The following is a 55,533-nucleotide window of genomic DNA, read 5'->3' as shown; positions in this document are numbered from 1 at the left end:
GCTGCCATCAGCGCACTGACGCCCAGCGCCGCCGCCGCAATGTGCACGAAACAGCCGGCCGTGATGCCCAGCGCCGCCACCATGCCGGCGCGGGCGCCACGGCGCAGCGCGTGCGTCACGATGTAAAGCACGTCAGGTCCCGGCGTCAGATTCAGCAGAATGCCCGCAGCAATGAACAGGCCGAGGTTCTCGACGCCGCCCATCAGCGCTGCTCCAGGAAGTTTTTCAGCATCGCGTGGCCATGTTCGGTCAGGATGGATTCCGGGTGGAACTGCACGCCCTGGACCGCCAGCGAGGTGTGGCGCACACCCATGATCTCGCCATCGTCGGTCCAGGCCGTCACCGCCAACTCCTCGGGACAGGACGATTTTTCAATCGCCAGCGAGTGGTAGCGGTTCACCGTGAACTGCGCCGGCAGGTCCGCGAAGACACCTTGCTGCGTGGTGCTGATGACGCTGGTCTTGCCGTGCATCAGTTGCTGGGCGCGGATAATTTTGCCGCCGAAGGCCGCGCCCACCGCCTGGTGACCAAGGCAGACACCGAGGATCGGCAGCTTGCCGGCAAAGTGCCGGATGGCCGGCACCGAAATACCGGCTTCTGCCGGCGAGCACGGGCCGGGCGAGACCACCAGCCGGTCCGGCGCGCGCTCAGCGATGCCTTCAAGCGTGATTTCGTCATTGCGGAAAACCTCGACCTGAGCGCCCAGCTCGCCGAAATACTGGACGATGTTGTAGGTGAAGGAGTCGTAGTTGTCGATCATCAGTAATTTCATGATGCCGCTCCTTATTCCAGGCCTTCTTCGACCAACTCGGACGCACGCAGTAATGCGCGCGCCTTGGCTTCGGTCTCTTTCCATTCCAGCTCGGCGACCGAATCGGCCACCACACCGGCGGCCGCCTGCACATACAGCATCTGGTCCTTGATCACGCCGGTGCGGATCGCAATTGCCACGTCCATATCACCCGCATAACTGAGGTAGCCGCAGGCGCCGCCGTACAAGCCGCGCTTGGTAGGCTCCAGCTGGTCGATCAGCTCCATCGCGTGCACCTTGGGCGCACCGGTCAGGGTGCCGGCCGGAAAGCTCGCCCTGAGCACGTCCATGTTGGTCATGCCTTCGAGCAGAATACCTTCGACATTGCTGACGATGTGCATCACATGGCTGTAACGCTCGACCGCAAAGGCCTCGGTCACCTTGACGGTGCCGGTTTTGGCGATGCGGCCGATGTCGTTGCGTGCCAGGTCAATCAACATCACATGTTCGGCACGCTCTTTCGGATCGTTGATCAGTTCCTGTTCGATGGCTGCATCGGCTTCCGGGGACGAAGCCCGCGGCCGCGTCCCGGCAAGTGGGCGGACGGTGATTTTTTGCCCCTCCTCCACTTTTTCCTGGCGCACCAGGATTTCCGGCGAGGCGCCGACCACGTGGAACTCCCCGAAGTGGTAGTAATACATATAAGGAGACGGATTCAGCGAACGCAGCGCCCGGTACAGCGACAGTGGCGACTCGGTGTAGCGCTTTTTGATGCGCTGGCCGACCTGCACCTGCATGAAGTCGCCGGCCTCGATCAGCCGCTTGGCGCGCTCCACGGCTGCAAGGTAATCGGCCTTGGCAAAGTCACGTTCCGCCGGGTAGCCCTGGGTCGGCTTGACCACCGGCGCGCTGACCGAGTACTTGAGTTGCTCCTTTAATTCACGCACGCGCTTTTTGGCATTCGCATAAGCCTCCGGCAAAGCCGGGTCGGCATACACGATCAGGTAGAGCTTGCCCGAGAGGTTGTCGATGACCGCCAGCTCCTCGCACTGCAGCAGCATGATGTCGGGGCAGCCCAGCGTGTCGGGTGGGCAGGATGCCTCAAGCTTTTTCTCGATGTAGCGCACCGTGTCATAGCCGAAGTAGCCGGCCAGCCCCCCACAAAAACGGGGCAGGCCGGGCCGCAGCGCCACCTTGAAACGCTTCTGGTAATCGCTGATGAAGTCGAGCGGGTTGGCTTTGGAGGTTTCAATGACCTGGCCATCGCGGACCACCTCGGTCAGCACGTCGACTCCAAAACCGCTGGCGCGCACCAGGGTACGGGCCGGCAGGCCGATGAAGCTGTAGCGGCCAAAGCGCTCGCCGCCGACCACGGACTCCAGCAAAAAGCTAAATTTTCCGCCGTCCCTGGAGTGCGCCAGTTTCAGGTAAAGCGACAGCGGGGTTTCGAGATCCGCAAAGGCTTCCGCCATCAGCGGAATGCGGTTGTAGCCTTGCAAGGCAAGGCTTTTGAATTCAAGTTCAGTGATCACGGCAGCTTCCTTCACCGGGGGCAAGCCGCATCCAGGCTTGCCGCCCATCATTCATGAGGCCCTGGACAACAGGGCCGAGATACTCCTGGCGAGCAGGAGCGTATCAAACACTTGCACAGGCCGCGTCGGCCGCTTTCCATGCGAGAGCTGTCAGGCCCGCCAGGGCCAGGCTCCCCGGTAGCCGCTACCTGTCTGAATGATGCGATGAATGAACATGGGAGCAAAGTGTAGCAAAGAGCCTGGCCAGCGAGCCGCAGCGGTTTTCGATCAGGTCCGGGAGGCCCATGCTCGCAAACCCTGTTGCCCTGGTTTTGAGCAAACTCCACAATGACTCACAAGCGAACGACCGTTCTTTTTCTGGAGACTCTCTTATGACCTTGATGAAGCAATGCATTGCTGGCATGGCCGGCCTCATGCTGGCATGGGGCGCCGTGGCAGCCACCGTCGATGTGGGGGGCGTCAAGCTGGAAGACGCGACCGACGTGCGCGGCAGCAAGCTGGTGCTCAACGGCGCGGGTGTACGTTACAAGGCCGTGTTCAAGGTCTACGCCGCCGGCCTGTATCTCGGCAAGAAAGCCTCCACGCCGGAGGAAGTGCTGGCCGCGCCCGGTGCCAAACGCATGAGCATCACCATGTTGCGCGAGATCGACTCCAATGAGCTTGGCAAACTGTTCACCCGGGGCGTACAGGACAACGCGCCGCGAACCGAGATGTCCAAGCTGGTACCCGGCCTGATCAAGATGGGTCAGATTTTTTCGGACCAGAAAAAACTCATGACCGGCGATGTATTCATGATCGACTGGGTGCCCGGCACCGGCACCGTCATCACCGTCAAGGGCGTTCCGCAGGGTGAGCCCTTCAAGGAGCCGGAATTTTTCAACGCGCTGATGCGGATCTGGCTCGGTCCGGAGCCCGCCGACTGGAAGCTCAAGGACGCGCTGCTCGGCAAGGCCGCCTGAGTCCGGCTGCCAGAGCAGTTCTCAGCAACGGGGCGCAAGCCCCGTTATCGTTTCCAGAGCGTCAGATCTATTGCCGAAAGCGAATCGACAAAACCGTCGGCGTCCACGGCGCGCACCGGCTCTCCGTGGTTGTAGCCGTAGGTCACCAGCAGCACCGGGCACCCCGCCGCTCGCGCCGCCCGCGCATCGTTGCTGGAGTCACCGATCATCAGGGTGCGTGCCGGCAAGGTACCCAGCGCTTCACAGGTCTTGAGCAGGGGCAGGGGGTCCGGCTTTTTTCGCTCGAAAGCGTCACCGCCAAACACCTGGCTGAAAAAACCGTCCAGTCCCTTGGCCCTGAGCAGCGGCAGGGCAAAGGCGGCCGGCTTGTTGGTCAGGCAGGCCAGCTTCAAGCCGCGGCCCTTCAACTGTTGCAATCCCTCCAGCACACCTGGGTAAACCTCGGCATGTTGCCCGTTGATGGCCAGGTAATGCCGCTGGAAGCTGGTCCATGCAGCGGGCCACAGACGTGCTGCATCTGCTTCCAGACTGATAGCGGCCTGCGCCCGCCCGTCATGGGCTGACGGCCTGTTTGATACGTGAACGAGAACGGACGCGATCAAATGCTCCGAACCCTTGCCCACCAGCGGTTCAACCACAGCGCGATCCACCGCAGGCAGCGACAGATCGGCCAGCATCAGGTTCAGGGCAACAACAAAATCGCCCAGGGTGTCCACCAGGGTGCCGTCGAGGTCAATGATGGCCGCATCGAACAAGACAGGGGTCAAGGTCATGGCGTCAGGAACTGGATAGTAATTTCGCTGGAACGGAAACGCCGTCACCATTCAGGCCAGGTCGGCTGGTTTGGAAGGGCGCCGCTTGTCGATGACCCTGCGCAGGCACTGCAGCAGGCGCTGCTCGTCCAGCGGCTTTTCCAGCCACTCCGAAATGCCCAGCGCCTGGTGCGCCTCATTGGCCTGGGCCTCTGCCGAAGAAACGGACAGCACCAGGATCGGCAGCTCGGCGCTGCCCGGGTCTTGTCGCAGTCCGTGGATCAGCTCCAGACCATTTTCGTAGGGCAGCTTGACATCAACGGTCATCGCCGCATAAGACGCCATCGCGAGATAAGCGCGTGCCTGGCCCGCGCTGTGGGCAATGTCTGCGTCAAACCCGCCCTTGTCCAGAATCATGCCGATCAGCCGGGCGACATCCGGATCATCCTCGCACACCAGAATCCGCGGACGCGCCACCGCGTGCAAGCCCATGGGCGCCGTCACGGGTGGGGCCTCCCGCCATTCAGGCAGGTCAAAAAAGAAGGTGGTGCCGGACTGGCTCTCGGTGGTAAAGCCAATCTTTCCGTCCATGCTTTCGACAATCGCCCTCGAAATATTCAAACCCAGCCCGGTTCCGCCTTTCTGGCGCGTATCGGACGAATCAGCCTGCGAAAATTTCTGGAAAATGCGCTTGCGAAACTCCTCGGGAATGCCCGGCCCTTGGTCGCTGATCTCAACACGCACACGCCCCTCGTCACGGCGCAACACGACCTGGACTTCGCCTCCGGCAGGGGAAAACTTGATCGCATTGGACAGCAGGTTGGTGACCACCTGGATCAGGCGGTCCGTGTCAATGACTACACGCAAGGGAACGCTGTCGCTGCGCAATACCAATTTGACCCCGTGCTGGGCCGCAAAACCCTCGTTGGCCGCCAGCGCCTGTTCCATCACAGGCAACAAGTCGGCGGGTTGAAGCTCAAAACGCATCTTGCCAGACTCGATTTTTTCGCTGTCCAGGATGTCGTTGATCAGGCGTATCAGTCGCTCGCAATTGTTCTTGGCAATCTCAACCAGGGCCTTGGCTTTTTCCGGCAGTTCTCCTGCAATACCGCCAGAGACAAGCCCGAGCGAGCCACGGATGGACGTGAGAGGCGTGCGCAACTCGTGGCTGACGGTCGAAACAAATTCACTTTTCATGCGGTCAATCCGCTTGAGTTCCGTGACATCGGTTCCCAGCGAGAAAAACCCGATGACCGTGTCTTCCTGTTCTTCCTCGCCATACCGCGGGAAGTAGTTCATCACATAATCGCGGCGCTCACCGCTGGCCGTAAGCTGTTCCCGTTCGTAGCGCACCGCATACCCCCTGAGCGTCTCGTGCACATGGCCGCCCACCTGCGCGTAAAACTCCGGCCCCAGGACCTCTTCCATGGTTTTGCCATGGATCTGTGCCGCCTTCAGGCCGAAGGCTTCCTCGTAGGCCTTGTTGTGGAACTGGAAACGCTGGTCCTTGTCAATGTAGGCGATCAGGGCGGGCACGGTGTCCGTGACCTGGCGCAGTTGCGCCTCGCTGTCACGCAGTGCCTCACTGATGCGCTTGCTCTCGGTGATGTCGCGGATGATGGCGGTGAAAAGCCGGCGCCCGCCAACGGTGACATCGCCAAAAGACACGTTGACCGGGAACTCCGTGCCGTCGCGGCGCTGCCCCCGCACCAGCGTGTCGGACTCGCGAAACCCCCGTGGCCGGCCTGCCAGCGCGCCAAAAAATGCGGTAAAACCCATCTGGTAGCGTACCGGCAGCAGCATCACCACATCCTGGCCCACCAGGTCTTCCTGGCGTTGACCAAACAGGGTCCGCGCGGCGTTGTTGGCGGTGACGATCAGGCCGTCCTGAGTCACAGTCACCACGCCTTCCGCCATGCTTTCGGTCACGGCCCGGCTCATGGCTTCACTGTCAGAGAGCTTGGCTTGTATGCGCCGGCTGACCGCCTGCGACCTGAGAATCATCCAGATCGCCCAAGCCAGAACGCTGAGCGACAGAACGCCGCCCATCAGAATCAGCGACTTGACGATTTGGGCCGTCTGCCGGGTTTCGTCCTTTGACCGCTCTACCGCCAGATTCTCCGAATTTTTGATCCGCTCCACCAGGCTGTCGATCTGATCGTGAAGCTGGCGATTTATGTCGCTGCCGACCAAGGCCGTGGCGGCGTCCAGCCCGGAGCGGCGCCGCACGGCCACCACTTCCTCCATCAACTCCACCCGCCGGGCGATCAGGCCTTGCAGCGCTCGCAGGTCTTCACGGCCTTGCGTGAGCTCCCGCGCGGTCAGGACCCCCATCAACGCTTGCTGGATCCGCACCCGCGCCAGCTGGTAGGCGGCCAAATCCTTGTCGGTGTAGGTGAGCAAATAGCGCCGCTGCAAAGACTCTGCGGTCTTGAAATCCGAAACCAGCCGCTCGAGCAAAATGACGGTTTCCTGTGTCTGCGTCTCGCGTCCTGCATCCCGGATCAGAAAATTGATGGTGGAGTACGACGTGGCAATGCTCAGGAAAATCATGAGCAGGCCGATAGCCAGCGCAAAGTTGATGGTGGTGCGAAACGGCAGCTTCATGTGGGTAGGATCGGCTACAGGTCGGCGGGTGGTGAAATCTGGAACATCATGCACGTTCGTTAGTCTGTACCCGGAAGATACACCTGTCGCCCGGACACCAGGGCTGCAGTGCGGGAGGCAGGCCGTTCATGGCCGGACCAGCGCTGGCGGCAAACCCGCATCCAGCGCCGACACTAGTTCACCCAGAGAGCTCTCAAGGTCGGCCAATAGAAGCTCCAGATCGGCGGGCGACTTGCCTTCATGGATCGCCTGCTCCAGCGCCTGCGCGTCGGCCGGCACCCGGGTGGCACCAATCTGCGCCGAGACACCGCGCAGGGAGTGGCTCAGCAGCTCCGCGGTTTTCAAATCGCCCGCTTCCAACGCCCGCCGGACCTGCGCCGGCGTGTCGCGGCGCCCGTCGCGGTAACGGCCCAGCATCGACAGGTAAAGCGGCTTCATGCCCATTGCACGCCGCAGCCCCAGCGCCAGGTCCAGCCCGGCCAGCGACGCAGGCCATGCCGGGTCGACCACGCCGGCTGACGCCGTCGTCACCGCGGCGGGACCTGCATTGGATGAAGCGGGTGCGGGCGCGGATGAATCCTGCGGCTCCAGCGCTTCCAGCATCTGACGCAAGGAGGCAGCGGTCTCCGCGCGATCGGCCTCGCTCACGCGGTCCAGGTCGATGTCCACGCGCAAGCCGGGTCGGTCACAGTGGATGGCCAGACCACTGCGGGATGACCCGGCACTCGTATGCACCGCATAGACGGGAATCGGTTCTGAAAAACCCTTGGCCATCACCGGGTCCCTTGCATCCGCGCCGATGTCGCCCTGCACCAGCGCATGGGTTTCACTGGAGATCAGGATTTCCCCGGGTTCGGCGGCCTGCTCCAGCCGTGCGGCAAGATTGACCTCGCGTCCGATAATGGTGTATTCCATTCGCAGCTCGCTGCCGAAGTTGCCAACGTCGCAAAACCCCGAGTTGATGCCAATGCGTATTTCGAAGGTCTTGTTGATACCCATTCCGCGCCAGCGCAAGCGAAGCGCATCCATGCGTTTTTGCATCGCAATCGCCATCCGGACGCACTGCAGCGCGTCCTCGCGCACGCCGAGCGATTGCGGGTCACCAAAAAAAATCACGATGGCATCGCCAATGAATTTGTCCAGCGTAGCGCCGTACTCTGCTGCAATCGCCGACATCTCCGAAAAATAGCTGTTCAGCAGCAAGGTCACCTCTTCGGGCTGCCATTTCGCAGTGGACGCGGTGAAATTCTTGATGTCGGAAAAGAATACCGTCAGCTTCTTGCGCTGCGTGCGGATTTCGGCCTGACGCGAACCTTCAAAAAGCGACTGGTAAACCTGCGGAGCCAGGTAACGCGAGAGTTGCTGGGCCAGGTCCCTGAGTCGCCGGGCATAGGCGCTGCGCTCCAGATGAAGCTTCAACCTCGCAAGCAGCACGGGCGGGCTGATGGGCTTGGTCACATAGTCGGTGGCACCGAGGTCCAACCCCCGGTGTTCTTCTTCAACACTGCCGAGGGCCGTCAGGAAAATCACCGGGATGTCGGCGGTGCGCGGGTCGCGTCCCAGCCGTTTCAACACTTCATAACCGTCCATGTCCGGCATCATCACGTCGAGCAGGATGATGTCGGGCCGCTGGCCGGCCACGGCAAGCGCCAGACCGACATCACCCGATGCCGCCAGCAGCACGTCATGGCTCTCGCTCAGCAGCGCTTCCAGCAGGTAGCGGATATCCTCGCTGTCCTCGATCACCAGGATGCGCGAGCGCTGGAGCTGTTCCGGTCTGCCTGCTTCACTCACCATTCGGCACTTCCTTTCAACAAAAGGCGCGCTTGCACATCCGCCGTCCCCGCCAGCACCCTACTTTGCCAGCGCCGCCCGCATCCCGTCGATCACCGAGCGGTAGTCCGGCTTGCCAAAAATCGCGCTGCCCGCCACAAAGGTGTCAGCCCCGGCAGCAGCAATACGTGCAATGTTCTCGAGCTTGATGCCACCATCAACTTCCAGCCGGATATCCTTGCCCGAAGCTTCAATACGCTTGCGGACAAGTTCGATCTTGCGCAGCGCCGAGTCGATGAAGCCCTGGCCGCCGAAGCCGGGATTGACACTCATGATCAGGATCAGGTCGAGGTCCTCGATCACCCAGTCCAGCACGTCCAGCGGCGCCGCCGGGTTGAACACCAGTCCTGCCTTGCACCCTTTGGCCTTGATCGCCTGTACGCTGCGGTGCACGTGACCAGAGGCGTCGGGGTGAAAACTGATCAGGTCGGCACCGGCGTCGGCAAAGGCCGCAGCCAGTGCATCGACCGGCTGCACCATCAGATGCACATCAATCGGTACGGCCGTGCCATCGGCTTTTTTGGCATGCGGTTTCAGGGCACTGCAAATCATCGGCCCGAAGGTCAGGTTGGGCACATAGTGGTTGTCCATCACGTCGAAATGGATCCAGTCCGCGCCGGCGGCAATCACGGCCTGGAGTTCTTCACCGAGCCGCCCGAAATCGGCCGACAAAATGGAGGGGGCAATCCGGTACACCGGTGGCTTGGTTTGGCTCATGGCAGGATTGTCGCACCCCGGCCCACGCCCATCGATCAGGCTGCATGGAGGCCGGTTAACATGGGCACCATTCTTTTTCATGCCATGCCGAAATACCAAATTTCCTGCGACGTCCTGCCCCATTACCTGCCCGAGCAGTCAGCGCCTGAGGAGGAGGTGTACGGCTTTGCCTATACCGTCACCATCACCAATACCGGTGAGGTCGCGGCGCAACTGATTTCGCGCCACTGGGTCATCAGCGACGCGCGCGGCCACGGCGAGGAGGTCAAGGGCTTGGGCGTGGTCGGCCACCAGCCGCTGCTCAAGCCCGGCGAGTCTTTCCAATACAGCAGCGGCTCGCGCCTGCGCACACCGACAGGCACCATGCACGGCAGTTATTTTTTTGTCGCCGAGGACGGTGAGCGCTTTGAGGCGGCGATCCCGATGTTTGTGCTCGACGCAGGCCAGGCGGCCGGCCCCGACGGAGCCGGTAGCGGCCGCGTACTGCACTGAGTCCGGGCAGCGGCATGCACAACCTGGCTCAACTGCTGGACCTGCTGGAGCCGAAGGCCGGGCTGGCCAGCCGCCATCTCTGGCTGATTGACCTGCTGGACTGGATCAGGGGCAAGGACAACAATCCCCCGGCTGCGGTCGCGCGCTTGCGGCTTTTTCTGGACGCCGCACAGGCCCGGCCAGAGTTCCAGGCCAGATTGCATCACTGGTGGCGCACACTGGTTGGCACGGTCGATGCCACCCCGCTTTTTGCCGATTTCGGGTTTGCGCCACGCGCGGCTTTCCTGAGCGAGCTCGGTGATAGGCTGCGCTACAAACTCCTGCCGGGCACGCCAGAGACCACCCATGCCACCGAATTGTTCATGCTGCTGTTTCCGACGCCGTTTGATGCCCGGTGGCTCAAGCTGATTGACGAGGACACACTGGCCCGGCTGGGCACCTTGCTCAATACCGCCGTGCCCGGTGACACCAGCGCCGATGAAGAAGCCGCGCAGGTCACGGCCAGTACTCTGATGCAAGACTGGCAGGACGTGCTGCTGGAAGCGCTGACCTATTGCACCAGCCAGGTGGCGGCCACCGGTTTTTCCCCCGAGCTGCGCCTGCGCATGAGTGCGCAGACGCTGCAGGTCCGGCCTTTCCACGGCCTGGCGGCCGACCTCGATGCCTTGCGTGCTGCCTTGCTGGCGCACGGCCGGGACAGCGGCGCGCTGCACCTGGCGCTGGACCAGTTCAAAAGCCGGCTCGAAGCCTGTCGCAGTGCGGCCTCGTCGGTGTATGCGCACCTTGACGAACACGGCATTTCAGTCGGCCTGGTGTTTCGCCTGCGTCAGTTGCGCGAGCGCATCCTGCGCATCCGCGAACTGCTCGATTGCCTGCTGTCCGACAAACCGGCCGGTAGCGCGATGCAACTGCTGGCGCGCCTGGTGCTGCTGGCCGAGGAAAGGCGCAGCATACGCGCGCTGATTGCCACCAACTCCACCTTGCTGGCGGCCAAGGTGGCCGAGCGTGGCGCGGAAACCGGTGAGCACTACATCACCCGCGACCGCGCCGCATATATGCAAATGCTGGGCAAGGCGGCCGGTGGCGGCGCGCTGACCGCGGGCACCACCTTGCTCAAATTCATGATCGTCGGGCTGGCACTGTCCGCGTTCTGGAGCGGCTTTCTGGCCAGCGTGATGTACGCCGCCAGTTTTGTGTTGATCCAGCTGATGCATTTCACGCTGGCCACCAAACAGCCAGCCATGACGGCACCGGCCATGGCCGCCAAACTCAAGGATCTGCGTTCGGGCGAAGCGGTCAGCGAGTTTGTCGATGAGGTTACCCATCTGGTGCGCTCGCAGGTGGCGGCGGTCCTTGGCAACGTGCTGATGGTGGTGCCGGTCGTGCTGCTGATCAGCACCGCCCTCCAGTTCAGTCTGGGCCGCCCGATGATCGATGCGAAGGAAGCCGCGCATGTGCTGCAGACGTTGAGCTTGCTGGGCCCCACACTGCTGTGGGCTGCGTTCACCGGTGCCGTGCTGTTTGCCGCCAGCATCATCGGCGGCTGGGTGGAGAACTGGTTTGTGCTGTACCGCCTGGCGTCAGCGATGCGTTACAACCCGCGCATCACGCGCGCGCTGGGCGTGGAACGCGCGCGACGCTGGGCCAGCTTCATGCGCGAGAACATCTCGGGCTTCACCTCCAACGTTGCGCTGGGTTTCATGCTGGGACTGATTCCGCCGATAACCGGGTTTTTTGGACTGGAGCTTGAGGTACGCCACGTCACGCTGTCGGCGGGGCAACTGGCCGCAGCCGCTGCGGCGCTGGGCTGGGACGTGCTTCGCCAGCCGGCACTGTGGTGGTGTGTGGCGGCCATCCCGCTGATAGGCGCACTCAACCTCGGGGTAAGTTTTTACCTGGCTTTCCGGCTGGCATTGCAAGCGCACAATGTCAGCGGCGTGGACCGCGCCCGCATCCGCGCAGCCATCTGGACGCGCTGGCGCACGCACCCCAAAAACTTTTTTATTCCGGATTGATATCAGGCGATTCGTCAATCCCCTGCGCCTTGATCCACGCGCTTGTCCTACAAGCGAATTCTGCTGATCGTTGTAAATTTGAGTAAGCCCATCCCCGCGGGTTTTCTTACGCCGTATTGCCGGCCTGTCCCATCGAACACTCCGTCCCCGTTTTCGGCGACGGACTTGCATCCACCCCATCAATCATCAGCGGAGACCCACCCATGAACGAAGTCATGGCCATCTGGGCCGAATGGATCAAGCCCTCTGCGGGTTTGCCCACTGTTCAGTGGTCCATCTTGCTGGCGTTGGCAGCCCTGACCGGTCACTTGGTGCAGCGGTTTGCCGGCATCCCGAAGGTCGTCGGTTATTCAGTGGTGGGCGGCTTTGCGGGCCTGGCGGGGTTTACTGGCGCGGTCTGGCCATTGCAGGGTATCGGGCTGTTCCTGCTCGAACTCGGCGTGGCGGTCGTGCTGTTTGAAGCCGGGGGCCGCATCCCCTTGCGCTGGTTCCGTCACAACCCGATGGTGTTGGTACAAAGCCTGGCTGAGTCGACTTTGACCTTTTTTATGGTTTATTGGTCGCTGACTTTTTTCGGCATGCGCGAAGTGGTCGCCGAGCCGCTGGCGCTGCTAGCCATGGCCGCGTCGCCGGCCGTGCTCTCGCGCGTGGTCATGGACACCCGAGCCTCGGGCCCGGTGACCGAGCGGGCCATGGTGCTGTCCACCCTGAGCACGCTGTACGCGTTGACGCTTTGCAGCGCCAGGGCCGGCATGATGGGCCGCGGCGAGCAGAGCCTGACCGACACCTTGTACCCGGTGGCCGTGGTGCTGGGTTTGTCGGTGGCAGTGGGCGCGGGCCTGGCGCTGGCGCTGCGTTCGGCATTGCGCGTGATGAGCCCGACCAGCGAGAACACCGCCATCTTGCTGCTGGCCGTGATCGCCGCCGGCGCCGCGCTGGCCGCGCATTTTGGCGGCTCGGCACCGCTGGCTGCGTTGCTGGGCGGCATGCTGCTCAAGCAACTCAATCCGCGGCCCTGGTCCTGGCCACGCCAGATGGGCACCGCCTCGGCCATGCTGACCATGCTGATGTTTGTGCTGGTGTCCGTGGTGGCTGCGCAGGCCGACTGGAGCGGCCCGGTCGCAGGCATGGTGCTGGCGCTGGTCGCGGCAAGGGCTCTGGCCAAAATCATGGGCGTGGCGCTCGGCAATGTAGGCAGCGGCGCGAGCTGGAAACAAGCCCTGTGGGTCGGCTGCGCGATGTCGCCGATGTCGTCAGTCGCGCTGCTGCTGGTGTCGCAGTTTGTGGCTGCCTCGGCCTCGCTCGGTCCGCGCATTGCCAGCATTGCGCTGCCGGCGATTTTGCTGATGGAAGTGCTGGGCGCCATTTTGGCCACCTTTGCCATCTACCGCGCCGGTGAAAGCTCCAAACCCTGGAGCCCCCGGCCCTTCAACACCTCATCCGCAGGAGACCTCCGTGACTAAGCACACTGCGCCGCCGCTGGCGCCAGGCGGGCTGGAGCCATTTCAGAAGTCGGCGGCGCTGTCACTGGGCGTCGAGCTCGAACTGCAACTCGTCAACACCCACGACTACGACCTGGCCCCTTATGCCGAAGACATGCTTCGCCTGATGGACAAGGTTCCGTTGCCTGGCAGCGTCGTGCCGGAAATGACATCGAGCATGATCGAGATTTCCACCGGTGTCTGCCAGTCCTCGTCCGAAGTGCTGGGCCAGCTCACGCAGATTCGCGACGCGCTGGTCAAAAGTGCCGACAAGCTGAACATCGCCGTGGTCGGCGGTGGCACCCACCCCTTCCAGCAGTGGCATGAGCGCCGCATTTACGACAAGCCACGCTTTCGCGAGCTGTCCGAGCTCTACGGCTACCTGTCAAAGCAGTTCACGATTTTTGGCCAGCATGTGCATGTGGGCTGCCCTGATGCCGATACGGCGCTGCTGACCCTGCACCGCATGTCGCGCTATATTCCGCACTTCATCGCACTGTCGGCCTCCAGCCCTTATGTGCAAGGGCAGGACACGGCCTTTGACTCCGCACGGCTGAACTCGGTTTTCGCCTTTCCGCTGTCGGGCCGCGCCCCGCTGGCCCTGACCTGGGACGACTTCACGGTGTACTTCGAGAAGATGACGCGCACCGGTGTGGTCCGCAGCATGAAGGACTTCTACTGGGACATCCGGCCCAAGCCGGAGTTCGGCACCATCGAGATCCGCGTTTTCGACACACCGCTGACGGTGGGCCGCGCCGCTGCGCTATCGGGGTATGTGCAATCACTTGCCTCCTGGTTCATGAACGACCAGCCCTTCATGCCGACCGAGGACGATTACCTGGTCTATACCTACAACCGCTTCCAGGCATGTCGCTTCGGACTGGAGGCGGTCTACGTGGACCCGGCCACCGGCGAGCACATGGCGCTGCGCGACCACATCCTGATGACCATGGACAAACTCGGCCCGCATGCCGGACCGCTGGGCGCCAGCAGCGGCATCCACCTGCTGCGCAGCAGCGTCGAGCTGTCGAACAATGATGCGCGCTGGTTGCGCGAGTTGCAGGGCAAGGAAAAGCTGCTGGCTGAAGTGATTCGGCAAGCGGCGCTGAAGTTTCGGGGATTACCGGTTTGACGGTGACAACCTCACGCTGCGCCAGAGGTCTGTGTTGAACAGTAGTTTCAACTCCCCACTCCCACCCCTAACCCCTCCCTCGCCCCGCTGGGCGATGGAGGGGGACTTCATTTGGCCGCGTGCGCTGCGCTCGCGTGCAAACATGACTGCCGCTTGGGATTCCCGTCGAAGAAGCGCTACGCGCTTCTTCGACTCCGGATTGACTTCGGTATTGATCTTTTACCCACCCGTCGGGCTGGGCCGAGGAGCGGAGCCGAAAACGGATCAGGGCGAGCGATTGTCTGAGCGAAGCGAGTTCGAGCTCGACCCCGTTTTCGGCGAGCACCGCAGGTTGCCCGTAGCGAAGCGCAGGGACCCGGACCATCGGGTCGCCTTTTCTTTGCTTACTTTCTCTTGGCGAAGCAAAAGAAAGTTACTTGCCGCCGGCCAACCCCCGGCCTACAGGCAAACACAAACCAGAACAAGCTGAAGTAGCCAACAAACATGGATCCCGGATCAAGTCCGGGATAACAATTCCAGCGACGGCACCACTGAGCCGTTATGCTCCCCCCATGGGTGAATTCGACCTGATCGCGCGTTACTTCCAGCGCCCCACCAGCCGCGCCGTGCTCGGCATCGGCGACGACTGCGCGCTGCTGCAGCCGGCCACCGGCATGCAATTGGCCATCTCCAGCGACATGCTGGTCGAGGGCCGGCATTTTTTCGCTGATGTTGATCCCTCCACGCTGGGCCACAAGGCGCTGGCCGTCAACCTCAGTGACCTGGCCGCCTGTGGTGCGCAGCCGTTGGCCTTCACACTGGCACTGGCGCTGCCGCGCGCCGATGAAGCCTGGCTCGCCGCCTTTTCGCGCGGGCTGTTTGCGCTGGCCGATGAACACGGCTGCGAACTGGTCGGCGGCGACACCACGCAGGGGCCGCTCAACATCTGCATCACGGTGTTTGGCGAGGTACCGCATGGCCAGGCGTTGCTGCGCTCGGGCGCGCGCGCTGGCGACGATGTGTATGTCAGCGGCACGCTGGGCGACGCCCGGCTGGCGTTGGAGGCATTGCGCGGCAACATCACACTGCCGCCCGGCTGGATGGCCGCCGCGCGCATCCGCCTGGAGCAGCCGTCGCCGCGTGTGGCGCTGGGCATGGCGCTGCGCGGCGTTGCCAGTGCGGCCATTGACATCAGCGATGGTTTGATCGGCGACCTGGGGCACATTCTCCGGGCCGCGCAGGTGGGTGCGCGCATTGACACCGCCATCGCTGTTGATTTGCTGGCAGGGGATGTGGATGGACGCGTGGCGCAAGGTGTTTTTCACCACGAAGCGCGGCTGGCCTGCGTGCTGGCCGGCGGCGACGACTACGAACTCGCCTTCACCGCGCCGGTGTCAGCGCGCGCCGCAGTGGAAGCAGCCGCGCTGGAGGCGCGCACACCAGTCACTTGCATCGGCAATATCGAAAGCGCGCCCGGCCTGCGCCTGATGGACGCCGCCGGCCAGCGGGTCAGCGGCAACTTCGCCTCTTTCGATCACTTCGCCTGAGCGCGTGCACCGGCTTTGCCGAGCACTGCAACCATTACCTCGACAAAACTGCTGGCGGCTGCCGACAGGGACCGGCCACGTTTGGTCACCACCGAAATGTCGCGCGACACGCGCGGTTGCGACAGGGTCTTGATCACCATGCCAGGCTCGGCGCCATGGATGGCGAACGCCGAGGGCATGATGGAGGCGCCCATTCCGCTGGCCGTCATCCACAGCGCAGTGGACAGGAAGGACACCTCGTTGACCACGTTCAGCGAGACGCCCGCGCCAGCGGCGGTGGCGTCGATCATCGGGCGGATACCGTAGCCGGGGCGCACCGTGATCACAGGATGTCCCGCCAGGTCGGCCCAGCGCACCACTCTTTGTCCGGCAAGCACATGGTCGGGCCGGCAGACCAGGCTCAATTGGTCATGCACCAGCGTCCGGATATCCGCATCGGCCAGCATTTTCTCCGGCGTGCCAATACCGAAATCCACATGCTCCCCGATCACCCGTGACATGAACTGGTCCGGGGCGCAGTCGTCCACCACCACACGTATCTCCGGATGCAGGGCTGCGAACCGGCGGATCACCGGCGGCATCATAAAGACGGCCAGTGTCGGAGTCACAGCCACACAAACGCGCCCGCGCCGCAGGCCGCTCAGATCGCGAAAGCTGCTGCCCAGGGACTCGACATCGCGCAGGATGCGTTCGGCCACCACCAGCGCCTCCCTGGCAGCCTGGGTCGGCTGCAGCGAGCGCGTGGTGCGGTCGAACAGACGCACGCCCAGGGCCTGCTCCATCTGGCGGATCAGCACGCTGATGGCCGACTGGGTGACGAACAGCTGCTCGGCTGCCGCACTGAGTTTGCCCAGCTGGTAGACGGCGACAAAAGCACGCAGTTGTCGCAAGGTTGGCATGAAGGATGTATTCATGAAACAAAATCATAAATCATTCGTAATTTATCGTTATGCGAATGAATCACGCTGCGCTCCAATGGGTGGGTCTTGACAGCAGATCCAGCCTGACATGCCCAACCTCCAGGAGACAGACATCATGAAAACTCTAGCCCGCAGCCTGCTGGCACTGACCGCCGGCCTGAGCGTCCTGGCCGGCGCCGCCCAGTCACAAACCGCCGACTACCCGAACAAACCCATTCGCATGGTCGTGACCTTCCCGCCCGGCGGCAGCACCGATGTGGTGGTGCGCATGCTGGTGCCACGACTCAACGAAAAACTCGGCCAGCAGGTGGTGGTGGACAACCGGCCCGGCGCCGGCGGGAACATCGGCCTGACGGCGGTGGCGCGGGCGCCCGCCGATGGCTACACCCTGGGCGTCGGCGCGGCAGGCGGCCTTTCGGCCAATATCAGCCTGTACGCCCAGATGCCTTTCGACCCGGTCAAGGATTTCCGTCCGGTAACCATGCTGGCCGCGATTCCCTTTGTGCTGATCGGCCACCCTTCCGTGACCGCCAAAACCCAGCGCGATCTGATCACGCTGGCGAAGGCGACCCCCGGCAAGCTTTCCATCGGCCACGGCGGCAACGGCACGGCCATGCACCTGTCGGCCCAACTGTTCGGCCAGATGTCAGGCACCCAGTTTGTGGAAGTCCCCTATCGCGGCTCCGGCCCGGCCGCCCTCGACGTGCTGGCAGGCCAGGTTCCACTGGCCATCGTTGACCTGCCGTCGGCCCTGCAACACATCAAGGCCGGCAAGCTGATCGCTTATGCGGTGACCAGCCCGCAACGCCTGCCGACGCTGCCTGATGTGCCGACGGTGTCCGAAAGCGGGCTCACCGGTTATGACTCCACCGGCTGGTTTGGCGTGGTGGCGCCGGCCGGTACACCTGCGCCGGTGATTGCCCGCCTGAATGCGGAGATCACGGCGGCGCTTCACGACAACGAAATCAAGGCGAGTATGCGCAACCTCGGCGTCGAGCCGGCGCCGGGCACGGCCGCCGACTTTGAAGCCTACATCAAGTCCGAAACCGTGAAGTGGGCCAGGGTCATCAAAATCTCAGGCACCAAGCTGGACTGAGCATGAAACTGCCTGAAGACCTCAACACCGATGTGCTGATCGTCGGCGCCGGCCCGGTGGGCCTGACCTTGGCCATGGACCTGGCCTCGCGCGGCATCTCTGTGGTGATCGCCGAGATCCGGCCGTATGCCGAACCGCCGAATGTCAAATGCAACCATGTGGCCGCGCGCACCATGGAGCAGTTTCGCCGGCTCGGCGTGGCGCACAAGCTGCGCGACGCCGGCCTGCCGGCGGATTACCCGAACGACGTGGTGTTCCGCACCAGTGTGACCGGCATCGAGCTCACGCGCATTCCTATTCCGTGCCGGCAGGACCGTTACAGCGATACCGCCGGACCGGACGGCTGGTGGCCCACGCCGGAGCCGCCGCACCGCATCAACCAGATTTACCTCGAGCCCATCCTGCTGGAGCACACTGCCGCGCTGCCGCAAGTGACGCTGCTCAACCGCACCCAGGTCGCCAGCTTCACCCAGGATGCGGCCGGCGTTACCGCGCTGGCGACCGACCTGGACAGCGGCACTTCACGCCGCATCCGCTGCCGCTACATGGTCGGCTGCGACGGCGGCAGCTCGTCGGTGCGCAAGCAGATGGGCGCCAAGCTAGAAGGCACGGCCGTGATCCAGCGCGTGCAGTCCACTTACATCCGCGCGCCGCAACTCGCGGCCATGATCCCCGGCAAGCCGGCTTGGTCCTGTTACGCGATGAACCCGCGCCGCTGCGGCACCATGTTTGCGATCGACGGCCGGGAAACCTGGCTAGTGCACAACCACCTCAATGCGGACGAGCCCGAGTTCGATTCGGTGGACCGCGACCAGTCCATCCGCGACATCCTCGGCGTCGATGCGGATTTCCGCTATGACATCCTGAGCAAGGAAGACTGGGTCGGCCGCCGGCTGGTGGCGGACCGCTTCCGCGACCGCCATGTTTTCCTGGCGGGCGATGCCGCACATCTGTGGGTGCCCTACGCCGGTTATGGCATGAACGCCGGGATTGCCGACGCCATCAACCTGTCCTGGCTGCTCGCCGCGCGCCTGCAGGGCTGGGGCGAGGAAGCCATGCTGGACGCCTACGAGGTGGAGCGCCAGCCGATCACCGCCCAGGTGTCGCAGTTTGCGATGGACCATGCCCAGAAAATGATCAAGGCCAGGCGCGCTGTTCCGGCCAACATCGAGGCGCCCGGTACAGAAGGCGAGGCCGTGCGGGCCGGCATCGGCCAGGAAGCCTACGAGCTTAATGTCCAGCAGTTCTGCTGCGCCGGGCTGAACTTCGGCTACTTCTACAGCAACTCCCCGATCCTGACCGACGACGGTGAGGCGCCGCCCGCCTATTCCATGGGCAGCTTCACGCCGTCCACGGTGCCGGGTTGCCGCGCGCCGCATTTCTGGCTGCCGGACGGGCGTTCGCTGTACGACGCCTTCGGGTCGGGCTACACCCTGCTGCGCTTTGACGGGGCCGTCGATGTCACGGCACTGGAGCTGGCTGCCCAAGCTCGCAAGCTGCCGCTCACGCTACTCGATGTTGATGCCCAGGACCTTCCCGAGGCCTACCGGCATGCCCTGGTGCTGTGCCGTGCGGACCAGCACGTTGTCTGGCGTGGTGACCGGATCCCCGCCGATCCGGCCGCACTGGTCGACCTGTTGCGCGGGGCGGGACGCGAGGCCATGCGCCAAACCACCTGATCCACACGCCGAAAATCTCGCAAGGAGGCGTCTCAGGCCCCGCGGGGGAGCTGCAGCCGCTTTGCCGGGCAGCGCAGGGCCTGCAGCCCGCACCGGAAGGCCTGGCCCAGCTGGCGCCAGAAATGGCTGATCGCCTGCCGGCGCAAGGCCGCGGCCTGGTACTTCGCTGCATCGTGCAGGCGCTGGTAGCTGTCGTGGTGGAGATCGCTGTACATGGCGGGTCCTTTCGTTGCTGTGCAGGCCACTGTAGGCAAGGCCTGTCCCGCGGGAAACAGCGCTGGACGCAATTGGGTTTTGCATTTGCTGCAAAGGCAGGAACGTTCGCGGCTGGTTACCATCAGGCCATGCGCGACCTCAGCTTCGACGACATGCCCCTGTTTGCCCGCGTGGCCGAGCTTGGCACCCTATCGGCCGTGGCGCGCGAGCGCGATGTTCCGGTAAGCCATGTCTCGCGCGCGCTGCTGCGCATCGAAAAAGCCTGCGGCACCCGGCTGATCCACCGCTCCACCCATGGCCTGGCAACAACCGCCGAAGGCCAGACTTTTTTGCAGTACTGCCGGCGCCTGACCGGCACGCTGGACGAACTGGAGGGCGAGTTTGCCAGCCAATCGCGCCAGGCCGGCGGCTGGGTGCGCGTTGCGGCCAGCACGGTGGTGGCCGAGTACCTGCTGATCCCGAGTTTCGAGAGCCTGCACGCGCAGCACCCGAGGCTTTGCGTGGAACTGCAGGTCGAGGACAGGCTGGTGGACATGGCGCACGACGACATCGACATCGCCATCCGCACCGGCGCGCCGCCGAGCGACACGGTGGTGGCGCGGCAACTCGGCACGCTGGGCCGCAGGCTGTACGCCACGCCCGGCTACCTGCAGGCCCACGGCATACCCCGGCATCCGGACGAGCTGCACCAGCACCGCCTGATTACCAACAGCGCGGTGACCATGCTCAACCGCTGGCCTTTCATCGTCAAGGGCGAGCCCAACATAGTGCTGGCGGAGGGGCAGTGGCGTTCCGGCAGCACCGGCATCACTGCGCAGATGGCGCTGCATGGCTTAGGCATTTCGCGTTTTGCCACCTTGGTGGCCGAGCCCCTGGTGCGGCAAGGGCGGCTGGTGCCGGTGCTGCCCGACTTTGTCGACGAGCAGCCCAGCCCGATTTACGCGGTCACGCTGACAAGCCGGCACCGCCTGCCCAAGATCAGGGCCTGCATCGACCACTGGGCCGCTTGGTTTGCCCAGGCCGAAGGCGTTCAGCCCGTGGTGCAGGTATAACCCCCTGATGCAAGCCACCGCGTCCAGCGCACCGTGCCCCGAAGTCCAGCGCCTGCTGGCGAGTGCCAACCGCCTCGAAACCTCCTGCGGCGACGGCCATATGGTCTGGCACCGCTGGTCGCCTGCCATGGCGAGGAAACACCCGCCCGTGGTACTGCTGCACGGCGGCAGCGGCAGCTGGACCCACTGGTTGCTGAACATCGATTCCCTGCTTCGCAGCGGGCGCGAGGTGCTGGCCGCCGACCTGCCGGGGTTCGGTGATTCGGCACTGCCGCCGCAGGGCCGCGACGCCGACGCGCTGCCAGAACCGGTCGAGGCCGGCCTGCGTGTGTTGCTCGGCGAAGGCGCCTGCGACATGGTGGCTTTTTCCTTCGGCGGTATGGTCGCCGGTTTGCTGGCCGCGCAGTTTCCGGCGCGCGCTGCGCGCCTGGTGCTGGTCGCCTCGCCCGGGCTGGGCATCGCGTCGCGCAACACCATCACGCTCACGGCATGGCGGCACCTGTCCGACCCGGCCGAACGCGAGGCCGTGCACCGCAGCAACCTGGCGGCACTGATGCTGCACCGGCCTGAAGCCATCACCGCGCTGGCACTGCGCCTGCATACCGACAACACGCTGCTCGACCGCATGAAAGGCCGGCGGCTGGCCTACACCGACATCCTGGCGCGCGCGCTGGCCAGCGTGTCCTGCCCGGTGCATGCGATTTACGGCCGCGAAGATGCGCTCTACCGCCAGCGGCTGGAGGCGCTGGCGCCGGCGCTGCAGGCCGCGCCGGATTTTCGCGGCATGCACTGGGTCGAGGGCGCCGGCCACTGGGTGCAGTTCGAGCAGGCCGAAGCCTTTGACGCGCTGCTGCTCGCCTTGCTGGATGAACCGCCACGACTCTGATTTACTATCAAAAACATAGCTACTTGCGCTTATCCTCTATGGGCTAGAGCCCGATTTTTCTTCAACACTGATGACACCGATGAACCCTTCGCCAATGCCGTCCGGCAAGCCCACCGCCGCGCCGCGCCGGCCTAGCGCGCGTTTCATGCTCGGGCACCCGGCGCACCTGGTCGCGCTGGGTTTCGGCGCTGGCCTGAGTCCGGTGGCGCCTGGCACGGCGGGCACCTTGTGGGCCTGGTTGGCCTTTGTGCTGATGGCGCCGTGGTTCAGCCCGCTGCAGATGGGCTTGCTGATTGCGGCGGCGGCCCTGCTGGGCTGGTGGGCCGCTACCCTCACTGCAAAAAACATGGGCGTCGCCGATCCCGGCAGCATCGTCTGGGACGAGGTGGTCGCCTTCTGGCTGATCCTCTGGCTGATCACCCCGGCAGGGCTGTGGGGCCAACTGGTGGCTTTTGTGCTGTTTCGATTTTTCGACGCAGTGAAGTTCGGCCCGACGGCCTGGGCCGACAAACACTTCAAGGGATTTGGCTGGCGCGGCGGCTTCGGCATCATGCTCGACGACCTTGCCGCGGCCTTTTGCACCCTGCTCGTGATTGCCGCCTGGAGGTTTTGGTGAATCCACATTTGCTATCAAAAGAGGAGCTGTCTGCGCCTGATCTTCGTGGGCGACTGGCCGATTTGATGCTCAAGAAAGACTGGTTGCTGGCCACAGCTGAGAGCTGCACCGGCGGTTTGATCTCGGCCGCCTGCACCGACCTGGCCGGCTCCAGCGCCTGGTTCGAGCGCGGTTTTGTGACCTACTCCAACGAGGCCAAGCGCGAGCTGTTGGGCGTGGATGCGGCAGTGATTACCGCGCACGGCGCCGTCAGCGAAGAGGTGGTACGCGCCATGGTGCAGGGCGCGATCATGCACTCCAAAGCGCAGGTGGCGGTGGCCGTCACCGGTGTTGCCGGCCCCACCGGCGGCAGCCGCACCAAACCTGTCGGCACGGTCTGGTTCGGCTTCATGGTCGACGGCCGGCTCAGCAGCGAGGTCAAACACTTCGGCGGTGACCGCGCTGCCGTGCGTCTTGCCACCGTGCAGCATGCGCTGCAGCGGCTGGTGCAACTGCTGGGCTGAACCGGGCATGCGTAGCGTACCTGCTGCTGCCGAACTGATTGATTCCGCCACGGCTTGGCGCCGCCTGATGGTGACGCTGGCGCTGATGACCGTCGGTGCTGCCGGCATGTATGTGGTGCCGGTTGTCTTGCCTGCAGTGCAGGCCGATTTTGGTGTACCGCGTGCCGACGCTGCCTTGCCCTACACCTTGCTGATGATCGGGTTCGGCATAGGCGGCGTGCTCATGGGCCGGCTCGCCGATCGCTTCGGTGTTGCGGTGCCGCTGCGTTTGGGCGCTGTTGGCATGGGCCTGGGTTTCGCCGCCGCGGCCATGTCAGGAAGCGTCTGGCTGTTTGCGCTGGCGCACGGGCTTTTGATTGGCCTGCTCGGCAGCTCGGCTACGTTTTCGCCCTTGCTGGCGGACACCTCGCTGTGGTTTGCGCGGCGCCGCGGCATTGCGGTGGCGGTGTGCGCCAGCGGCAACTACCTGGGCGGCGCCCTCTGGCCGCCCATCATCCAGCACTTTGTTGAAAGTGTGGGCTGGCGCCAGACCTACTGGGGGCTGGCCGCGTTTTGCAGCCTGGCGATGTTCGGGCTGGCCCAGCTGATGCGGCAGCGCCCGCCGGCACTGGCTTTGGCGCCGGTCAATCTGCGCGGTGTCGCCGCCAGCGACCGGCCTTTCAACTTGAGTCTGGGCCAGGCGCAGGCGCTGCTGTGTGTGGCCGGTTTGTCCTGCTGCGTGGCCATGTCCATGCCGCAGGTGCACATCGTGGCCTATTGCAGCGACCTCGGCTTTGGCGCGGCGCGCGGCGCCGAGATGCTGTCGCTGATGCTGGCCTGCGGCATTGTGAGCCGGCTGATCTCCGGCGCCATCTGTGACCGCATAGGCGGCTTGCGTACGCTGCTGCTCGGCTCGGCATTACAGACGGTCGCTCTCATGCTGTTCATTCCCTTTGACGGCATGGTCTCGTTGTATGTGATCTCGGCCATGTTCGGCCTGTTTCAGGGCGGCATTGTGCCGAGTTACGCCATCATCGTTCGCGAGCATTTTCCCGCTGCCGAGGCTGGTGCCCGCGTCGGCACCGTCATCATGTTCACCATGCTCGGCATGGCGCTGGGCGGCTGGATGTCGGGCAAGGTGTTTGACCTAACCGGCTCCTACGACGCCGCTTTTTTCAATGGCATCGCCTGGAACCTGCTGAACTTCGGGGTGGTGCTGTTTTTGTTGAGGCGTACGCTCAGGCCGGCGAAAACCCAGACGGGCGCGGCCTGACCGGCAGGCTGCGCATCACCCATGCTCACGCGCTTTGGATGAGGTGGGCCTGCAAACCGCGGCGCGGCGACGGGCCCACCGCAGGCGCATACCCCAGCCGCGTCCACATTTGCACTGTGTAACGCGGCGCTGGTGACTGCAGCAGGGTATGGATGTCCGCATACGGCTTGGCCTGTTCCGGGTACTCCTGCAAGGCTTGCGATAGCGGCTGCATGACCAGGCCTTGGACGGTGGCCGCGAGCTGCGCGCGGGCGTAGGCCCGGCCGGCGTTGACCTGTGTCTTGCGGTCGTTGCCCTCGGTCACCATCCAGAAAAATGCCGGTGTGGCGGCGATCTTTTCATTGAAGCTCTTGATCTGCCCGGTGGTGGCGGAGTCGTCCGGGCCCGGTGCCTTGCTGCGGTCAAACAGGCCCAGTGCCGTCAGTGCGCGCACCATGGGCGTATTGATGCTCAGGCCATCGCGGTGCTCGGCAATCTCACGCGGGCCCACTCGCAGCACTTTGAACGATTCCATGATGGTGCGCGGAGTCACCAGCTCGATGCGCCAGGCCTCGCGGGCAATCGCACGGTGTTGTTGCAGGGCCTCGGGCTGGGCAGCGCCGACAAAACCGGTGCGCACCGGGTGTGGCGCCACGCTGGCAGCGATGGCCTGCAGGGCTGCCGCAGCAGGCTCGCGCGCTTCGTAGGCCTCGCGGTTGGTGTGGCGCTTGAGGATCTCGGCAAACAGCGGGTCCGGCTTGATGGCGGCATCTGCGGCCAGAACAATGCGCGCAACCGGCCGCTTGTCCAGCGTGGCCGGGCCGAATTCGCCCTGCGGGAACAGGGTGATGTCGGCGCGTATCCCTTTTTGCCGCGCGGCCAGGTGCAGCAGCTCCAGAAATGTGCCCTGGCTCATCATGATCTGGCGCGACAGCGGATCGGTCTCGGGCAGCAGCCGGTTCAGGTCGCAGTACAGCATGATCTCGCCCGGCTGTCGCAGGTCCACCAGCCAGGACTGCAGGTTGTGCGAATGCGGTGCCAGGATGGCATAACTCAGCACCCAGTGGCGCACGTCGGTGGTGCCGGCCGCGGGGCCGCTCCAGGCTGCGACGGCTTCGTCGGGAAAGGCGGACGAACAAGCGGTGAGGCCGGCTGTGGCACCCAGCACCACGCCGCCGCCGGCGATGCGAACAAAATTTCTGCGGTTGATCATGTTGCGTTCCTTTATAAAAAATTGTATCGATGGGTGATTGTGGAAACGCAACGCCTGTTTGACAATCCTTTAACTGTCCACATCAGATATGCAAAAATGAATAACGACTTCGACTGGCGCCTGGTCCGCTCTTTCCTGGCGGCGTTTGAGCAAGGCAGCCTGCTGGGCGCGGCGCGGTCGCTGGGCGCCACCCAGCCCACCATCGGCAGGCACATCGCCGAGCTGGAGGCGCAACTCGGCGTGTTGCTGTTCGAGCGCACCGGACGCGGCTTGTTGGCCACGCCGATGGCGCTGCAGCTGGCCGACTCTGCGCGCGCCATGGAAAACGGTGCCAACCAGCTGGCGCGCAGCGTGTCCGGCTTTGAGCCCGGCATCTCTGGCACAGTGCGCGTCAGCGCCAGCCAGCCGGTCGCCTGTTACCTGATGCCGCCCATCCTGGCACAGATGCGGTTGGCCCTGCCCGAGGTTCAGGTGGAACTGGTGTCCAGCAACGCCGTCAGCAACCTGCTGCGCCGCGAGGCCGACATTGCGCTGCGCATGGTGCAGCCCAGACAAGCCAGCCTGGTCGTCAAACGCATTGCGAAAGTCACCCTCGGCGCTTACGCGCATCGCGACTACCTGCGGCGGCGTGGCACGCCCAGGCAGCTACAGGATCTGCTGAATCATGAGCTGGTGGGCAATGACCGCGATGAAACCATCCTCAAGGGCATGGCGGGTTTCGGCCTTCCGGTTACACGCTCGTCTTTCGCCTTTCGCTGCGACGACCTGCTGGCCTGCTGGCAGGCGGTGCGCGCCGGCCTGGGCATAGGTTTTATCTCCGACTACCTGGCCGTCACCGACAAAGACGTGGTGCCCCTGCTCCCCATGGTCAAGGTGCCGCCCATCCCGATCTGGTTGACCGTGCACCGCGAGATCCGCACCAGCCGCCGCATCCGCGCGGTATATGACTTCCTGAGCCAAGCCGTGCCCAGGGCCTTGTAAACGGCAAGCCGGAACCGGCTGTCCTCGGCGTGCCCCAAGGTGACCAGCGGGGCACAACGGGTGCAAACAGGCGGCGATGTAAAGTTGAGCGTCATCGCGCAGGCGTCAGACGGGCGCGTTGTGTCATTTATTTTTCCGGCGACAACTCCAGATGCGGAGGCCGGCCTGAACAGGGATTGAATGCAGCTACAGCCATGGCGACAGAGGTTTTGGCAGCGGGTCGGCCGGGCCGTCCGCCGGGTGGCTGTGCTGCTGCCCCTGTTGCTGCACCCCTGGGCGCAGGCGCTGCAGTGGGACCTCAGCAACCCGTTTCCCAATGACCCGCTTGCCGGTGTGGCGCGCGGCATCACGCTCAGTGGTGAGCTGCTGCCTGGCGACACCGGCAAGCTGGTGCAATGGATGCAGGCCCGGCCGGCCGATGCCTGGCACAGTCTGGGCCGGGTGGAACTCAAAATCACCGGTGGCGACACCCGCGAAGCCTTGTTGCTAGCCGACACGTTGGCGCCGCTGTACCCCTACACCGTGGCGGCGGGCAGCAGTTGTACCGGTCCCTGCGCCCTCGTATGGCTGGCCGGCGCCTGGCGCATGCTGACCGAGGGAAGGATCGGACTGCGGGCCGTGCCGCCTGCAGCGCTGGCCGACAGCAACGCCAACCGGCCTGCGGATGCCCCGTCGGCTTTCGACCTGCTGCCGTCCCAATTGCGCAGTTATGCGCTCAAGCAAGGTTTGCCCTTGCCCTTCACCGAGCGCTGGCTGTCGGGAAGCAGCGGGGAGGTCTATTGGTTGAGCGAGCAGGACATCAATGCGACGGGCACCTGGCCGCCGTACTACTACGCAAGACTTCGCGCCAAATGCCCGGCACTGGCGGCCACCGAAGAGTCTTTTCATGCACTGCGACGCTGCGCGGCGCGGCTGGTGATCAGCCAGAAAGCCTTTGCCTTCGACAAGCTGATGGCAGGCGTGGACGATGCCTGGTGGAACGAAAACCGGGATGTCTTCAAAAGCGCGCCTAGGTAATAGAGCCCCCACGCTTGTCGCTTCGCGCACTGCGCTGCCCCCCGAGGGGGCATTTTTCCTTGGGGCGGCCCGGCGGAAAAACAGAGCCCCCACGCTTGTCGCTTCGCGCACTGCGCTGCCCCCCGAGGGGGCATTTTTCCTTGGGGCGGCCCGGCGGAAAAACAGAGCCCCCACGCTTGTCGCTTCGCGTACTGCGCCGCACCTTGCAGGCCGCCGCTCGCCAGAGGCTTCGCTTCTGATGCCTGTCCGAACCTGCTCAAACAGGTTCAAAGCCGCAGGCATCAGCCCCGAGGGGGCGCTGCGCCTGCTTGAAAAGACATAGCCCTCCACGGCTGGCGGTTAGGGCGCAGCGCTAACATGCTTGCATCGGCCACCGCCCGGCGGCCTCGCGAATTTTCAAGGAGTTATTGTGCGATCCATTTTCTGTACCGGCGTTTTGTCTTTGTGTCTTTTGCCTGCTGCCTGGGCGCAGTCCGATGCCGCCGCAACGGCCGCCAAAGAGGCCGGCGCCTCGGTAACCGCCAGCGGGCTGGTCTACCGCTCGCTCAAGGACGGCAGCGGCGCCAGCCCCGCCGCTTCCGACACGGTGCAGGTGCATTACCGGGGTCGCTTTCCGGGCGGCAAGGAGTTCGACAGTTCCTACTCACGCAACGAGCCGACCGAGTTTCCGCTGAACCGCGTGATCCCTTGCTGGACCGAGGGCGTGCAAAAAATGAAGGTGGGCGGCAAGGCCAAACTGACCTGCCCGCCGGCGATTGCCTACGGCGCACGCGGCGCCGGCGGGGCGATTCCGCCCAACGCCACGCTGGAGTTCGAGATCGAGCTCCTCTCAGTCAAGAAATAGGCCCCCGCGCTTGTCGCTTCGCGTACTGCGCAGCTCCCTCCGAAGGGACTGCTGCGCCCGCGGACGGGCAGAGCCAGATCCTCGGCCCCTGATTGACAAGAGAGCCCCCGCTTTTCTCGCTGCGTAGCAGGGTTCAGCCCTGCACGCCGGCCGTGATCTCGTAAGAGCGCAGGCGCGCTGTGTGGTCGAAGATTTGCGAGGTGATCATCAGTTCGTCCGCGCCGGTGCGGTCCACAAAAGCCTGCAAGCCACGCCGCACCGTCTCAGGCGAACCGATAGCCGAACAAGACAGGGTCTGCTCAAGGATCGCACGTTCGGGGGACGTCAGTCGCTCTTCATACCCCGCCACCGGCGGCTGAAGGCGCGAAGGCCGGCCGCTGCGCAGGTTCACGAACGCCTGCTGCATCGACGAGGACAGCAGCCGCGCCTGCTCGTCGGTGTCGGCCGCAAACACATTGAAGCCCAGCATCACATGCGAGCGGTCCAGTTGCGCCGAGGGCCGGAAGCGGCTGCGATAGACCTCAATCGCCTGCATCATCTGCGCCGGCGCAAAGTGCGAGGCAAAGGCAAATGGCAGACCGAGCTGGGCCGCAAGCTGCGCGCCGAACAGGCTGGAGCCAAGAATCCACACCGGCACCTGCAGGCCGGCACCGGGCACGGCGCGCACGCGCTGCCCCTCAGTCACCGGCTGGAAGTAATGCATCAGCTCCACCACGTCCTGCGGAAATTCATCGGGGTTGGCATTCAGGTCGCGTCGCAGCGCGCGTGCCGTGGCCTGATCCGAACCAGGCGCGCGGCCCAGGCCCAGGTCAATGCGGCCGGGAAACAGCGACTCCAGCGTGCCAAACTGCTCGGCAATCACCAGCGGCGAATGATTCGGCAGCATGATGCCGCCGGCGCCCACGCGGATGCGCGAAGTGCCGCCGGCCACGTGCGCCATCACGACTGCTGTTGCGGCGCTCGCGATGCCGGCCATCCCGTGGTGCTCGGCCAGCCAGTAGCGCTGGAAGCCCCAGCGCTCGGCATGTTGGGCCAGATCAAGCGTGTTGCGCAGGGACTGGGCGGCGTCGCTGCCCTCCACGATGGGGGACAGGTCAAGAACGGAAAAAGGGATCATCCAGCTCAGATGGGTCGCCCCGGCGCTTTATCAATGGCCGAAGGGCACCGCCATCTGCGCGGGACGGACTCAACGCAGCGGGGAGGGCCTGGAATTGGCCAGCCAGGCCCAAATGTCGGAGACCTGCACCCCGACTGCATCGACCGCCGCACGCAACTGCTCGCTGGTGCAGCCAAATTTTTCACCCCAATACAACTCTTCCCAGGGGTCAGACAAATTGACACGCAGGCGGTCTGCCGGTGCCCGATGCGGTGGCTGAGTCCTCATGGCATGACTCCATTGAAAACATTCCTTTTTTATACGCCGACAACGTGGACACCTCCAGCATGCGGGGGAATATGTCACATGAATTGCACAAAATCTCGGGTTTTGCAGGGGGGCGGTGTACCATTTCACGGCACCCCTTCGCGTTACGCCGCTCCCCTTTAAGCCAGCCCTGAAGGTTTTATGCACGTCAACCAGCAAACCCTCGAAAAGCTCTACAGCGCCTTTGTGCGGCTGGACTCGGCCACCATGGCCCAGTGTTATGCAGCCGACGCGACGTTTGACGACGAGGCTTTTTCGCTGCGCGGGCACCGCGAGGTCACCGGCATGTGGCACATGCTCTGCGACGCCACCAAAGCCAAAGGGCGCGATGTCTGGAAGCTTGTGTACAACGGCATAGAGGCCGATACCGCCGCCGGCCAGGCGCACTGGGAGGCCGACTACCGCTTCAGCGCCACCGGCCGCATGGTGCACAACATCATCGACAGCCGCTACACCTTCGACGCCCAGGGCCTGATCCAGACCCAGCGCGACCGCTTCGACTTCTGGGCCTGGTCGCGCCAGGCGCTGGGTACGCCGGGCCTGCTGCTGGGCTGGACGCCGTTCCTGCGCAGCAAGGTGCGCGCTACCGCTGCGGTCAACCTGAAAAAATACCTGGCCGCCCGGCCCTAAATCACCAAGGACGCGCTATGGCCTCGACCCTGCCCGACAACTGGTTTGAAGGTTTTGAAGCGCGCGACTTCGAGGTCAACGGCACCTCCATCTTTGCGCGTTTCGGCGGCAACCCAGAGGGGCCGGCGCTGTTGCTTCTGCACGGCTTTCCACAAAGCCATGTGATGTGGCACCGCGTGGTGCAGGCACTGAAGGCGAAATTTTTTCTGGTGCTGCCGGACTTGCGCGGTTATGGCGACTCGTCCAAGGTGGCGGGCCTGCCCGACCACAGCAACTACAGCAAACGCAACATGGCCGCCGATGCGCTGGGCGTGATGGACGCACTGGGCTTGAGCCGCTTCGACCTCTGCGGCCACGACCGCGGCGGCCGCGTGGCACACCGGCTGGCGCTGGACCATCCCGGCCGCGTACGCAAGCTGTGTGTGATCGACATCGCGCCCACGCTCGACATGTACGAAGCGACCGACCTGCGTTTTGCCACCGCCTACTACCACTGGTTTCACCTGATCCAGCCCAACCCCTTGCCTGAGACCATGATAGGCGGCAACCCCGTGCCCTACCTGCACGCCAAGCTCGGCGGCTGGGGCGCGAAAGGGCTCAGCTACATCGAGGCCGAGGCGCTGCTGGAATACGAACGCTGCTTCTGCACACCCGAGGCCATCCACGCGGCTTGCGAGGACTACCGCGCCAGCGCCGGCATCGACCTGGTGCACGACCGCGAGAGCCGGGCCGAGGGCGAAAAAATCCACTGCGACGCTCACGTGCTGTGGGGCGAACGCGGCGTGGTGCACAAACTGTTCGAGCCGCTGGTGCTGTGGCAGGCGCAGTGCGCCGGCGTCGTCAGCGGCCAGTTGCTGCCGGCCGGGCATTTCATTCCCGAGGAACTGCCGCTGGAAACCGCGCATGCGCTGGCGCAGTTTTTTGGTGAGACTGGCGCATGACGCGCGACGCACTCCTGCTGGTGCTGGGCGCCGTGGTGCTGGCCGCGCTGGTGGCGTCCGGCATTGCGCCCTACGACCGCGCGACCTGGGTGCTGGAAGTGGCGCCCGCCGTCCTGGTGGCCCCGTTGCTGATTGCCACACAGCGGCGCTTTCCGCTGAGCACGCTGCTCTACGTGTTGATCGCGCTGCACATGCTGGTGCTGATCCTTGGCGGCGCCTACACCTATGCCCGTGTGCCCCTGGGTTTCTGGTTGCAGGATTTATGGCAACTGGGCCGCAACCCCTACGACAAGATCGGCCACTTCATGCAGGGTCTGGTGCCGGCCATGGTGGCGCGCGAAATTTTGCTACGCCTCGGCTACCTGAGCAGCCGGCGCATGGCAGGCTTTTTATCGGTCTGCGTGGCCATGGCCATCAGCGCCGTCTACGAGCTGATCGAGTGGTGGGCCGCGCTGGCGCTGGGCCAGGGCGCCGATGAATTCCTCGGCACCCAGGGCGACCCCTGGGACACGCAGTCGGACATGTTTCTGGCGCTGATAGGCGCCACGCTGGGCGTAACCTCGCTGGTGCGCTGGCATGACCGGCAAATCGCGAACCAGACCAGGTCCGCTGGATGAGCACCGCCGCCGCCCGTGAACAGCGGCTTTCCGATGCGCACCTTTGGACACAAACAAGGCAGCCACCCCACCCAGGAGCCGACATGAATCACACCGCCACCCTTCTTGCCCTCCTTGCCCTCCTTACCCTGCTGGGTGGCTGCGCTTCGCGCGAGGCGATGAACCCGGCCGATCTCGAGCCGGGCCGCCTTCCGCCACCGGACCTCACGCTCAACATTCCCGGCCTCGGCCCCTGCACCGACAGTCCGGACCGCAGCCTGCGCATTGATTCCAGCCAGCCTGTCCATGTGCTCGTGCATGGCTGCTTCGGCTCCTCCGGCCAGTTTCGCGGCCTGGCCCAGGTGCTGGCCTTTCATGGCCAGCAGTCGGCCTGTTTTACCTACGATGACCGCGCCAAGCTCACGCAGGGCGCCGATGAACTGAAGCAGGCCGTCCAGCAGCTCGCCGCGCAATCCCGGGTGCCGCAGATCACGGTGATCGGCCACAGCCAGGGCGCGCTGATCGCGCGCAAGGCGATGACCGCGTCTTCTTCCCTCACGCCGCTGCCCGGCCGTCCCGTCGATTTGCGTCTGGTGACCATCTCCGGCCCGTTTTCCGGCATCGCCGCGGCCCAGACCTGCGGCAAGAGCTGGCTCTACCCGCTCTCCTTGGGCCTGGTGCCCCTGAGCTGCTATATCGCGACCGGCCCCAAGTGGGCCGACATCACTTTTTCCTCGCGCTTCATCCGCGAGCCCGGTTCCCTGGCGCCGCAGGTCAGCCGCTACCTGAAGATAGACACCGACGAGCGCGGCAGCTGCCGGCGCGAGGAAGGCGGGCGCTGCGTCGAGAGCGACGTCATTTTCTCGCTGGACGAGCAGCGTCAGACCCTGATAGAGAGCGATGCGCGCACCAAACGGGTCGAAGTCAACGCCGGCCATGTCGAGATCGTCGGCGACAAACGCGTTGCACCGAAAAAACTGATCGCCATCCTGCAGGAGCAGGGCGTGCTCCGCGCCACCGCGCCAGCGCGCCTGCCGGCCTTCAGCCTGCTGCTCTCACGGGTCTACCAGGAATGATCAGTGCCCCATCAGGGCGGCAGTCCATTCGCTACTGAATTAATAGCTGCTTGCGCCCGTGGTTATTGGGCTTACGACTGAAAAGGCTTTCAACCCAAGCCTCTCAGCCGGAATGTCCCCGGCAGGGAGGCAGCTGCGGCTGTAGTGGCGCTGTCCGTGCAAGCCAGTCGCAGGAGATCCCGGTGTCCAGATCCAATCGCAGTCGCCGGTGTATGCATGTGACGCAAGTCTTAAGGCACACATGAGCGCAAGCACCGTCGTGGGCTGGCGCTGCGTTAATCAGCGGCGGGGCTCCTGCTCCTGCGCGGCCTGGTACATCTGCAGGTTGCGCTGTACCTCGGCGCGGTAGCTTTCAACGGAGCCGGGATAGTCCTCCAGGGAAATCTGGGCGCGAACCTTCTTCATCTCCTCGGAGTCAGCGACCTTGCGCACGGCCTGTTCCAGCCGGGCCTTGATGCCGGCCGGCGTGTTGGACCGGATGGCCACGCCATACAGGCTCTTGAACACCATGTCCTTGACGCCCAGTTCGGCAAACGACTTGAGACTCGGGAAAAACTTGTTCTTGCCGGCGTCTGAGGTCAGCGCCAGAAACTTGAGCTTGGGGTTGTCCTTCTGGGCATGGGCCAGCCCCACGGTAGCGAAGTAGGCGTCAATCTCGCCGGCCATCACCGCAGTAACACCTTCCACGCCGCCCTTGTATGGGATCATGCGCGGGGTCACGCCAAGGTGCTTGCTGAGACTACGCCCCAGGATGGAATACTGGTTCGCGCCCATGCCGAGCACACCGAAGTCGATCTCGCCATTCTTCTTCGCGGCGTGGGCCTTGAGGTCCTCCAGACGCTGGATATTGAGACTGGCAGGCACGACCAGGGCATAGGGCGTCTGGGCCAGCGCGGAAAGGATCTCGAAGTCGCTATATTCATACCCGACGCTGGGGGCGGCAAGCTTGCCGTTGTAGAGACCGTCGACTTGGAACAGCAACGCATGGCCATCGGCTGGCAAGGTCTTGACGGCTAGCGCCCCAATGGTGGTCCCGCCGCCAGGTTTGTTCTCGACGATGACGTTGCCCTTGAGCTCCTTCGCCAACTCCTGCGCGAAGGCCCGGGCCAGGCTGTCCGTGGACGCGCCGGGCGGGTACGGCACAATGAATTTGACGGTCTTGCTGGGAAAGATCTCTTGGGCCCATGCAGCGCCGGGCAGGGACACAAGGCCCAGAAGGGCTGCGCTGGCCAGGGCGCGTACGCGGATGCGGTTCGGAAAGGTCATGTTATCTCCTGTGAGTGATGGGTTGAAGGTCAGTGAGTTAAGGGTGCAGTGCGAACAGCGCGATCGGCTGCGCACGGGTCATGTCGGGTTGCAGGCGCACACCCGCGCCAACCCGGAGTGCGTCGTTGGGCGCGACGATATTGGCGATCAGCTGCGGCCCCTCGGCCAGGCGGACGATGGCCACGTTGTAGGGCAGCCGGTCCTTGAAGTCCGGGTGGTAAGCGGTGTGGTAGACCACCCAGCTGCGGATCGCGCCTTCGCCGCTGGCCATCTCCCAGCGCCAGCTCGACCCCAGGCAGGATGGGCAGAGCTTGCGGGGCGGCAGCCATCCGTGGCCGCAGTCGCAGGCCTGGTACTTCAGGACGCCTTCGCGCAGGCCGAGCCAGTACGGACCGTTGATGTCGTCGATCTCGACCATGAATGCATCGGCCATGTCAGCCTCCCAGAATGAGTGTGGAATGGGTGTGCATCGTTCCGCCCTGGTTGCTGACCAGGCTGTGGCGCACCTTTGGCACCTGCAGGCGAGCGGTGCCGCGGGCCTGTCGTACACCCTCCAGGATCAACTGCATGCCCGGCATGCCGGTTTCCGACAGCAGGCCGCCAGAGGTGTTGACCGGCAGGCGCCCGCCATGTTCTATCTGCCCGTCGCGAACAAAGTCATGCGCACCGCCCTTGGGACACAGACCGTAATCTTCCAGCGTCATGAGGGCGGTGACAGTGAAGCAGTCATAGATCTGCGCCACGTCGATGTCCTGCGGCCGGATACCGGCCATCTCGAAGGCGATGCGTCCGGACTGCACGGCTTGCGTGGACGTGAGCACGTCGCGCAGGTGCACGTCATACGAAGTCTGGCCGCCGCCGATGCCCAGGATCGGCACCGACTGGCGCACGCCCAGGGCCTGCGCGCGGCGCGCGCTCATCACCACAACGGCGGCCGCGCCGTCCGAAACTAGGCAGCAATCGTCACGGCGCAAAGGCTCGACCACCCAGGGCGAGGCCAGGTAGTCGTCCAGCGAGATCGCCTTCTGCAGCTGCGCATGTGGATTGCGCGCGCCGTGGCTGCGCGCCGCCAGCGCGAACGCGGCAAAGGCCTCGGGCGGCGTGCCGTACTCGGCTACATGGGCCTGGTGGATCATGCCGTAGCCGGCGGCGGTGGAAAACCAGCCGTAGGCCGCGTCATTGCCGCGCGGCCGGGCGTAGGCCTGGCGCGAGCCGCTGCGCGGATTGTCGGCAAAAGTAACCAATGCGACCTCGCACTGACCGGTTTCGATGGCCATCATGGCCATATCGATCAGCGTGATGTTGGCCGCACCGCCCTGGTCCCAGGCGCCGCCCCAGCGCGGCTGGAGCCCCAAGGCCTCGGACACTTTCTGGCCATACAGCAGCTCTTTCGAAGACGTGGGCCCCTTGACGAACAGGGCGTCCACGGCGCCTTTCTCGACGCCTGCGTCCTGCAGTGCCGCCTGGCAGGCCAGCGTGTTCAGCGTTACGGTGTCCAGCCCCAGCTTGCCGAAGGGGGTGTTGCCGATGCCGGCGATGACGTATTTCCCGCGCATGTCGGATCTCCTTGCGGCTCAGCTAGCGGTGAAGCGCGCGGGGCGCTTCTCCCGGAAGGCCAGCGCGCCCTCGCGGGCGTCGTTGGTGGACGAAAGCAGCTTGTTGGTGAACTGCTCCATGCGCAGGCCGGCAGCCAGGCCCATCTCGGGCGCCTTGACGGCCAGCTCCTTGGCGGCCTGTACCGCCAGCGGGGCATTGGCGGCAATGCGGTGGGCGTATTTCATAGCTTCTTCAAGCAGCTGCTCCGGCGGCACCACCTTGTTGATGAGCCCCCAGCGCTCGGCCGTGGCCGCGTCGATGGTGTCGCCCGTGAGCAGCGCCTCCATCGCAATCGCATAAGGCAGTTGCGCGATGCAGCGCTGGGTGCCGCCGTTGCCGGCGATGATGCCGCGCTTGACTTCGGCCAGTGAGAAGGTCGCGTGTGGCACAGCCACGCGGATGTCGGTGGCCAACAGCAATGTCATGCCCCCGCCGATGCAGTAGCCATTGACGGCGGCAATCACTGGCTTCCAGACCTCCAGGCCGCGGTTGAGCAATTGGTCCTTCTGCGTGAGCCAGAACTCGGACATCTCGGCCTTGCGCCCGACGAATGTCTTGAGGTCGGCGCCAGCGCTGAAGGATTTGTCACCCGCGCCGGTGATGACGGCCACGCGGATGGCCGGATCGTCGCGCACCCGCTCCCAAGCGCGCGAGATCTGCTGGTAGTGCTCGGCATCAAAGGCGTTGCGGGCTTCCGGGCGGTTGATGGTGATGAGCGCCACACCAGCGTCATCCACATGCAGGTCGATGGACATACGTTTTCCTTCAGACAGCGTTGAACATTTCGCGGGCCAGCACCATGCGGTGCACCTCCGAAGGACCTTCGCCGATGCGCTTGATGCGCATCTCGCGGTACCAGCGCTCCAGCGGCATTTCTTTAGATACACCCATGCCGCCGAGGATCTGAATACAACGGTCCACCACGCGGCCGGCGGTCTCGGTGGCCACCACCTTGGCGATAGAGGCCTCGGTCTTGAAGTTCAGGCCGGCATCGCCGCGGCGGGCCGCTTCAAAGATTAGCAAGCGAGCTGCGCGCAGCTCCATCTCGCTGTCGGCGACCATCCACTGGATAGCCTGCTTCTCCGCGAGCTTGGAGCGGAACACCTCGCGCTCGCGCGCCCAGTCAATGGCGATCTGGAGGGCCGCCTGCGCGATCCCGATCGTGCCGGCGGCATAGGGCACTCGGCCTTCGACCAGCCACTTCTCGCACAAGGCGAAGCCCTGCCCCTCCTCGCCCAGGCGCTGCTCCACGGGAATCTCCACATCCTCGAAAACCACCTCGTAGGGCGACCAGGACCGGATGACCGGAATCTCCCGGCAGGTCATGCCCTTGGGCTTGCCATCTACGATGAAGCAGGTAATGCCGCCGCGCTGGCCCTGTTCGCCGGTGCGGGCGAACACCAGGCCCCAGCTCGCGCTGGCAGCCCCCGTGATCCACATCTTGGCACCGTTGAGCACGTAGCGGTCGCCATTGAACACGGCGCGGGTGCGGATGGAGCGTGCCGGGTCGGACCCGCCCGAGGCCTCGCTGATAGCTACAAACGCCTTCTTGCCATCGCGGATGGCGGGCACGGCAAAGCGCTCGATCTGCTCGCGCGTGCCCAGCAGCATGGGCGCGGGCGGGTTCGATCCCGTGGCGCCGCAGGCCGGGATGTAGGCACCCATGCGGCAGCGGGCCGTTTCCTCGGCGATGACCGCCGTGGCCAGCAGGCTCATGCCGCCCCCGCCGTATTCGATGGGCGAGCGCACGGCCCACAGGCCCATGGCCTTGGCTTTTTCCTGCAATGGCTTGAGCAGGTGTTCCGGCAGCTCGAAGGCATCGTGAGGCACCTGGTCTTCGGCGGCCTTCACTTCCTTGCGCATGAAGCGGCGGGTGGTGTCGCGGATCTGGATAAGTTCTTCTGGCAATCCGGCATCGTGATCAAACATGGAGGGACCTCTGGTAGGGATAAGTGCAGGGTTTCAAAAATGGAATGGACGGCGGACCCGACTCAGCCAAAGGCGCCGCCGGAGGCGAGTTCCTGGTATTCGGCGTCGGAGAGCTTGTAGAAACCCTTCATCACCGACTCGGTGTCCTGCCCCAGGGCGCCGCTGGGCACGTAGTCCGGCGTCTGGTGGCTCAAGAAGTTGAGCGGGCTGCCATGGGCCAGCATCTCGCCGTACAAGGGGTGCTGCACCCACTTGAGCATGCCGGTCTGGTGCAGGTGGGGGTCGTTGACCACTTCGTCGAGTTCGCGCACCGGAGCACAGGGCACGCGCGCAGATACAAGTACCTCGAACAGCGCAGCCTTGGCCCAAGTGCGGGTGACGGAGTTGATGGCGGCGTCGAGCGCATCCATGTTCTGGATGCGCTCCACCTTCGCGCTGAAGCGTGGATCGTCGAGCCACTCCAGCTTGCCCAGAAGGCCGGCGATCGTCTTCCAGTGCGCCTCGCTCACCGACAGGATAGCGATCGCGCCGTCCGCGGTTTCATAGACGTTGTAGGGCGACATCGTCAGCCCGCCGTGGCGGTTGCCTGTGCGCTTGCAGCCCGTGTCGCCTTTCTTGTGCAGGCCCAGGCTGGACAGCAGGCTCGGAAAGACCGAACTAAACATGGACACCTCCACCATGCCAGCTCGGCCTGTCATAGCGCGCTCATACAGGGCCGTGGCAATGGCACCGTACAGGTGGACACCGGCAAAAAAATCGCAGACGGCCGGCCCGGCCTTTAGCGGCGGCGTATCGGGCGAACCGGTCACGCTCATGACCCCGGACATTGCCTGCACTGTCAGGTCCATCGCCGGGTAGTCCCGGTACGGCCCGGTGCTGCCATAGCCCGTGCTGGACGCGATGATCAGGGTGGGATTGGCCTGGCGCAGCACGTCCGCCCCCAGTCCCAAGCGTTCCATCACGCCCGGCGCGTAGTTGTAGACGATCACATCGGCCTCGGTCGCCATCCGCAGAAGCGCCTGCCGGCCGGATTCGGTCTGCAGGTCCACCACCACGTTCTTCTTGTTGGCGTTCAACACGCCGAACGGCTCGGCCACACCAACGGCCTTTTGCCGCTTGCGCAGGTGCTCACCTTCGGGCGACTCGACTTTGATAACGGTGGCTCCGGCCTGGGCCATCAGAAAAGTGGCATAGGGCCCGTTGTAGACCTGCGTGAGATCCAGGACCACAACGTCTGCCAGTGGCGGCGGTGCGAGATTGGACGTGCATTCCATTTGGTAGTTCATTTTCCAAAAAACGCGTTCTAATATTCAGAACATTGTTCATTATTCGCCTTGAATCATGGAGTTACGACAGGGTTTACCCGCATTTGCAGATTCCTGGAATACCGTGGCCGGATACGTCAAAATGGCGCGCGGCAACGACGCAGTCAGCTGGTCAGGGCCCGACCGACGCGCGCCCCCCCCCCTTTTTTTGACCTGGAGAAACACATTGACCGTTGACCCTTTGCCGGAAAACCTGCCCCCAGAAAAAAAACCCAGGCTGGACGGAACGATCGTCAAGGGCTTTGCATTGATCGAGTTCCTCGCAGCCCACGAGCAGCCAGCGGGGGTCTCAGCCATTGCCCAGCACTTCAACTGGCAAAAGAGCAATGTCCACCGCATCCTGACCACCCTCAAGGCCCTGGGCTATGTGCGCCAAGACCCGGTGACCAGCCGCTATGAACTGAGCCTGAAAACCTGGGAGCTGGGCATGAAGGTGGTCGGCCGCAGCGTGATCAAGCGCTGTGCCCAGCCCTTCATGCGCAACCTGAACCAGCGCTTCTACGAAAGCGTGAACCTGTCCATTTTGGTCGGCGACGACATCCTGTACCTAGACAACATCCTGTCGCCCTTTCCGCTGCGGCCCACGGCGTCACCAGGGGCGCGGGTGCCGGCCATCTTCACCGCCTCCGGGAAATGCTTGCTGGCTTTCCGGCAGGATGCGGAGTCCATTGCCCGCAGGATCATCGCAGCACACCCCGAAGCCGCAAACATCCGTCTGGACACACTGCTGCAGGAACTCGCAAACATCCGCACGGTGGGCTACGCGGTCAGCATCAGTGGCTGGCGCATCAACGTCAATTCCGTAGCCGCCGCCATCCACAACCGCGAGGGTGTCTCCATCGCGGCCATCGGCATCAGCGGCCCGTCCGAGCGGATGCCTGCGGACAAGATTACCGAAATGGCGCCTGCGCTGATGAATGCCGCCGCCCAGATTGCGGAGACCAGCGGCGGGGTGTAGGCGAGCACCGCAGCCCCGGCCCTTGCCTGGCTCAGTGCTGCAAAAAAGTGGTTCTGTCGCAATAGTGGAGTTGAGCCGAAAAGAGTTGCGCGGTCGGCCTGTTGATCAAACAGCCAGGCTGTAGAACTGCTGTGCCGCGGACATGGTTTGGCCACCGGGGCAGTCCATCTGCCCTTTGCGGATCATGTGCATGGTTTCGATTCCGGCGACGATGATTCGTGCGCTCCAAAATGACTTGAAGCCCAGCATCGGTCGGGTGATCTGCTTGATGGCCCGGTGGTCCTGCTCGACGATGTTGTTGAGGTATTTGTTCCGGCGCATCAGGATATCAACGCAAGCGTCGGCCTTGACGCTTTCTATGGCGGCCGTGTTGGCGCCGCTCTTGTCGATGGTGATCTTCTCTGGCAAATCGTGCAGGTTGATGGCCCTCTCCAGAAAGTGCCGTGCTGCAGCCAGATCCCGCCTGGCAGTGAGGAGGAAGTGACTGTGTCGCCTTCGCGATCAACGGCGCGGTACAGGAACTTCCATTGGCCTGCCACCTTGATATAGGTCTCGTCCATGCGCCAGCTCAGGCCAACTGGTCGTTTGCGTCGGCGGAACACGGCAGCCAGAACCGGCAGCATCCTGATCGCCCAGCGATGCACGGTGGCGTGATCCACGAAAACACCGCGCTCCTGCATCATCTCCTCGATGTGGCGAAGGCTCAGGGGGTAGGCCACATACCATCGCACGCAGACCAGCATCACTTCCAGGGGATAGTGAAGCCGTTTCAGGACCTTGCGCAAGGTGCTGTCGATCAAACTTTTGCGGAAATCAAGCATGGCCCGGATTGTCGTTTATGCTTATTGCGACACAACCGCCTCACCCCACCCCATGACACTTCTTGTACTTCTTCCCGCTGCCACACGGACATAAATCATTGCGGCCTGGCTCCGCCTCCTTGCGCAGCGTCTCCACCTTCGGCCCCATGGTTTTCCAGAGTTCACGCAGGTCATAAACCGCCCAGATCGCATCGCCGAAGGCATTGAGGCGGGCGATGCTGGTGCTGGGGGCGCCGTCTTCACTGAGCGGTGAGACTTCGGGCTTGCCGGTGTCGTCTTCGGTCATGGCGACCACGGCCTGCAGCGCATCGTCGAGCCACTGGGCGGCGTCCTTGTCGCGCGGTGCGGCCCATTCGTCGGGCCAGCTCTCGACGGCAAACATGAAACCCAGCGCCCAGACCTGGGCAAAGGCCGGCAGGTCCTCGCCCTTGAATGCCGCCCCCTCGGCCGGCGGCATGTCGGCCACCGCGCTGCGCACGTCCATCACCTCGGGGTGGTAACAGTCGTCGTCTTCCAGCGTATCGACGCGCGCATCAAGCGCCGTGGCGACCTCGTTCCAGCGCCGGTCCCACAGCGCGAGGAAAGTTTCACGTTGGGCCGGGCTGGCAAAGGAACCGCTTTCCTCGTCAGGCGTTTCGCCCTCGGCAGGAATCGCCAGCAGCACCGACAGATATTCATCGGCCGGGATGGGCCGGCGCGAGCAGATCACGGCGGCCATGAAGCCTTCGCAGAACTCCCACTGCGGCGTCTCGTCGTGACGCGTGCGCAGCCCGTCAAGGATGTCGTCGAGCGCGTCGAAATCTTCCATTTCCATCCAGCCGTCAGCGGGCGCGGAGGAGATGGTGGGAAGGGACGGATCGGTGGGGGGTGTATTCGTCATGGAAATCGGTTTTTTGAGCGTCATGCGGGGCTCTTATGATCAGGGGAAGCGCTGACCAAGCCGCCGATGGCGCAAGGACTTGTTCAGCGCTTCCTGAAGTGTATCTGCCGGCCGGCGCAGCACGCACCCGCCACCCGCTTATCGGAAAGCCATCGCATGCTGCATAGACTCAACACCCTATTCCCCGTCCGTTACGCCGTCATGGGGCTGTGCCTGTTGGGTCTGCTGGTTGCACTGGTGAGCTTGGCGTCGGGCGGCAGCGGCTGGATGGTGCTGATGCTGTGCGCGCTGCTGCTGGGCCTGGGCATCCACGATGTGCGCCAGACCCAAAGCTCCATTCTTCGCAACTACCCGGTAATCGGCCACCTGCGCTTTCTGCTGGAGTTCATCCGCCCCGAGATGCGCCAGTACTTTATTGAAAGCGATTCGGAGGCCGTGCCGTTTTCGCGCGCGCAGCGCTCGTTGGTTTACCAGCGCGCCAAGGGCGAGATGGACAACCGGCCCTTCGGCACGCAGCTCGATGTCAGCAAACACGGCTACGAATGGATTAACCACTCGGTGCAGCCCAGCCACATTGCCTCGCACGACTTTCGCATCACCATCGGCCCGAACTGCGCCCAGCCCTACCAGGCCAGCATCTTCAACATCTCGGCCATGAGTTTCGGCGCGCTGTCGGCCAATGCCATCCTGGCGCTCAACGGCGGCGCGCACAAAGGCGGCTTTGCCCACGACACGGGCGAAGGCTCGATCTCGCAGCACCACCGCGTGTTTGGCGGCGATTTGATCTGGGAGATAGGCTCCGGCTACTTCGGCTGCCGCCATGACGACGGCAGCTTTAACGCTGACAAATTTGCGGCCAGCGCTGCCGACCCGCAGGTCAAGCTGATCGAACTCAAACTGAGCCAGGGCGCCAAGCCCGGCCACGGCGGCATTTTGCCGGGTGCCAAGGTCACGGCCGAGATCGCCGCTGCGCGCGGTGTGCCCATCGGCAGGGACTGCGTGTCGCCGTCGTCCCACAGCGCGTTTTCGACGCCGGTCGAGATGATGTATTTCATCGCGCGGCTGCGCGACCTGTCGGGCGGCAAGCCGACCGGATTCAAGTTGTGCATCGGCCACCCCTGGGAATGGTTTGCCATGGTCAAGGCCATGCTGGAAACCGGCATCACGCCGGACTTCATCGTGGTCGACGGCGCCGAAGGCGGCACCGGTGCGGCGCCCCTCGAGTTCACCGACCACGTGGGCGCGCCGGTGCAAGAAGGCCTGCTGCTGGTGCACAACACGCTGCTGGGTGTGGGGCTGAGGGACAGGGTCAGCATCGGTTGCGCTGGCAAGGTCATCAGCGCCTTCGACATCACACGCATGATGGCGCTGGGTGCGGACTGGTGCAACTCGGGCCGCGCTTTCATGTTTGCGCTGGGCTGCATCCAGGCGCAGACCTGCCACACCGGCAACTGCCCGACCGGCGTGACCACGCAGGACCCGGTACGCCAGCAGGCGCTGGTCGTGCCCGACAAGGCCGACCGCGTCTGGCGCTACCACCAGAGCACGCTGAAGGCGCTCAAGGAACTGCTGGAGGCTGCCGGACTGCATCACACCGACGATGTCACCGCGCACCACATCGTGCGCCGCATCAACGACACCGAAGTGCGGCTGCTGTCAAACCTAGTGATGCGGGTGAAGGAAGGCTCGCTGCTGACCGACCTGGAGAGCCAGCACCAGGTCTTCAAACTCTACTGGCCGCTGGCGAACGCCCACAGCTTCGCGGTCAGCAAGCCGGACGACAAGGTGTCGAGCACCGGCGAACTGGCGCCGGCTGCCGCCTGAACTCAATTTGCTACGCTTTTGATAGCTGTCTGCGCTCGCACGCCAAGGGCTAGAAGCCGTTTTTGCATGGAAAGCACGGCCTGGTCCTTGCTCAGCAGCCAGGCCTGGTGCGCCACCGCGAGGTCGATGAAGATCTGGTCGTCGGCATCGCTGCAGGTCACGGACGCCCTGGCCGCGGTCTCCACGATGCGAACATGGCGGTCGAAGGCGGCCAACACATCGCCGGCCTGCAGTTGGTAAAGCGCCAGCCGCGGAACAATTTGCGGATAGGCCAGCACACGTTCGAGTTCGTCACGCATGGCCTGGGTGCTGATCCAGTCGATGGTGCCAGCCTTCAGCGCCTGTTTGAGCGGTAGCGCGGACGCATCACTGAACACAAAAAGGTCCAGCACGATGTTGGTGTCCAGCACCACCCGGTCGCCGGCCTGCGGCTGTGTCTCCATGGTGCGCGGCTCAGGACGCGGCGGCGGGCTTTTTCTCGCGCGCCGAGCCAGCCACCATGTCGAAGCGGAAGAGACGGCATTCGATCGGACCGTTCCACATCGGCACGCGGCGCGATTCCTTCAGACGCATCTTCTGCGGCAGCTTCATGTCCGGTGTCAGCACATGGGCGGTCCAGCCCGCGTAGTTTTTCTTCCAGTGGCTGGCCAGTTGCGGGAAGAAGTCAGCGACCTGCTCGCCGCTGTCGCTCACCGCCTGCTCACGACTGGGGTTGGCGCCACGGTCTCGCCGCGGCGCAGCGCCGGATTCATCGCGGTCATCACCGGGGTCTCGCGCAAGCGGCTGGCCGAACTCGTCGATGACCTCACCCTGAAACTGCGTGGCGCGACGCTGGTCGCGCCCTTGCACCGAGGCAATGCCGGCAACACCGGCCACATCGATACGCTCGCCATACGGCGGATTGACCAACATCACGCCCGAGGGCGCGGGGGGCATGCGCTGCAGCGCGTCGCCGCCGCGCAACTGCACCACGTCGGCCACGCCCGCGCGTTCGGCATTGCGCTGCGCAAAATCGACCATGCGGAAGGACACGTCGCTGCCGAACACCTGCGCGCTGGGCGCGGTAATGGCCGCTTCGGCCTGGTCCAGCAAACCTTCCCAGACATGCGGCTGGAAGGGCACAAATTTCTCGAACGCAAAACGCCGGCCCATGCCAGCGGCGATGTTGCGCGCCACCTGCGCCGCTTCGATGACGATGGTGCCCGAGCCGCAGCAAGGGTCGTACAGCGGCACGCCCTGCTTGCACAAACCGTTTTCGCCACTCCAGCCGCTGGCGGCCAGCATCGCAGCGGCCAGGGTTTCCTTGAGCGGCGCGTCGCCCTTGTCCTCGCGCCAGCCGCGCTTGAACAGCGGCTCACCCGAGGTGTCGATGTACAGCGTCACCGTATCGGTCGTCAGGTGGGCGTAGATGCGCACGTCGGGCCAGCGCGTGTCCACGTCAGGGCGCACATCGTATTTGTCGCGGAAGCGGTCGGCGATCGCGTCCTTGATTTTCAGCGCGGCGAAGTTCAGGCTGGTCAGCGGGCTGTGCTGCGCGGTGATCTCGACCTTGAAGGTCTGTTTCGGTGTGAACCAGATCTCCCAGGCCACAGCAGCAGCCGCGTTGTACAGGTCCTGCTCGCTGCGGTAGCTGTTGTGCTGCAGCTCGATCAGCACGCGCTGGGCCAGCCGGCTGTGCAGGTTCAGTTGCAGCGCATCGCGCCAGGAACCGGCCACCTGCACACCGGCACGCCAGGCCTTGCCGCTGCTGCCAGTGATGTGTTTGACCTCGGCGGCCAGCAGCTCCTCGACGCCGGCGGCGCAGGGTAAAAACAATTGGAGCTGGTTCATAAGGATTTTCTGAGGTTGGCCGGCGCGATGCGCAAGGCTTCGCGGTATTTGGCAACGGTGCGGCGCGCGCACTCGATGCCCTGCTCCTTGAGCATTTCGGAGATCTGGTTGTCGCTGAGCGGTTTTTTCAGGCTCTCGGACGCAACAAACTGCTTGATCAGCGCGCGCACCGCGGTGCTCGACGCATTGCCGCCGGTTTCGGTGCCGAGCGCGGAGCCGAAGAAATACTTGAGTTCGAAGGTGCCGAAAGGTGTGCTCATGTATTTGGCAGTGGTCACGCGCGATATCGTTGATTCGTGCAGGCCGAGTTCATCGGCGATTTCACGCAGCACCAGCGGGCGCATCGCCAGCTCGCCGTGCGTGAAGAAATTTTTCTGCCGCTCGACAATCGCGCTGCTGACACGCAGGATGGTGTCAAAGCGCTGCTGGATGTTCTTGATGAACCAGCGCGCCTCCTGCAGTCGCTGCTGCAAGGCCGCGCCGCCCTGGCCCTTGTTCTGCTTGAGCGCGTTGGCATAGATGTCGTGCACACGCAGGCGCGGCATCACGTCGCTGTTGAGCGAAACCTTGAAGCCGCGTCCGGACTTGATCACCAGCACGTCCGGCACCACCAGGTTGCGCTCGACATTCACAAAACGCCGACCCGGTTTCGGGTCGAGCCGACCGATCAGCGCAATCGCACCCTTGATCACCACGTCTGGAAAACCGCAGAGCTGCGACAGCCGTTTGAGGTCGCGCTTGGCCAGCAACTCCATCGGTTGCCGACACATCGCAATAGCGGCGCGGGTCTCGTCAGTGTTCTTGCAATCAAGCAACTGCAAACCCAGGCACTCGGCGAGGTTGCGCGCACCCACGCCGGCCGGCTCCATGTGATGCAGCAACTTGAGCGCCACGGCGAACTCATGCTCCACCGCCTCGAGCTGCCCCAAATCGTCGCCGGTCAGACCGGCGGCCAGAAACGCCAGGCTGTCTTCAAGGTAACCGTCGTCGTTGAGCGATTCGATCAGGAAATGCAGCGCCGCCTTGCCTTCAGGCGACAGGCGCAGCGAGAGGGCCTGGCGATGCAGATGGTCCTGCAGCGACTCCTGGCTGCGCGCCAGCTCGGTGGCATCGACATCGCTGTCGTCGTTGTTGTTCTTGCGCGGCGTGGCGTCGCCGCCCCATTCGTTGTCGTCGGGCGCGGTTTCCACGCTGCCGTCGCCTTCCCAGCTTTCCTCGAGTTTGGCTTCGCTGCTGGGTTCGGCATCACTGGTGCTGGTAGGGCCGCTGTCGTCCGGGATGCTGCTGGGCACATCGGTGGCGGACTCGAATTCACGCGTCTCCTGGCTGACTGGCGTGTCGGTCTGGCCCAGCCCGAAGTCCTCACGCGGCGCGGCATCTTCGGAGACTTCCAGAAACGGGTTTTCGTCGAGCATCTGCTCGACCTCCTGGCTCAGCTCCAGCGTCGACAGTTGCAGCAGGCGGATCGACTGCTGCAACTGCGGCGTCAGCGCCAGATGCTGCGAAACGCGAAGGGAGAGGCCTTGCTTCATAAGGCTTCCAGACGGGACCCGGATTTTTTCAGCGGGGGCCGCGGATCTGGCTTTGCCAGTCCGCAGGCGCCGTCCCCTCGGGGGGAGAGGCGGCTACACGAAGTGAGTCCGCAACAGGGGGGGGCCATCACATCTTGAAGTGCTCACCGAGGTACACCCGGCGCACATCGGCGTTGTTGACGATTTCGGACGGTGTGCCAGTGGCCAGCACCTGGCCGTCGCTGATGATGAAGGCGTGGTCGCAGATGCCGAGGGTTTCGCGCACGTTGTGGTCGGTGATCAACACGCCGATGCCGCGCGACTTCAGGAAACCGATGATGCGCTGGATCTCGATCACTGCGATCGGGTCGATGCCGGCAAACGGTTCGTCGAGCAGGATGAAGCGCGGCTGCGTCGCCAGTGCGCGCGCGATCTCGACGCGGCGGCGCTCACCACCCGACAGCGCCGGCGCCGGCGAGTCGCGCAAGTGGTCCACGCGCAGGTCCTGCAGCAGGGTGTCGAGGCGTCCATTGAGCACATCTGCGGCCAATGGTTTGCCGGCCTCGTCGGTCTGCAGTTCCAGCACGGCGCGCACATTCTGTTCAACCGTGAGCTTGCGGAAAATCGAGGCTTCCTGCGGCAGGTAGCTCAGCCCCAGGCGCGAGCGCTTGTGGATGGGCATGTGCTCGATAGACTCGCCGTCGATGGTGATCTCGCCGGCGTCGGCACGCACCAGCCCAACGATCATGTAAAACGAGGTCGTCTTGCCGGCGCCGTTGGGGCCAAGCAAGCCCACAACCTCACCTTTTTGAACCGTTAGCGAGACATCCTTGACGACCTTGCGGCTGCCGTAGGATTTTTGCAGGCCGCTGGCAACAAGGCGGCTGACGGGAGCGGTTTCCGGGGGCACATTCATTGAGGCGGGTTTACTTTTTGTCGTCGCCCAGCGCGGTGCTGGGGCGCAGGGTGGGCGTCGGGCCGGATGGCGGCGGGGTGACCGCAGCGCCGGTCTTGTTGCGCGGCGCAAGCAGCGCGCGGATGCGGCCGGAGGGATTGTTGGCGGTGCGGTTCAGGCCGCTGCTGTCGACCGTGAACACATCGGTCGGGTTGTCGTAAACAATCAGGTTGCCGGTGGTTTCGTCGGCTAGCGTGGCGCCCACATAACGGCGCAGCACGGCCTGCTTGATGAACTTGACGGTATCGGCGCGACTGTCGTATTCTATTTTTTCACCCTCGCCTTCGATGTATTCGTCCACCGCGTCGCGTTTCTTGCGGTAAAACGCCAGTTTGTCAGGAGCGGCATACACATAGGCGGTCTGGTAACCCTCGGCATCCTGCATCACGTCTACACGCGCGCCACGGATGATGATGGTGCCCTTCGTGATCACCACATTGCCGGTGAAAACGCTGGTCTGCTTGAGGTCGTCATACCGCAGCGCGTCGGCCTCGGCATTCATGGGTTTGTCGCGGTCGCCTTTTTCAGCGGCGGCCGGAAAGACCGCCAGGGCAGCGGCCAGCATCAGTACACAAGCGGGGTAGTTCATAAAAGGCACGAATCTTGCTGCTTTGTTTTAGTTGACTCATTGTAGCCACGCAGCTCTGCCAAATGCCGCAAGAAACAAAAAACCGCCGGCAAGTCGGCAAGTCTGATCCCCAGGGACATGCTCCGACAAGCTCAGAACGAACAGATTGCGAGAAGTTGGACCGCGATCCAGGCCAGCCAGGGCCGCGGATCTGACTCTGCCAGTCCGCAGGCGCCGCGCCCCCCTGGGGCGGACGCCTGCAAGGTACGAGGGCTAAACGCAATGAGCGAGCGTGGGGGCTAACCTTTTCTAGCCTGAACAACCAGGTAGTCGGTGACCTGCAGCGCCCGGTCCATATTTTTGGCCAGCTCGCCCGAGGTGTAAAAACGCCCGCCCACGCCCAGCGCCGGCACCCCGTCCACCTTGTAGGCATCCTGTAGTTGGGTGGCCTTGCGGGCCTTGGTGGCGATGCCAAACGAGTTGTACATTTCCAGGAATTTCACCTTGTTGAGGCCCTGCTTCTCAGCCCAGGCCGCTATCAGCTCGGCGGTGTTAAGCAGCTGTTTTTCGCCATGAATGGCGAGAAACACCTTTTTGTGAAGCTCTTCAACCTTGTTCATGGCTTCCAGCACGTAATACAGGCGTTGCTGCGGCTCGAAATCCGGGCGGAAGGACACCGGCACGCGCCGCACCACCACGTCTTTGGGGGCCTTGTTGATCCACTCTTCCAGCGCCGGCTCGAAGCGGTTGCAGTGCGGGCAGCTGTACCAGAAAAATTCCACCACTTCGATCTTGCCGGCCGGGGCTTCGACCGGGGCCGGTTTGTCGAGGACCAGGAAGTCGGTTCCCGCGCGCGGTGCCTGCGCCTGCGCCAGGGCCGTGGTGCTCAGGGCGCCCAGCGAGGCGGCTGCCATTGAAGCGGTGGCTATCGAAAATTCACGTCGTTGCATCAATCATTTCTCCGTTAGGACTGGCGGGGTACGAGAAGGTTGGACACCCTGCCGGCAGAAAGTTCAGCGCTGGACACGCACCAGGGCAGTTTCGACGCCACTGCCGTCCAGCCGTTCCTTGGCCTTGTCGGCTTCTTCCTTCTTGTCGAAAGGTCCGAGGCGCACACGAAACACGGTGCGGCCCGATTGCTCACGCTCGGTGACCCTGGCTTCCAGGCCCATCAGCGAAATCTTGGCGCGCTGCTGCTCGGCGTCTTCGGGTGTGCGGAAAGCGCCGACTTGCACAAAGTAGCTGAACGGGTCGGCCCCCGGCGCGGCGGCTGGCGTCGGCGCGGCCGCAGGTGCCGTCATTTTTGCCTTGGCCAGATCACCAATCGGGTCGACCGCCGGTTTGGCGGGCTTGGCGAGCGTCGGGTCAGGCACCGGTTTTTGTGCCGCAGCCGGCGAGGCAGCTTGGGGCGTCACATCGGTTACCGCCCCGGAGGCGGCGGCCGGCTTGGCCGGGTTCTTGCCGTACAGCGGCGCATTCGGGTTCCAGTTCTGGTTCTTTTTGGCTTCGGCGGCGTCATGGTCGGGGCTGCGAGACTGGCCCTTGTTCATGAAGGGCACCGGCACTTTGGTGATATAGACCGCCACGGCCAGCGCTGCGCCCAGGCCGATCAGCGCACCGATGATCAGGCCCAGCAGGGTGCCGCCACGTTGTGGGGTTTTGCCTTGCCGGTTTAGCGTAGGAGAGAGCTTGCGCGCCATGGTGGTGATCATTCCTTACATTTTGCGTGGGGCATCGACACCCAGCACAGCCAACCCATTGTGCAACACCTGCGCGGTTGCCGCGACCAGCGCCAGGCGGGCCAGCTTGACCGCCTCCTCATCCACCAGGATACGTTCTGCATCGTAATAGCTGTGGTAGCTGGCGGCCAACTCGCGCAGGTAAAAGGCTACGTCGTGCGGGGCGAATCCGGTGGCGGCGTTGACCAGCATGTCGGGGTATTTGGCCATCAGCAGCATCAGCGCCTGTGCCTGCGGGCTGGCTAGCGCGGCCAGGTCCACGTCCTTCAGGCTGGCCTCGTCGCCGCCCCAAGCCGCCAGCACCGAACAGATGCGGGCGTGCGCGTACTGCACGTAATACACCGGGTTGTCGTTGTTTTTTGCAACGGCCAGGTCCACGTCGAAGGTGTACTCGGTGTCGGGCTTGCGGCTGAGCAGAAAGAAGCGCACCGCGTCCTTGCTGGTCCACTCGATCAGGTCGCGCAGGGTGACGTAGCTGCCGGCACGTTTGCTGATCTTGACCTCTTCGCCGCCCTTGACCACACGCACCATGGTGTGCAGCACATAGTCGGGGTAGCCCTCGGGGATGCCGGCGCCTGCGGCCTGCAGGCCGGCGCGCACGCGCGCGATGGTGCCGTGGTGGTCCATGCCCTGGATGTTGATGGCTTTGCTGAAACCGCGCTCCCACTTGGCCAGGTGGTAGGCGACGTCGGGCACGAAGTAGGTGTAGCCGCCGTCGCTCTTGCGCATCACGCGGTCCTTGTCGTCGCCGTAGTCGATGGAGCGCAACCACAGCGCGCCGTCAAGCTCGTAGGTCTTGCCGGCAGCCTTGAGTTTGGCTACGGTGTCCTCGACCCGGCCGGAGCTGTACAGGCTGGACTCAAGATAGTAGTTGTCGAACTTCACCGAGAAGGCGTGCAGGTCCAGGTCCTGTTCGCGGCGCAAATAGGCCACGGCAAACTGGCGGATCGCGTCGAGGTCTTCGATGTCGCCCGAGGCGGTGAACTCGCGGTCGTCGGACTTGACGGTTTTCTTCGCCATGAAGTCGGCCGCGATGTCGGCGATGTAGTCGCCGTTGTAGGCCGGTTCGGGCCAGCCGGTGTCGCCGGGCTTCAGGCCCTGGGCGCGCGCCTGGGTGCTGGTGGCAAGCGTATGGATCTGGACCCCCGCGTCGTTGTAATAAAACTCGCGGTAGACATCCTGGCCCTGAGTCGCGAACAGGTTGCAGATCGCGTCGCCCAGTGCCGCCTGCCGGCCGTGGCCCACATGCAGCGGGCCGGTCGGGTTGGCCGAGACAAACTCGACCAGCACGCGTTGACCGGTCTGAAGCGGCTTGACGCCGTAAAGGCCTGCGGCCTGCAGCACCTCGCGCACAGTCTGTTGTTTGGCCTCGGGCTTGAGCCGGAAATTGATGAAGCCCGGACCGGCGATTTCGATCGCGTCGACCCAGCGCTGGTAGACCGGTGTCGCCAGCAGCGCGGCCTTCAGTCCGTCGGCGACCTGGCGCGGGTTGAGCTTGAGCGGCTTGGCCAGTTGCATGGCCGCAGTGGAGGCGAAGTCGCCGTGGGCTGCGACCTTGGGCGACTCGAAAGCCGCCTTCAGGCCGGCGCCGGGAGACAGTTGGTCCAGCTCGGCAGCCAGGGCCGCCAGCAATTCTTGTTTGACGAGGAGCATGGTCTGATTTTACGGGCGCGGGCTCGGCCCATCCGGCTTGCCGAATATGCTATCTAATCGATAGCTGATGACGCCCGTGCGCCATGGGCTGTAGCCATTTTATGCATGAACCGGCAGATGCTGGCAGATCACCTCAGGCTTTGCGCGCACCGCCCCAAAACTCCGGCTGGCTGTAGCTGTGCTTGAGGAAATCTATCCACAGGCGCACGCGCAGCGGCAGGTGTTTGCGCTGTGGAAACACCGCATAAATGCCATTGGGCGGCGCATCAAAATTGCTCAGCACCGTCACCAGTTCGCCGGCGGCGATTTCCGCTTCCACCTCCCAGGTGCTGCGCCAGGCGATGCCAAAGCCATTCAGGCACCAGTCGTGCAGCACCTGACCGTCAGAACAGTCGAGCGGGCCGCCTGGCTTGAGGTGGATCACCTCCCCGTCCACTTGAAACGCCCAGCCGCGCGTTTGCGATGCATCGCTCGAGAGCGTCAGACAGGCGCATTTGGCCAGGTCGGTCGGGTGTTGTGGCGTGCCGTGACGCTGGAGATAAGCCGGTGAGGCCACACACAGGCGCCGGTTGTCGGCCATGCGCACGCTGACCAGTGAAGAGTCGGGCATCTCGCCGACGCGCACCGCGCAATCGAAGCCTTCACCGGCGACGTCGACCACGCGGTCGCTGAGGTTCAGGGAAATCGTCACATCGGCATGTAATTCGCGAAATTTCGGCACCAAGGGCGCCACATGGCGGCGGCCAAATCCGGCCGGTGCGGTGATGCGCAAATGCCCACTGGCCTTGACACCGCCGGCCGAGACGCTGGCCTCGGCATTGGCAAAGTCCACCAGCAGGCGCTGGCAATCTTCCAGAAATGCGCTGCCTTCATGGGTCAGCGACATGCGGCGCGTGGTACGCACCAGCAGCTTGACCCCGAGACGCTCTTCCAGCGCATCCAGGCGGCGGCCCATGATGGCCGGCGCCACACCTTCGGCCTTGGCGGCGGCGGTCAGGCTGCCGCGCGTAGCCACAGATACAAAAGATTCGAGCTGTTTGAGTTTGTCCATGCGACCAGATTATGCGCATGAAAGGTGGTAATTGTCTGGATAAAGGCCTTGATTACGCCGTCGCCAAATCGGGCGCGCCGATCACGCCCTGGTCCAGCAAACGCTGGATGTCGGCCTCGCTGTAGCCCAGGCCGGCCAGCACGGCACGACTGTGTTCGCCGAGTTTCGGCGGGTTCAGCCGCACGCCCGGACGTGCGCCGTCCAGGGTGATGGGCAGCAGCGGCGCGCGCGCGGTCTGGCCGGCGCGCGGCCCGTCCGGCAGCACCACCGGCGCCAGCCCGCCGGTCTGGTGCAGGTGCGGGTCGCCATACAACTCGTGCGGAGCGGTGATCGGTGCAAAGGGCAGGCCGTTTTTTTCAAAGATGTCCGACAGCCCGGCGAGCGTGTGCGAGGCCAGCCGTTCACGCAGCAGCGGCATCAGCCAGTCGCGCGCACCCACGCGCAGGTTGTTAGTGGCCAGGCCCGGGTCGGCCTTGAGATCGGCAAAACCGAAGGCGTCACAAAAAACCGCCCACTGCGTGTCGCTGACAACCGCCAGAAAAACCTGCTCCCCGCCGCTGAGATTGAAGACGTCGTAAATGCCCCATGCCGAAATGCGGCTCGGCATGGGCGCGGCCGCCTTGCCGGTGACGGCAAATTGCATCATGTGCTGGGCCACCAGGAAGATGTTGTTCTCGAACAGCGCCGACTGCACCTCCTGGCCCTTACCGGTGTGCATGCGCTGCATCAGCGCGGCCATTGCGCCGATCGCGCCGAACATGCCGCCCATGATGTCATTGACGCTGGTGCCGGCCCGCAACGGATCGCCGGGGCGCCCTGTCATGTAGGCCAGCCCGCCCATCATCTGCACCACCTCGTCAAGGGCGGTGCGGTGGTCATAGGGGCCAGGCAGAAACCCCTTGTGGCTGACATAGACCAGCTTCTCGTTGAGCTTGCTGAGTGCGGCGTAGCCCAGGCCCAGTTTTGCCATCGTGCCGGGCTTGAAGTTCTCGCTCACCACGTCGGCAGTGGCCACCAGCTTCAAGGCGATCTCTCGCCCTTCCACGGTCTGCAGATTCAGCGCGATGCTTTTCTTGTTCCGGTTGAACATCGGAAAAAATCCCGAGCCCGAGCCCATCAGCTTGCGTGTGTTGTCGCCGGAGATGGGCTCGACCTTGATGACTTCCGCCCCCAGGTCGGCCAGCACCAGGCCACAGGTTGGCCCCATCACCATGTGCGTAAATTCCACCACCCGGAAACCCGCCAGCGGCAAGGGTCCAGGCGCGGCCCCGACCTGCAGGCCGGATGGTTTCACTTCAGACATTCATCATTCCCTGTGCAAATCCCCGGGGCAGTCCGGCTTCCGGTGTCATGCCATAGACCGGCTCCCCCGGCAGGCCGGCCTGCAGCGGCGCGCGGGCGGCGATCAGCTTGCGGATGTCGATGCCGGTGGCGACACCCATGGCTTCGAACATGAAAACCAGGTCCTCGGTCACCACATTGCCCGACGCGCCCGGCGCGTAGGGGCAGCCGCCCAGTCCGCCCAGCGAGGCATCAAAGGTGCGCACGCCCTCGTCATGGGCCGCCAGGCAGTTCGCCAGTCCCAGGCCCCGCGTGTTGTGCATGTGGGCGGCGCCGGACCGGTCGCCGATTTCGGCGCGCAGGCGTTTGAACAGCCTGCGCACCTGCGCCGGATTGGCATAACCGGTGGTGTCCGACAACCCGACTTCACCGACACCGGCGGCCACACATTGCGCGGCGACCCGGATCACCTCGTCCTCAGGCACCAGGCCCTGCAGCGTGCAGCCGAAGGCGGTCGAGATGCCGGCTTCGATGGCCACGCCGGGTGCGCTGCTGTCGCGCAGCTCGACGATACGGCGCACCTCGTCGATCATCTCTTCCCGCGTCTTGCGCACATTGGCCAGCGAATGTGCGGCGCTGGCCGAGACCGGGATCGTCAGTTTGTGCACACCGGCAGCCAGCGCGGCGCTGGCGCCACGCGCATTGGGCACCAGCGCCATCACCGTCAGGCCCGGCAAGCCCAGGGCGTGGCGCACCACCTCGGCCGCATCGGCCATCTGCGGCAGCAGCCGGGCCGGCACGAAAGAGGCCACCTCGATCTCGCGCACGCCGGCGTCATACAGCGCCGTGATCCAGCGTTTTTTGTCGGCTGTCGGCATGGTTGCCTTGACCGACTGCAGTCCGTCGCGCGGACCTACCTCGCTGATCAGGACCGCGCTGGAAGTCGATAACGCTATATTTTGGGGAAAAGGATGAGGCATACGCTGGAGAAAGTAGTTTCTATTTTTAGAACTGTGTTCTTTCTGTCAGAATGATGCTTCAGCACTGCCTGCTTGTCAAGCGTTCCCATCTCCGCCCGCCCGCAAGAAAGAGGTTTTACATGCCACGCAAAGCCCTGACCGAATCGATCGCCGATGCCGATGCGGCACCGGGGGGTGCAGCGGCGGTCGACCGCGCCCTGACTGTGCTGGCCGCGTTCAGGGCCGGCGACACCTCGCTCACGCTCGCAATGCTGGCCGAACGCACGCTGCTCTACAAAAGCACGGTGTTGCGCCTGCTGGCCTCGCTGGAACATGGGCGCATCGTGCAGCGGCTCGATGACGGCCGCTACACCCTGGGGCCGGAGATTGCGCGGCTGCACGCGGTGTATGCCTCTTCGTTCTCGCTCGACCGGGTGGTGCTGCCTGCACTTCGGGAGCTGGTTGCCATCACCGGCGAAAGCGCGGCCTACCACGTCAGGCAGGGCGACTTGCGGCTGTGTCTCTACCGGGTGGACTCGCCGCATCCCGTCCGCGATCACATCAAGGCCGGCGATGTGCTACCCGCCGATCGCGGCTCCGGTGCCCGGGTGCTCAATGCCTTCGGCGCAACACCGGCCCGCGCCGGTACCGAGGCCGAGCAAACGCTGTA

General features: G+C 64.1%; 54 protein-coding genes (2 of these 54 cut by a window edge). 23 read left to right on the top strand and 31 right to left on the bottom strand.

Translation table 11 applies throughout. From position 1 onward, the window contains the following. The 3 genes in view from IEX16_RS04855 to trpE are tightly spaced (at most 11 nt apart) and all read right to left on the bottom strand, a layout consistent with a single transcriptional unit that may run on beyond the window. A protein-coding gene (locus IEX16_RS04855) for a LysE family translocator (RefSeq protein WP_188707130.1) crosses the window boundary here: on the bottom strand, positions 1–203 show its 5' portion. The gene continues 457 nt to the left of window position 1, outside the view; 203 of the gene's 660 nt are visible here — the first part of the coding sequence; the start codon lies at positions 201–203; the stop codon falls past the left edge of the window. Next, positions 203–772, bottom strand: coding sequence for an aminodeoxychorismate/anthranilate synthase component II (locus tag IEX16_RS04850; protein WP_188707128.1), 570 nt, complete (start codon positions 770–772; stop codon positions 203–205). Before IEX16_RS04850 ends, IEX16_RS04855 begins: the two co-directional genes overlap by 1 nt. A gap of 11 nt (positions 773–783) precedes the next feature. Further along, positions 784–2,283, bottom strand: a complete 1,500-nt coding sequence (gene trpE, locus IEX16_RS04845) for an anthranilate synthase component I (RefSeq protein ID WP_188707126.1) — start codon at positions 2,281–2,283, stop codon at positions 784–786. Positions 2,284–2,654: 371 nt separating this feature from the next. Between trpE and IEX16_RS04840 the strand changes: the two genes are divergently transcribed. Next, entirely contained in the window at positions 2,655–3,242 is a 588-nt protein-coding gene (locus tag IEX16_RS04840) for a chalcone isomerase family protein (protein ID WP_188707124.1), read from the top strand. A gap of 44 nt (positions 3,243–3,286) precedes the next feature. Here IEX16_RS04840 and gph read toward each other — a convergent pair whose 3' ends face one another. From gph to rpe, 4 genes are all read right to left on the bottom strand, one after another. Beyond that, positions 3,287–4,015 carry a phosphoglycolate phosphatase gene (gene gph / locus IEX16_RS04835; protein WP_188707122.1) on the bottom strand — a complete coding sequence of 243 codons (729 nt, stop codon included), beginning with the start codon at positions 4,013–4,015 and terminating at the stop codon, positions 3,287–3,289. A 51-nt stretch (positions 4,016–4,066) separates the two neighbouring features. Then, positions 4,067–6,601 (bottom strand): PAS domain S-box protein, encoded by a 2,535-nt coding sequence (locus IEX16_RS04830; RefSeq protein ID WP_188707120.1) that lies wholly within the window; start codon positions 6,599–6,601, stop codon positions 4,067–4,069. 126 nt (positions 6,602–6,727) lie between these two features. Further along, positions 6,728–8,398 carry an adenylate/guanylate cyclase domain-containing protein gene (locus tag IEX16_RS20215; protein ID WP_188707117.1) on the bottom strand — a complete coding sequence of 557 codons (1,671 nt, stop codon included), beginning with the start codon at positions 8,396–8,398 and terminating at the stop codon, positions 6,728–6,730. Between the two features lie 57 nt (positions 8,399–8,455). Continuing rightward, positions 8,456–9,151: a ribulose-phosphate 3-epimerase gene (gene rpe / locus IEX16_RS04820; RefSeq protein WP_188707116.1), complete on the bottom strand. Its 696-nt coding sequence runs from the start codon at positions 9,149–9,151 to the stop codon at positions 8,456–8,458. Between the two features lie 84 nt (positions 9,152–9,235). Here rpe and apaG point away from each other — a divergent pair, with 84 nt between their 5' ends. The 5 genes from apaG (at position 9,236) to thiL (ending at position 15,797) form a co-directional block, all read left to right on the top strand. Next, positions 9,236–9,643 (top strand): Co2+/Mg2+ efflux facilitator ApaG/CorD, encoded by a 408-nt coding sequence (gene apaG, locus IEX16_RS04815; protein ID WP_188707201.1) that lies wholly within the window; start codon positions 9,236–9,238, stop codon positions 9,641–9,643. Positions 9,644–9,657: 14 nt separating this feature from the next. Then, positions 9,658–11,658 (top strand): transporter-like protein TlpB, encoded by a 2,001-nt coding sequence (gene tlpB / locus IEX16_RS04810; protein WP_188707114.1) that lies wholly within the window; start codon positions 9,658–9,660, stop codon positions 11,656–11,658. A gap of 203 nt (positions 11,659–11,861) precedes the next feature. After that, entirely contained in the window at positions 11,862–13,121 is a 1,260-nt protein-coding gene (locus IEX16_RS04805) for a cation:proton antiporter (RefSeq protein ID WP_188707112.1), read from the top strand. After that, the gene (locus IEX16_RS04800; protein WP_373288274.1) at positions 13,114–14,271 is read left to right on the top strand and encodes a YbdK family carboxylate-amine ligase; all 1,158 of its coding nucleotides are present in this window, start codon (positions 13,114–13,116) and stop codon (positions 14,269–14,271) included. The genes IEX16_RS04805 and IEX16_RS04800 overlap by 8 nt, the downstream gene beginning before the upstream one ends. A 551-nt stretch (positions 14,272–14,822) precedes the next feature. Beyond that, on the top strand, positions 14,823–15,797 hold the full coding sequence (gene thiL, locus IEX16_RS04795) for a thiamine-phosphate kinase (RefSeq protein WP_188707110.1): 975 nt from the start codon (positions 14,823–14,825) through the stop codon (positions 15,795–15,797). Here thiL and IEX16_RS04790 read toward each other — a convergent pair. Then, positions 15,785–16,711, bottom strand: coding sequence for a LysR family transcriptional regulator (locus IEX16_RS04790; RefSeq protein WP_188707108.1), 927 nt, complete (start codon positions 16,709–16,711; stop codon positions 15,785–15,787). The genes thiL and IEX16_RS04790 overlap by 13 nt on opposite strands. Before the next feature lie 121 nt (positions 16,712–16,832). On the opposite strand from IEX16_RS04790, the gene IEX16_RS04785 reads away from it, so the two are divergent. Together IEX16_RS04785 and IEX16_RS04780 are read left to right on the top strand one after the other, a co-directional pair. Then, entirely contained in the window at positions 16,833–17,813 is a 981-nt protein-coding gene (locus IEX16_RS04785; protein ID WP_188707106.1) for a Bug family tripartite tricarboxylate transporter substrate binding protein, read from the top strand. Positions 17,814–17,815: 2 nt separating this feature from the next. Beyond that, positions 17,816–19,492 carry an FAD-dependent oxidoreductase gene (locus tag IEX16_RS04780; protein ID WP_188707104.1) on the top strand — a complete coding sequence of 559 codons (1,677 nt, stop codon included), beginning with the start codon at positions 17,816–17,818 and terminating at the stop codon, positions 19,490–19,492. A gap of 32 nt (positions 19,493–19,524) precedes the next feature. On the opposite strand, the gene IEX16_RS04775 is transcribed toward IEX16_RS04780, so the two are convergent. Continuing rightward, the gene (locus tag IEX16_RS04775) at positions 19,525–19,707 is read right to left on the bottom strand and encodes a hypothetical protein (RefSeq protein ID WP_188707102.1); all 183 of its coding nucleotides are present in this window, start codon (positions 19,705–19,707) and stop codon (positions 19,525–19,527) included. 129 nt (positions 19,708–19,836) lie between these two features. On the opposite strand from IEX16_RS04775, the gene IEX16_RS04770 reads away from it, so the two are divergent. The 5 genes from IEX16_RS04770 to IEX16_RS04750 all read left to right on the top strand — a co-directional run bounded on the left by IEX16_RS04770 (position 19,837) and on the right by IEX16_RS04750 (position 24,017). Next, entirely contained in the window at positions 19,837–20,760 is a 924-nt protein-coding gene (locus IEX16_RS04770; RefSeq protein ID WP_188707101.1) for a LysR family transcriptional regulator, read from the top strand. A gap of 7 nt (positions 20,761–20,767) precedes the next feature. Next, positions 20,768–21,646 (top strand): alpha/beta fold hydrolase, encoded by an 879-nt coding sequence (locus IEX16_RS04765; RefSeq protein WP_188707099.1) that lies wholly within the window; start codon positions 20,768–20,770, stop codon positions 21,644–21,646. Between the two features lie 79 nt (positions 21,647–21,725). Further along, complete coding sequence (locus tag IEX16_RS04760; protein ID WP_188707097.1) at positions 21,726–22,262, top strand: phosphatidylglycerophosphatase A family protein; 537 nt, start codon at positions 21,726–21,728, stop codon at positions 22,260–22,262. Next, complete coding sequence (locus IEX16_RS04755) at positions 22,259–22,765, top strand: CinA family protein (RefSeq protein WP_188707095.1); 507 nt, start codon at positions 22,259–22,261, stop codon at positions 22,763–22,765. Before IEX16_RS04760 ends, IEX16_RS04755 begins: the two co-directional genes overlap by 4 nt. 7 nt (positions 22,766–22,772) lie before the next feature. Further along, positions 22,773–24,017 (top strand): MFS transporter, encoded by a 1,245-nt coding sequence (locus IEX16_RS04750; RefSeq protein WP_188707093.1) that lies wholly within the window; start codon positions 22,773–22,775, stop codon positions 24,015–24,017. A gap of 25 nt (positions 24,018–24,042) precedes the next feature. Here IEX16_RS04750 and IEX16_RS04745 read toward each other — a convergent pair whose 3' ends face one another. Next, on the bottom strand, positions 24,043–25,209 hold the full coding sequence (locus tag IEX16_RS04745; RefSeq protein ID WP_229676171.1) for an Acg family FMN-binding oxidoreductase: 1,167 nt from the start codon (positions 25,207–25,209) through the stop codon (positions 24,043–24,045). A gap of 96 nt (positions 25,210–25,305) precedes the next feature. Here IEX16_RS04745 and IEX16_RS04740 point away from each other — a divergent pair, with 96 nt between their 5' ends. The 3 genes from IEX16_RS04740 to IEX16_RS04730 all read left to right on the top strand — a co-directional run bounded on the left by IEX16_RS04740 (position 25,306) and on the right by IEX16_RS04730 (position 28,051). Beyond that, positions 25,306–26,190: a LysR family transcriptional regulator gene (locus IEX16_RS04740; protein WP_188707092.1), complete on the top strand. Its 885-nt coding sequence runs from the start codon at positions 25,306–25,308 to the stop codon at positions 26,188–26,190. Between the two features lie 246 nt (positions 26,191–26,436). Beyond that, on the top strand, positions 26,437–27,207 hold the full coding sequence (locus IEX16_RS04735) for a hypothetical protein (RefSeq protein WP_188707090.1): 771 nt from the start codon (positions 26,437–26,439) through the stop codon (positions 27,205–27,207). 418 nt (positions 27,208–27,625) lie between these two features. Continuing rightward, positions 27,626–28,051, top strand: coding sequence for an FKBP-type peptidyl-prolyl cis-trans isomerase (locus IEX16_RS04730; RefSeq protein WP_373288276.1), 426 nt, complete (start codon positions 27,626–27,628; stop codon positions 28,049–28,051). Positions 28,052–28,184: 133 nt separating this feature from the next. Here the strand turns inward: IEX16_RS04730 and IEX16_RS04725 are convergent, their stop codons facing one another. Next, complete coding sequence (locus tag IEX16_RS04725) at positions 28,185–29,168, bottom strand: LLM class flavin-dependent oxidoreductase (protein WP_188707086.1); 984 nt, start codon at positions 29,166–29,168, stop codon at positions 28,185–28,187. Positions 29,169–29,237: 69 nt separating this feature from the next. Beyond that, on the bottom strand, positions 29,238–29,435 hold the full coding sequence (locus tag IEX16_RS04720) for a DUF3606 domain-containing protein (RefSeq protein WP_188707084.1): 198 nt from the start codon (positions 29,433–29,435) through the stop codon (positions 29,238–29,240). A gap of 180 nt (positions 29,436–29,615) precedes the next feature. Here IEX16_RS04720 and IEX16_RS04715 point away from each other — a divergent pair, with 180 nt between their 5' ends. The 4 genes from IEX16_RS04715 (at position 29,616) to IEX16_RS04700 (ending at position 32,717) form a co-directional block, all read left to right on the top strand. Continuing rightward, positions 29,616–30,104, top strand: coding sequence for a nuclear transport factor 2 family protein (locus tag IEX16_RS04715; RefSeq protein ID WP_188707082.1), 489 nt, complete (start codon positions 29,616–29,618; stop codon positions 30,102–30,104). A 17-nt stretch (positions 30,105–30,121) separates the two neighbouring features. Then, the gene (locus tag IEX16_RS04710) at positions 30,122–31,045 is read left to right on the top strand and encodes an alpha/beta fold hydrolase (RefSeq protein ID WP_188707080.1); all 924 of its coding nucleotides are present in this window, start codon (positions 30,122–30,124) and stop codon (positions 31,043–31,045) included. After that, positions 31,042–31,662, top strand: a complete 621-nt coding sequence (locus IEX16_RS04705; RefSeq protein ID WP_188707078.1) for a DUF2238 domain-containing protein — start codon at positions 31,042–31,044, stop codon at positions 31,660–31,662. The genes IEX16_RS04710 and IEX16_RS04705 overlap by 4 nt, the downstream gene beginning before the upstream one ends. 83 nt (positions 31,663–31,745) lie before the next feature. Next, positions 31,746–32,717 (top strand): esterase/lipase family protein, encoded by a 972-nt coding sequence (locus IEX16_RS04700; RefSeq protein WP_188707076.1) that lies wholly within the window; start codon positions 31,746–31,748, stop codon positions 32,715–32,717. Positions 32,718–32,996: 279 nt separating this feature from the next. Here the strand turns inward: IEX16_RS04700 and IEX16_RS04695 are convergent, their stop codons facing one another. The 6 genes from IEX16_RS04695 to IEX16_RS04670 all read right to left on the bottom strand — a co-directional run bounded on the left by IEX16_RS04695 (position 32,997) and on the right by IEX16_RS04670 (position 38,782). Further along, positions 32,997–33,983 carry a tripartite tricarboxylate transporter substrate binding protein gene (locus IEX16_RS04695; RefSeq protein WP_188707074.1) on the bottom strand — a complete coding sequence of 329 codons (987 nt, stop codon included), beginning with the start codon at positions 33,981–33,983 and terminating at the stop codon, positions 32,997–32,999. A gap of 37 nt (positions 33,984–34,020) precedes the next feature. Then, positions 34,021–34,416 (bottom strand): Zn-ribbon domain-containing OB-fold protein, encoded by a 396-nt coding sequence (locus IEX16_RS04690; RefSeq protein ID WP_229676170.1) that lies wholly within the window; start codon positions 34,414–34,416, stop codon positions 34,021–34,023. A 1-nt stretch (position 34,417) separates the two neighbouring features. After that, positions 34,418–35,539, bottom strand: coding sequence for a thiolase family protein (locus IEX16_RS04685; RefSeq protein WP_188707072.1), 1,122 nt, complete (start codon positions 35,537–35,539; stop codon positions 34,418–34,420). Between the two features lie 18 nt (positions 35,540–35,557). Further along, entirely contained in the window at positions 35,558–36,334 is a 777-nt protein-coding gene (locus tag IEX16_RS04680; protein WP_188707070.1) for an enoyl-CoA hydratase/isomerase family protein, read from the bottom strand. 10 nt (positions 36,335–36,344) lie between these two features. Next, on the bottom strand, positions 36,345–37,508 hold the full coding sequence (locus IEX16_RS04675; RefSeq protein WP_188707068.1) for an acyl-CoA dehydrogenase family protein: 1,164 nt from the start codon (positions 37,506–37,508) through the stop codon (positions 36,345–36,347). A 62-nt stretch (positions 37,509–37,570) separates the two neighbouring features. Further along, on the bottom strand, positions 37,571–38,782 hold the full coding sequence (locus IEX16_RS04670; protein ID WP_188707065.1) for a CaiB/BaiF CoA transferase family protein: 1,212 nt from the start codon (positions 38,780–38,782) through the stop codon (positions 37,571–37,573). A 217-nt stretch (positions 38,783–38,999) separates the two neighbouring features. Between IEX16_RS04670 and IEX16_RS04665 the strand changes: the two genes are divergently transcribed. Continuing rightward, on the top strand, positions 39,000–39,791 hold the full coding sequence (locus IEX16_RS04665) for an IclR family transcriptional regulator (RefSeq protein ID WP_188707064.1): 792 nt from the start codon (positions 39,000–39,002) through the stop codon (positions 39,789–39,791). A gap of 105 nt (positions 39,792–39,896) precedes the next feature. Here the strand turns inward: IEX16_RS04665 and IEX16_RS04660 are convergent. Both IEX16_RS04660 and IEX16_RS04655 read right to left on the bottom strand, forming a co-directional pair. Beyond that, positions 39,897–40,612 (bottom strand): IS6 family transposase gene (locus IEX16_RS04660; protein ID WP_188707062.1). Its coding sequence is split into 2 segments (ribosomal slippage): positions 39,897–40,273 and positions 40,273–40,612, totalling 717 coding nucleotides; the frame shifts between segments, so codons are not numbered across the junction. 40 nt (positions 40,613–40,652) lie between these two features. Continuing rightward, complete coding sequence (locus IEX16_RS04655) at positions 40,653–41,492, bottom strand: UPF0149 family protein (RefSeq protein ID WP_188707193.1); 840 nt, start codon at positions 41,490–41,492, stop codon at positions 40,653–40,655. 156 nt (positions 41,493–41,648) lie between these two features. Here IEX16_RS04655 and IEX16_RS04650 point away from each other — a divergent pair, with 156 nt between their 5' ends. Next, a complete protein-coding gene (locus tag IEX16_RS04650) occupies positions 41,649–43,316 on the top strand; it encodes an FMN-binding glutamate synthase family protein (RefSeq protein ID WP_188707060.1) in 1,668 nt (555 codons plus the stop codon). Between the two features lie 2 nt (positions 43,317–43,318). On the opposite strand, the gene IEX16_RS04645 is transcribed toward IEX16_RS04650, so the two are convergent. The 11 genes from IEX16_RS04645 to IEX16_RS04595 all read right to left on the bottom strand — a co-directional run bounded on the left by IEX16_RS04645 (position 43,319) and on the right by IEX16_RS04595 (position 54,884). Continuing rightward, the gene (locus IEX16_RS04645; protein WP_188707058.1) at positions 43,319–43,759 is read right to left on the bottom strand and encodes a putative toxin-antitoxin system toxin component, PIN family; all 441 of its coding nucleotides are present in this window, start codon (positions 43,757–43,759) and stop codon (positions 43,319–43,321) included. 10 nt (positions 43,760–43,769) lie between these two features. Continuing rightward, on the bottom strand, positions 43,770–45,146 hold the full coding sequence (locus IEX16_RS04640) for a THUMP domain-containing class I SAM-dependent RNA methyltransferase (protein ID WP_188707055.1): 1,377 nt from the start codon (positions 45,144–45,146) through the stop codon (positions 43,770–43,772). Then, positions 45,143–46,678, bottom strand: a complete 1,536-nt coding sequence (locus IEX16_RS04635; RefSeq protein WP_188707053.1) for an RNA polymerase factor sigma-54 — start codon at positions 46,676–46,678, stop codon at positions 45,143–45,145. Before IEX16_RS04635 ends, IEX16_RS04640 begins: the two co-directional genes overlap by 4 nt. A gap of 127 nt (positions 46,679–46,805) precedes the next feature. Further along, positions 46,806–47,573 carry an LPS export ABC transporter ATP-binding protein gene (lptB, locus tag IEX16_RS04630; protein WP_188707051.1) on the bottom strand — a complete coding sequence of 256 codons (768 nt, stop codon included), beginning with the start codon at positions 47,571–47,573 and terminating at the stop codon, positions 46,806–46,808. Positions 47,574–47,583: 10 nt separating this feature from the next. Next, positions 47,584–48,201 (bottom strand): lipopolysaccharide transport periplasmic protein LptA, encoded by a 618-nt coding sequence (gene lptA / locus IEX16_RS04625; RefSeq protein WP_188707049.1) that lies wholly within the window; start codon positions 48,199–48,201, stop codon positions 47,584–47,586. A 278-nt stretch (positions 48,202–48,479) separates the two neighbouring features. Further along, entirely contained in the window at positions 48,480–49,130 is a 651-nt protein-coding gene (locus IEX16_RS04620) for a thiol:disulfide interchange protein DsbA/DsbL (protein WP_188707047.1), read from the bottom strand. A 63-nt stretch (positions 49,131–49,193) separates the two neighbouring features. Then, positions 49,194–49,892: an SPOR domain-containing protein gene (locus IEX16_RS04615; RefSeq protein ID WP_229676169.1), complete on the bottom strand. Its 699-nt coding sequence runs from the start codon at positions 49,890–49,892 to the stop codon at positions 49,194–49,196. 3 nt (positions 49,893–49,895) lie between these two features. Next, positions 49,896–51,572, bottom strand: a complete 1,677-nt coding sequence (gene argS, locus IEX16_RS04610; protein ID WP_188707045.1) for an arginine--tRNA ligase — start codon at positions 51,570–51,572, stop codon at positions 49,896–49,898. A 133-nt stretch (positions 51,573–51,705) separates the two neighbouring features. Then, positions 51,706–52,623 carry a LysR family transcriptional regulator gene (locus IEX16_RS04605; protein ID WP_188707043.1) on the bottom strand — a complete coding sequence of 306 codons (918 nt, stop codon included), beginning with the start codon at positions 52,621–52,623 and terminating at the stop codon, positions 51,706–51,708. 52 nt (positions 52,624–52,675) lie between these two features. After that, the gene (locus IEX16_RS04600) at positions 52,676–53,926 is read right to left on the bottom strand and encodes a CaiB/BaiF CoA transferase family protein (protein ID WP_188707040.1); all 1,251 of its coding nucleotides are present in this window, start codon (positions 53,924–53,926) and stop codon (positions 52,676–52,678) included. Beyond that, complete coding sequence (locus IEX16_RS04595; RefSeq protein ID WP_188707039.1) at positions 53,919–54,884, bottom strand: hydroxymethylglutaryl-CoA lyase; 966 nt, start codon at positions 54,882–54,884, stop codon at positions 53,919–53,921. The genes IEX16_RS04600 and IEX16_RS04595 overlap by 8 nt, the downstream gene beginning before the upstream one ends. A gap of 119 nt (positions 54,885–55,003) precedes the next feature. Between IEX16_RS04595 and IEX16_RS04590 the strand changes: the two genes are divergently transcribed. Beyond that, positions 55,004–55,533, top strand: the 5' portion of a protein-coding gene (locus IEX16_RS04590; RefSeq protein ID WP_188707037.1) for an IclR family transcriptional regulator. Its footprint extends 199 nt past the window's final position; the window shows 530 of its 729 coding nt (coding positions 1–530); it begins with the start codon at positions 55,004–55,006; the stop codon falls past the right edge of the window.

Source organism: Polaromonas eurypsychrophila (assembly GCF_014641715.1).
Lineage (GTDB): Bacteria > Pseudomonadota > Gammaproteobacteria > Burkholderiales > Burkholderiaceae_C > Polaromonas > Polaromonas eurypsychrophila.
The sequence above is the reverse complement of the archived record's forward strand: the minus strand, read 5'-3'. Positions and strand labels throughout refer to the sequence as shown.

Coding starts and splice junctions, on each gene's coding strand:
- IEX16_RS04830 (WP_188707120.1), bottom strand. CDS start 6,601: ATGAAGCTGCCGTTTCGCACCACCATCAACTTTGCGCTGGCTATCGGC.
- IEX16_RS04700 (WP_188707076.1), top strand. CDS start 31,746: ATGAATCACACCGCCACCCTTCTTGCCCTCCTTGCCCTCCTTACCCTG.
- IEX16_RS04720 (WP_188707084.1), bottom strand. CDS start 29,435: ATGAGGACTCAGCCACCGCATCGGGCACCGGCAGACCGCCTGCGTGTC.
- IEX16_RS04675 (WP_188707068.1), bottom strand. CDS start 37,508: ATGTTTGATCACGATGCCGGATTGCCAGAAGAACTTATCCAGATCCGC.
- IEX16_RS04640 (WP_188707055.1), bottom strand. CDS start 45,146: ATGAACCAGCTCCAATTGTTTTTACCCTGCGCCGCCGGCGTCGAGGAG.
- IEX16_RS04650 (WP_188707060.1), top strand. CDS start 41,649: ATGCTGCATAGACTCAACACCCTATTCCCCGTCCGTTACGCCGTCATG.
- IEX16_RS04655 (WP_188707193.1), bottom strand. CDS start 41,492: ATGACGAATACACCCCCCACCGATCCGTCCCTTCCCACCATCTCCTCC.
- rpe (WP_188707116.1), bottom strand. CDS start 9,151: ATGAGCCAAACCAAGCCACCGGTGTACCGGATTGCCCCCTCCATTTTG.
- IEX16_RS04645 (WP_188707058.1), bottom strand. CDS start 43,759: ATGGAGACACAGCCGCAGGCCGGCGACCGGGTGGTGCTGGACACCAAC.
- IEX16_RS04790 (WP_188707108.1), bottom strand. CDS start 16,711: ATGAATACATCCTTCATGCCAACCTTGCGACAACTGCGTGCTTTTGTC.
- IEX16_RS04745 (WP_229676171.1), bottom strand. CDS start 25,209: ATGATCAACCGCAGAAATTTTGTTCGCATCGCCGGCGGCGGCGTGGTG.
- IEX16_RS04780 (WP_188707104.1), top strand. CDS start 17,816: ATGAAACTGCCTGAAGACCTCAACACCGATGTGCTGATCGTCGGCGCC.
- IEX16_RS04595 (WP_188707039.1), bottom strand. CDS start 54,884: ATGCCTCATCCTTTTCCCCAAAATATAGCGTTATCGACTTCCAGCGCG.
- IEX16_RS04680 (WP_188707070.1), bottom strand. CDS start 36,334: ATGTCCATCGACCTGCATGTGGATGACGCTGGTGTGGCGCTCATCACC.
- IEX16_RS04805 (WP_188707112.1), top strand. CDS start 11,862: ATGAACGAAGTCATGGCCATCTGGGCCGAATGGATCAAGCCCTCTGCG.
- argS (WP_188707045.1), bottom strand. CDS start 51,572: ATGCTCCTCGTCAAACAAGAATTGCTGGCGGCCCTGGCTGCCGAGCTG.
- thiL (WP_188707110.1), top strand. CDS start 14,823: ATGGGTGAATTCGACCTGATCGCGCGTTACTTCCAGCGCCCCACCAGC.
- IEX16_RS04750 (WP_188707093.1), top strand. CDS start 22,773: ATGCGTAGCGTACCTGCTGCTGCCGAACTGATTGATTCCGCCACGGCT.
- IEX16_RS20215 (WP_188707117.1), bottom strand. CDS start 8,398: ATGGTGAGTGAAGCAGGCAGACCGGAACAGCTCCAGCGCTCGCGCATC.
- IEX16_RS04710 (WP_188707080.1), top strand. CDS start 30,122: ATGGCCTCGACCCTGCCCGACAACTGGTTTGAAGGTTTTGAAGCGCGC.
- tlpB (WP_188707114.1), top strand. CDS start 9,658: ATGCACAACCTGGCTCAACTGCTGGACCTGCTGGAGCCGAAGGCCGGG.
- lptB (WP_188707051.1), bottom strand. CDS start 47,573: ATGAATGTGCCCCCGGAAACCGCTCCCGTCAGCCGCCTTGTTGCCAGC.
- IEX16_RS04725 (WP_188707086.1), bottom strand. CDS start 29,168: ATGATCCCTTTTTCCGTTCTTGACCTGTCCCCCATCGTGGAGGGCAGC.
- apaG (WP_188707201.1), top strand. CDS start 9,236: ATGCCGAAATACCAAATTTCCTGCGACGTCCTGCCCCATTACCTGCCC.
- gph (WP_188707122.1), bottom strand. CDS start 4,015: ATGACCTTGACCCCTGTCTTGTTCGATGCGGCCATCATTGACCTCGAC.
- IEX16_RS04715 (WP_188707082.1), top strand. CDS start 29,616: ATGCACGTCAACCAGCAAACCCTCGAAAAGCTCTACAGCGCCTTTGTG.
- IEX16_RS04760 (WP_188707097.1), top strand. CDS start 21,726: ATGAACCCTTCGCCAATGCCGTCCGGCAAGCCCACCGCCGCGCCGCGC.
- IEX16_RS04765 (WP_188707099.1), top strand. CDS start 20,768: ATGCAAGCCACCGCGTCCAGCGCACCGTGCCCCGAAGTCCAGCGCCTG.
- IEX16_RS04615 (WP_229676169.1), bottom strand. CDS start 49,892: ATGATCACCACCATGGCGCGCAAGCTCTCTCCTACGCTAAACCGGCAA.
- IEX16_RS04690 (WP_229676170.1), bottom strand. CDS start 34,416: ATGGCCGATGCATTCATGGTCGAGATCGACGACATCAACGGTCCGTAC.
- IEX16_RS04850 (WP_188707128.1), bottom strand. CDS start 772: ATGAAATTACTGATGATCGACAACTACGACTCCTTCACCTACAACATC.
- IEX16_RS04670 (WP_188707065.1), bottom strand. CDS start 38,782: ATGGAATGCACGTCCAATCTCGCACCGCCGCCACTGGCAGACGTTGTG.
- IEX16_RS04695 (WP_188707074.1), bottom strand. CDS start 33,983: ATGACCTTTCCGAACCGCATCCGCGTACGCGCCCTGGCCAGCGCAGCC.
- IEX16_RS04600 (WP_188707040.1), bottom strand. CDS start 53,926: ATGTCTGAAGTGAAACCATCCGGCCTGCAGGTCGGGGCCGCGCCTGGA.
- lptA (WP_188707049.1), bottom strand. CDS start 48,201: ATGAACTACCCCGCTTGTGTACTGATGCTGGCCGCTGCCCTGGCGGTC.
- IEX16_RS04840 (WP_188707124.1), top strand. CDS start 2,655: ATGACCTTGATGAAGCAATGCATTGCTGGCATGGCCGGCCTCATGCTG.
- IEX16_RS04635 (WP_188707053.1), bottom strand. CDS start 46,678: ATGAAGCAAGGCCTCTCCCTTCGCGTTTCGCAGCATCTGGCGCTGACG.
- IEX16_RS04785 (WP_188707106.1), top strand. CDS start 16,833: ATGAAAACTCTAGCCCGCAGCCTGCTGGCACTGACCGCCGGCCTGAGC.
- IEX16_RS04770 (WP_188707101.1), top strand. CDS start 19,837: ATGCGCGACCTCAGCTTCGACGACATGCCCCTGTTTGCCCGCGTGGCC.
- IEX16_RS04705 (WP_188707078.1), top strand. CDS start 31,042: ATGACGCGCGACGCACTCCTGCTGGTGCTGGGCGCCGTGGTGCTGGCC.
- IEX16_RS04775 (WP_188707102.1), bottom strand. CDS start 19,707: ATGTACAGCGATCTCCACCACGACAGCTACCAGCGCCTGCACGATGCA.
- IEX16_RS04685 (WP_188707072.1), bottom strand. CDS start 35,539: ATGCGCGGGAAATACGTCATCGCCGGCATCGGCAACACCCCCTTCGGC.
- IEX16_RS04740 (WP_188707092.1), top strand. CDS start 25,306: ATGAATAACGACTTCGACTGGCGCCTGGTCCGCTCTTTCCTGGCGGCG.
- IEX16_RS04620 (WP_188707047.1), bottom strand. CDS start 49,130: ATGCAACGACGTGAATTTTCGATAGCCACCGCTTCAATGGCAGCCGCC.
- IEX16_RS04605 (WP_188707043.1), bottom strand. CDS start 52,623: ATGGACAAACTCAAACAGCTCGAATCTTTTGTATCTGTGGCTACGCGC.